Raw genomic sequence first — 48582 nt, 5'->3', positions numbered from 1 at the left:
GCAGCGCCCCCGCGCGTCGCCTCCGGGCGCGCGCGGGGCCGCTGCGTGCGCACCTGCACCCTTCCTCTCCGCCGCCACCTCCGCCATGATGAAGGGGACCGACCGCGAAGGAGACCCCGTGTCGCTCACGCCGCCACCGTCGCAGCACATCGAGACCGCCGCCTCTGCACTCCCGGGCGCCGTGGTGATCGCGGGCATTCGACGAACTCTGATCTGGATGGTGGTCGCGGGCGTCGTCTACTCCGCGTTCATGACGGGCAGCAAGAGCTACTGCCCGGGCGGTTACGACGGCAGCGGCGGCTTCGTCGATTCCGAGGGTCGGTCGGTCGACCAGGCCCCCGTCTGCGTCTCGATGGCGCTTCAGTCCAACGTGCTGGTCTACGTCGCCCTCGCAGCGATCTTCCTGATCGCGCTCGGTCGCGTGACGAAGGCTGCCGACGAGCGTGCGGCACTGCGGACGCTGGAGCGCGCGATGTACGGAGCCGGCGTGCTCGTCGTGATCGCCGTCGTGGTGTCGCAGGTGTGGTTCCAGTCGATCGATCTCGAGCAGTTCACCTCGGGGTCCTGGTCCGTCGTGAGCCCCTTCCCGCTCGGGATCATCGACGTGTCGACCACCCCGATGACGACCCCCTGACCCCCGGAGCTACCGCCCCGCCCGCACCCGGAGGGTGAACGCCACCGCGGCGAGCCCGATCACCACCACCCCGTACCCGACGCACACCGCCTCCAGCCCGACCACGCCGACGAGTGACCCGGCGACCACGGCGGGCACGCCGAACGCGAGGTAGGCGAGCACGTACAGCACCGCGAAGGTGTCGGCGCGTTCGGTCGCAGGAATCCGCAGTGCGAGCGACGCGACCACACCGGAGAACGCCGTGCCGAAGCCCATGCCCGTGACCGCGGCCGCGCCCAGGTAGAAGGGGAGCGACGCGACCCCGAGCGCGAGGAGCGACAGCAGCGTGCCGAGGCCGAGCGCGGCAGTGCCGAACAGCACGCTCGTGTGCGCCGAGCGCCCGCGCATCGCGAACGCCGTGACCGCCCCGACCCCGGCGAGCAGCACCACGCCGAGGCCCTGCCACAGGTGCGCGACGCCGCCGAGCTCACGCGCCACGATGTTCGCGCCGAGCGACAGGAACAGCCCGCCCGTGGCCCACCCCGCCACGACGGCCGGGGCTCCGCGCCAGAAGTCGCCCCGGATCGCGGCGGGGATCGACAGGCGGAAGCTCAGCGACGCCCACGCGCCCGGCCGCCGCGGAGCTGTCTCCGGAACGACGAGGAACAGCGCTGCGAGCAGCACGTACACCGTGGTGAGCGGGGCGAACACGTCGAGCAGCGCCTCCCGGGTGAGGTCGAGCATGACCGCCGACACGAGCGCGCCGAGCGCGAGTCCGATGCCGGGGCTCAGCGCGTTCCACAGCGCGGCCGTCTTCGCTCGACCCCCGGGGGCGAAGTCGAGCACCGTCGCCGACAGCGCCGAGATCAGTGCCCCGCTCGCGACGCCCTGGAGGATGCGCGTCACGAACAGCACCCACACGGCGTCGGCGTGCCAGAACAGGAACATGCTCCCCGCGAGCAGCAGGAACCCCACGACCGCGACCGGTCGCCGCCCCACGTGGTCCGACAGCGACCCGGCGGTGAGGAGCGTCAGGAGCAGTGCGACCGCGTACACCGCGAACACCGCGCTGATCACGACCGGCGCGAACCCGATGTCGTGCGCGAGGACGGGATAGAACGGCGAGGGTGCGCTCGCTCCCGCCATCATCAGGATCTGCGCGACCACGACGAGCACGAACCCGAGCCGGGTGCGCGTCGCGGTCGGGCGGGGGTGCCGGGGCGCGGCGGGCGGGGCGGTGACGATGGGCTCGGTGGTGGTCATGCGCGGCTCCTTGACAGTTCGAGAATCATCGAACTCTCGGAGCGTACTCGCCCTCGCGCCATTGTTCAACTATTCTCGAACCATGCCTGGCGACCTGCCCCACCCGGAGCGCTCCGAGATCCAGCTGACCGAGGTGCTCTTCGCGCTCAGCGACCCCGAGCGACTGGCCATCGCGCGCCAGCTCGCCGACGGTCCCCTCGATATGGCCTCCTGCCACGCGACCGACCCGAACCTGCCGAAGTCCACCAAGTCGCACTTCATGAAGGTGCTGCGCGAGGCCGGCGTCATCCGCAACGAGCCCAACGGGCGGCGCCGCACCCTCACCCTCCGCCGCGACGACCTCGACGCCCGCTTCCCCGGGCTGCTCGACTCCGTGCTGCAGGGCTAGTCCGCGGGCGCCCCGTCGTCGTCCGGCACCCACCGCAGCAGGTCGCCCGGCTGGCAGTCCAGCGCCACGCACAGCGCATCGAGCGTCGTGAACCGCACCGCCTTCGCGCGGCCGTTCTTCAGCACCGCGAGGTTGGTGGGGGTGATCCCGATGCGCTCCGCCAGCTCGCCGACACCGATCTTCCGGCGCGCCATCATCACGTCGATGTCGACGACCACCGGCATCAGATCACCTCGTCGTCGAGCTCGGACCGCAGAGCCCGTGCCTCCGCGTCGCGGTCGATCGCCTGCCGCAGCAGCGCCTTCATCACCACGACGAGCAGAGCCATCCCGGCGAGCACCACTCCCGCACCGCCGATCAGCGCGACGACTCCGGGTGCCATCTCGCCCGGGGCGAGCAGGGCCGCGAGTACCCACGCGAGCACCGCCGCCGCCAGGATCGCCCCGATGATCGTGTCGACGAAGCGGAACGAGGATGTCGAGAAGAGGGATCCCCGTCGCACCTTCCGGAGCAGGATCCACACGCACACCCCGAACACCTGCATCGTCGCGACGCCCAGCACCAGGATCGCGACCAGCGTGATGCGCGCCCACGTCGCCTCCCCCTCCAGGTCGGCGTACACGAGCGGCGCGATCACCGTCTGCACCACCAGCGACCCGAGCAGGGCGAGGGCGATCACCACCTGCAGCGCGATCGTCGTTCCCTTGGCCATGCGACACCTCCCGTCGAGAAACAACAGGAATCTATCGTTAATCGTTCGATGAGGCAAGCGCGAACGACGGCCGCCGGAGCTACCGCAGCACGAGGCCGATCTCGAACGACCGCCGCCACGGCAGCGTCAGCTCGTCGATGCGCACGCCGTCGGCGGGGAGCATCGACTCCAGCAGCGCCGTCAGCTCCGCACGGATCACCCGCGACGCCTCGGCCACCCGCGCGTCGTCCGCCATCGGGTAGATGTCGGGGAACAGCGACGGCCCGGAGTCCGTGCGCACGACGGCCTGATACGCGAAGTCGTCCAGCAGCCGGGTCAGCAGGGCGATCCGCGCCGCCCGCTCGTCGAACGACCCCGTGGCCCGGCCGACCACTGCGGCGGCCGCGACCGCGACCACACTGCCGAGCGTGTTCCCCGCCGTGTTCCAGCCGCCGAACGCCTCCAGCCGCCCGAGCAGGTCGGCGTCGGCGAGCGCGCGCACCAGCGCCTCGTCCGCCCCGTTCGGATACCGCACGTCGGCCAGCGCGACCCGCTCGCCCGCCTCCAGCCGCTCCCGCACCAGGGCGACGGTGCCGGCGACGGCCGCGGTGTCGACCACATCGGGCCGCCCGCGGAACATGTCGTGCCGGTCGGGGTCGGGGGCGTGCAGCACCAGGGTCACGTCGGCGTCCGCCGCCACCTCGACGGCACCGGCCGCGCGGATCTGCCGGCTCGCCGAGGCCGCCAGCGACATGTTCTCGTACGGCGGGATCCGCTCCATCCCCGCGGCGTCGGCGCACGCCATCGCGAACGACACCGTCACCCCGGCGTTCCCCGCGAGAGCTCGGGCGACGAGCGCCGCCCCCACCTCGTCGGCGCCCGGGTACATGAGCACGCGACGGCCCGACGGCAGCATCCGCATCCAGTGCCGCAGCCACACCTGCTCGGCGCTTCCCGCCGCGAACGGCGCGGTGTCGTCGGCGGTGATCGCGAGGAAGTCGAGCGTCTCGTCCTCGACCAGCCCGAGGGTCGAGAGGTTGACGATGTGGTTGCGCAGGCGCCGCGTCGCGTAGTCCGACACGACATCGGCCGGCACGGGTGTCAGCTCCTCCAGCGGCAGCACGTCAGTCTCGCCGAGCAGCCGGTGGGCGTCGCCCCCGAGGGCGTGGATCTCCTTGCCGTGCGCCGTCCAGTACTCCGGCTCCTCGGCCGCGGAGTACGAGTTGCTGGCGCGCGTGACCAGGGAGACGGCCGAGATCGGCAGCTCGGGGCGCATCCGCCGCACCTCGCGCAGCACGTCGAGACGCGCCAGCACGTCACGCGTCGTGTCGTGGCTCGTCCGGCTCGCGATGAGTCCGCCGTAGAGCAGCATGTCGACCGACACCACGAGGTGCACGGTCGCCGGGTCGGCCGCGCGCTCCCGCAGCCAGGCGCCGAGCGCGTCCGCGTCGCCCGCCGTCCGGTATGCGGGGAGGATCTCGGCGGGCGGCACGTCGAGCGTCACGCCCGCGACCGCGGCGACGTCGCCGGGCAGCTTCACGTTCACCGGCCGATCGTCGAGGGGGAGCAGGGCGATGCGCGGGCGGAGGGTCGGGTCGGACACGAGGAGCCTTTCGTCGGTGAAGGGATTGCCGGTCGGGAGCGCGAACGCTCAGGGGCGGGAGATCGAGAGGAGGTAGGAGTAGCGGTCGCCCCGGTACACCGACTCGGCGTACTCCAGCGGCCGGCTGCGGGCGTCGTAGGTGGTGCGCTTGACGAGGAACGCGGGCGAGAACGGGGGTGTCTGCAGGGCCGCGGCCTGCTCCTCGTCGAGCACGACCGCGTGGATCTCCTGGTCGGCGCGCACGGCCGAGATGCCGAACCGGGTGCGCAGATCCTCGTAGAGCGAGTCGCCCACGATGCCCTCCTCCAGCCCCGGCACGGCGTCGGCCGCGATCGAGCACACCTCCAGGCAGATGGGGATGTCGTCGGCGGTGCGCACGCGGCGGATCCGCACCACCGGCGACTGCGGGCTGAGGTTCAAGGCGTAGCCGGTGGTCTGCCCCGCCGCGGCGGTGGACACGTCGACCGACAGCGATCCCGGCCGCATGTTGCGGGCGAGCATGTCCTCGGAGAACGACGTGAGCTCGAACGCCTTGCTGATGCGCGAGGCGCTGACGAAGGTGCCGGCGCCCTGGAGCCGGTAGACCAGCCCGTCGCGCTCCAGCTCGTCGAGCGCCCGGCGCACCGTCTGCCGGTTGACCTCGAGCGACTCGGCGAGATCGCGTTCGGTCGGCAGCTTCTCGTGCGGCGCCAGGCCCTGCTGGATGACCTCCTCGAGATGCCGGCGCACCCGCTCGTGCTTCGTCACACCCTCGATCGTCATGGCTTCCCCCTCATTTGGACTAACCCAATCTTGACGACCGCCCCCAGGTGTGTCAATGTCTGTTCTCAGCGGTTCCGAATTGGTCTATTCCAATCCTTTTGCAAGGTCAACGATGAGCGGAGAACTCCCCATGCACATGAAGCAGCACATGCGCCGGCGCGCCCTGGTCGCCGCCGGACTGACCACAGCGACGGTCGTGGCCCTCAGCGGATGCGCGGGAGGCGGCAGCGACGCCGACGGCCCCACCGAGATCACGTTCTCGTACCTGTGGGGAGGGGAGGAGGCCAAGGCCCTGGAGGCGATCATCGCCGACTTCAACGCCAGCCAGGACGACATCGTCGTCAAGGGCGTCTCCAGCCCCGACACCCAGAAGCAGCTCACCTCGATGTCGTCGTCCAACGGCTCGTTCGACATCTCCGACAACTTCGGGAACACCGTCGGCGCCTGGGCCTCGAAGGGCATCCTCGCCCCGCTCGACGACGCGATCGCCGCGGAGGACATCGACGTCGACGACTTCGTGCCCAGCGCGATGGAGCAGATGACCTACGACGGCAAGATCTACTCGCTGCCCATCGCCATCCACAGCTTCCAGCTGCTCTACAACCCCCAGCTGCTCGCGGAGGCGGGCGTGACCCCGCCCACCACCATGGACGAGCTCGCCGCCGCCATCCCCAAGCTCACCAAGAAGGACGCCTCGGGCAAGATCACCCAGCTCGGCCTCGGCTCCGCCAACGACAGCACCACGCTCACCACTCTCGGCTACGCGTTCGGCGGCAGCTGGGACGGAGAGGACGGCCCGACCCCGGCGGAGGACGGCAACCTCGAAGCGCTGCAGTGGTACCAGGACAACGTGATCGAGCCGGTGGGCGCCGACGCCATGGCCACGTTCGTCTCCGGTCAGGGCGAGTACCTCTCGGCGCAGGACCCGTTCTTCAGCGGCCAGGTCGCCATGATCATCGACGGCGAATGGCGTTCGGCCAGCGCGGCCAAGATCGCCCCCGACTTCGAATGGGGCGTCACCGCCATCCCCGCCGCCACCCCCGAGCTGGAGAACAGCACGCAGGTGACCGCGAGCACCCTGTTCATCCCCGCCAACTCGAAGCACAAGGAAGAGGCGGCGACGTTCCTCGCCTACCTCGTCAGCGACGAGCCGATGGAGAAGTTCGCCGTCGCGCTGGGCAACCTCCCCGGCCGCTCCTCCCTCGCCGGCAGCGCGGCCTTCGACGAGCTGCAGGACTTCGGCGTCTGGGCCGAGGCGGCCTCCTCGCCGAACGCCAAGTCCCTCGCGAGCCGCCCGTACAGCGCGGAGTACGCGACCGACCTGGCCACCGCGTTCGACGAGGTCGTGCGGCTGACGGCCACCCCGGAGGAGGCGATCGCGACCGTCGAGGAGCGGATGTCCTCCTACTCCTCGAAGTGAGCGGCGCTCCGTGACCACGGCCACCACACCCCGGGTCCGGCGGGAGACGACTCCCGCCGGACCCGGCGCCCCCGTCCGGCGGCGCCGCAGCCGCCGCACGACGCTGATCGGCCTCGCCTTCGCCGCGCCGTTCATCGTCGGCTTCCTGTTCCTGTTCGCCTACCCGATCGTGGCCTCGGCGTACTACAGCTTCACCGACTTCAACCTCTTCCAGGCGCCCGAGTGGGTGGGCCTGGACAACTACACCCAGATGTTGGCGGACGGGGTGTTCTGGAAGTCGCTCGCCAACACCGCCGTGCTCACCGTGTTCGGGGTGCCGCTCGCGATCGGCATCGCGCTCGCCGGAGCCCACCTGCTCAACACCCCCGTCCGCGGCCAGCCGCTGTACCGCGCGCTGGTGTACCTGCCCTCGATCGTGCCCGTGGTGGTCGGCGGCTACCTGTGGCGCTGGCTGCTCAACGCCCAGTACGGCTTCATCAACCACTTCCTGTCGTGGTTCGGCATCGAAGGGCCGGCGTGGCTGCAGCAGCCGGAATGGACCAAGCCCGCGATCATCATGATGTCGCTGTGGACCGTCGGCGGCACCATGATCATCTACCTCGCGGCCCTCCAGGAGGTGCCGAAGGAGCTGTACGAGGCGGCCGAGCTCGACGGTGCGGGAGTCTGGCGCCGGTTCACGAGCGTCACCTGGCCGACGGTGTCTCCGGTGACCCTGTTCCAGGTGATCGTGAGCATCATCGGTTTCCTGCAGATCTTCACGCAGCCCTACATCCTGTCGCAGGAGCGGCTCAATCAGGCCGGCTCCGGGCCCGGGCAGTCGATGCTCTCCTACGCGATGTACCTGTACCAGAACGCGTTCGTGTTCCTGAAGATGGGCTACGCCTCGGCCATGGCCTGGACGCTGTTCATCGTCACGCTCATCGTGAGCCTCATCGTGCTCGCGTCGTCGAAGAAGTGGGTGCACGATGGCACACGCTGAGATCTCCGCCCCCGCCCGCCGGCCCCGCCGCACGCGCCGCACGCTGCGCCGCGTCCGGCAGCAGGTGTCGGTGGCGCTGCTCGCCCTGCTGTTCCTCTTCCCGCTGCTGGTGATGCTGTCGACCGCGTTCAAGACGCCGGGCGACGTGTTCTCCTCGCCGCCCACGCTGCTTCCGGCCGAGTGGACCATGGACAACTTCGCCGAGGCGTTCGCGCAGATCCCCGTGTGGCGTTACCTCGGCAACACGCTGTTCGTGTCGGGCATGAGCATCCTGGGCACGGTCATCTCGTGCCCGCTGGTGGCCTATGCGCTGGCGAAGGTGAAGTGGCGCGGCGCCCGCCCGCTGCTGATCCTCGTTCTGGCCACGATGATGCTGCCGCCCCAGGTGACCCTCATCCCGCTGTTCCTGGTGTGGAACGGGCTCGAGGCGACGAACACCTATTTGCCGCTGATCGTGCCGGCCTTCCTGGGCACGCCGTTCTTCATCTTCATGATCCGGCAGTTCCTGCTCGCGGTGCCCGACGAGCTGATCGAGGCCGCGCGCCTCGACGGCGCCTCCGAGTTCCGCACCTACGCGACGATCGTGCTGCCGCTGGCCCGCCCGGCCATCGTCACCGCGGCGATCTTCCAGTTCGTGTGGGCGTGGACCGACTTCCTCAATCCCCTCATCTATCTCAACGACCAGTCGACGTACACGCTGTCGATCGGTCTGTACGCCTTCTTCGGGGAGAACGACGTGGCGTGGGGACCGCTCATGGCGGCATGCGTGATGTTCACGCTGCCGGCCGTGGTGATCTTCCTCATCGGCCAGAAGTTCTTCATCGGCGGCGTCAGCGCAGGAGCGATCAAGTGACACACGACACCCTCGAACTGCTCCGTGACAGCCTCGTCGCCTCGGTCCAGGCGTCAGCGGGCACCCCGGCCCGCGACACCCACGTGATCGGCGCGCTCGCGGAGTCGGCACTGCTCGGCGGCGCCAGCGGGCTGCGGTTGAACGGACCGGAGGACCTCCGCCGGGTGCGGTCGGCGACGGCGGTGCCGCTGATCGGACTGCACAAGGTGTGGAACGGCGTGCGCAACGTGATCACGCCCGACGTCGCGCTTGCGGAGGGCCTCGCCGCGGCGGGGGCCGACGTGATCGCGGTGGACGCCACGACCGAGCAGCTCGGCACGGACTTCGGCCTGCTCGGCCGGATCGCGCAGGCCACCGGGCTCCCGGTGATGGCCGACGTCTCCACCGCGGAGGAGGGCAGGAGGGCGTGGGAGGCGGGCGCCGCCGTGGTCGGCACGACCCTCTCCGGCTACACGCCGCACTCGCCGCGGCAGGACGGACCCGACCTCGATCTCGTCGCCGCGCTCGCCGCGGCCGGCATCCCGACCATCGCGGAGGGCCGCTACCAGACACCGGAGCAGGTGCGAGCGGCCTTCGACGCGGGGGCCTTCGCCGTGGTCGTCGGCGGGGCGATCACCGACCCGATCGCGCTCACGCGCCGGTTCGTCGCGGCGACCCCGAAAGCCGGGGAGCGGGTGTGATCGTCGGGGTCGACATCGGCGGCACCAAGATCGCGGTCGCCGGATTCGAGCCCGATCCCGCGGGCGGTCGTCGCCGGGTGACGCCCGTGCGCAGCTGTGCGACGCCGGCGCGCGAAGGCGGGGACGCGATCGTGCGGGCGGTCGTCGAGGCGGTCCGCGCGGTCGCCGACGGCGAACCCGTGACGGCGGTCGGTGTCGGCACGGCCGGCGTGGTCGCCCCCGACGGATCCATCACCTCGGCCACGGACGCGATCCGGGGGTGGGCGGGGTTCCCGCTGCGCTCGGCACTCGAGCGCGCCACGGGGGTTGCGGTCGTGGTCGTGAACGACGTGCACGCGGCGGCGGTCGCGGAGGCCGTCCAGGGAGCGGGTCGCGGAGCGGGCGGGCTGCTGATGGTCGCGGTGGGCACGGGCATCGGCGGGGCCGTGGTCCTCCCAGACGGGCTCCGCACCGGGGTGACCGGCACCGCGGGATCGGTCGGGCACACCGAGCTGGCGCTGCCGGCCGAGCTCGCCGGGAGGCGCTGCGGCTGCGGGGCGCCCGGGCACGTCGAGGCCGTGGCGTCGGGGCCCGGACTCGAACGGACGTACCGGGAGCGCACCGGGACACCGCTCCCGTTGCGCGAGGTGGATGCCCTGGCCCGTGCGGGCGACCGGACGGCGGCGGAGGTGATCGCGCAGGGGGCGCAGTTCCTCGGGCGCGCTCTCGCCGCGGCCAACGCGCTGCTCGACGTCGAGGTGGTGGCGGTGGGCGGGGGTGTCGCGGGCATCGGTGAGCGGTATCTGGACGAGGTGGCGCGGGCTTATCGGGCCGTGGCGATGCCGGGCCCGGCGCGGGCCCGGGTCCTTCCGGCCGAGTTCGGGGTGGACGCGGCGGCGACCGGCGCGGCCCTGCTCGCGCCGGTCGAAACTCCCACCCCACGCCCAGCGTGAGCGATATATCGTTAACTATCGTTCACGACTGGGAGGTCATCATGAGCAACGCATTCCCCTCCAACCCGTTCGGCGGAACCGGGAACACCGGCGGCAGCGGTGCCGGTGACTTCGCGTCCGGCCTCGGCAACCTCTTCGGCGGACCCCACGGTCCGGCCGGCGCGCTCTTCGAGGCGATGGATCAGCTCCGCAAGTCGTTCGACTCGCGCCCGTCCGGCGGCTCCCGCATGGCGCGCGGCGACGTCCGCACCGCCGTGCTCACGCTCCTCGCCGAGCGTCCCATGCACGGCTACCAGATCATCAACGAGATCGCCGAGCGCAGCGGCGGCAGCTGGAAGCCCAGCGCCGGTTCCGTGTACCCCACGCTCCAGCTGCTCGCCGACGAAGGGCTGATCGAGGCGGAGGAGCAGAACGGCCGCAAGACCTATGCGCTCACCGAGGCCGGTCGCGCCGTCGCCGACGAGACCACCGAGACCCCGGCGCCGTGGGTGACCACCTCCGACAAGGACCGCGGACGCGACCCCCGCTACAGCGCGCTGCCCAAGGCCGGCGTCGACCTGGCCGCCGCGGCCGCGCAGGTCGGTCGCAGCGGTTCGGCGGAGCAGGTGCAGCAGGCGATCGAGGTGCTCGACGACGCCCGCCGTAGGCTGTACACGATCCTTGCCCAGGACTGACCGCGTCGTGCGGCATCCGGCGCGGAACGGCGGAAGGATGACGCGATGACGGAAGCGGTAGCCCAGGGCGTCCATCGCGCCAGGTACCGCCGCATCCTGTCGTTCGCGAGCCGCGAGTTCGTGAAGATCTGGTGGTTCGAGCTGGTGCTTCCGCGCTTCGGGCTCGCCGCGGTCGCGGAGCGCACCCGCCCGCGCCGGATGCAGCGCTTCGCCCGGCGCTTCCACACCCTCGCGGTCGAGCTCGGCGGACTCATGATCAAGGTCGGACAGTTCATGTCGTCGCGCCTCGACGTGCTCCCGCCCGAGATCACGAAGGAGCTGGAGGGACTGCAGGACGAGGTGCCCCCGGTGCCCACCCCGCAGATCCGGGCGCTCGCGGAGGCCGAGCTCGGCATCCCCCTGGAGCGCGCCTACGCCTGGTTCGACGACACCCCGGTCGCCGCGGCCTCGCTCGGTCAGGTGCACCGCGCGCGGCTCTCGGCCCTCGACGCGGAGGACACCGGGCTCGACGAGGTCGTGGTCAAGGTGCAGCGCCCGGGTATCGACGAGATCGTCGCGGTCGACCTCGCGGCCCTCCGCCGGGTCGCCCGCTGGCTCACGCGGGTGCGGATCGTCGCCGACCGGGTGGACGCGCCCGCCCTCGTGGAGGAGTTCGCCGTCACGAGCCTGGAGGAGATCGACTACCTGCACGAGGCCCGCAGTGCCGAGCGGTTCCGCGAGAACTTCGCCGACGACCCGCGGGTCGCGGCGCCCGAGATCGTGTGGGAGCGCACGACCCGCCGCGTGCTGACGCTGTCCGACGTGACCGCCATCAAGATCAACGACACCGAGGCGCTGCGGGCGGCCGGCATCGAACCGCGGGCCGTCGCCGACGCGTTCGCCGAGGTCATGTTCGACCAGGTGTTCACGCATCGCTTCGTGCACGCCGACCCGCATCCCGGCAACATCTTCGTCACCCCGGTTCCCACGGACGGGGGCTTCCGTCTGACGTTCATCGACTTCGGCATGATGGCCGAGGTCCCCGACAACCTCCGCGAGGGGCTGCGGATGCTCCTGATCGCGGTCACCGCGCGCGACAGTCGCGGACTCGTGGCCGCCGCGAAGGAGATCGGCGTGCTGCTGCCCACCGCCGACACCGCCGAGCTCGAGCGCGCCCTGACGGCCCTGTTCGCCCGCTTCGGCGGCATGGGCTTCGCGGAGCTGAGCCGCGTCGACCCGCGCGAGTTCACCGACTTCGCAGACGAGTTCGGCGACATGGTGCGCCGCCTCCCGCTCCAGCTGCCGGAAGACCTGCTGCTGCTGATCCGGGCGGTGTCGCTCACCTCGGGCATGTGCAGCGGCCTCGACCCCGCGTTCAACGTGTGGGACGCGGCGGAGCCCTACGCCGCTCGGCTGCTGCGCGACGAGTCCGGCAACCTGATGCAGGACATGGCCCAGCAGGCGATGGAGAACGCCGCGACCACGTGGCGCCTCCCTGGGCGCATCGACCGCATCATCACCCGCATCGACGACGGCACCGTGTCGTTCGACACCTCGCGACTGGAGCGGCGCCTCGATCGGCTGGAGGGCATCGCGCGCCGCATCGCCTCCGGGGTGCTGTTCGCCGCGATGCTCGTGGGCGGCGCGCTGCTGGTCGCCCCGGTGCCCCCGCTCGGGATCACGCTGCTGTGCGTCTCCGTACTGCCTCTGCTCGGGGCGCTCTTCGCGGGGCGACGCGGCCGCTAGACCCGCCCGGCCGCAGGAGAACGCGGCGGCTCCGGCGGAGGCAGCCCGGGCCGAGGCGGACCGCATGGGAGGATGGGTTCTCATGGACAACCCGGTCGAGAAGCATTCCCCCTCCGACGGTCCGCAGACCCCCACCGGCACCCACCGCACCGCGGGAGAGGCCGCGCGCAAGATCGTGCGCGACATCACCACGGTTCCGCCGCGCAGCGTGCACCCCGCGCTCGTGCCGGGTGTCTCGGTCGAGGAGACCGGTCGCACCTACCGCACCGACCCGCTCGTGTTCGGTGTGGCGGCGGCGTTCGCCCTCGGGTTCATCGCGTGGGGCGTGTTCGCGGGCGACAACCTCGCCGGCACCACCAGCACCGTGCTCGCGTGGGTCGTGGAGTACTTCGGCTTCTTCTTCACCACGATCGCGACGATCATCCTCGTGTTCATGCTGTTCGTCGGCTTCAGCCGCTACGGGCGCATCCCGCTGGGTCGTGACGACGAGGAGCCCGAGTTCTCGATGTTCTCGTGGATCTCGATGCTCTTCGCGGCCGGCATGGGCATCGGGCTGGTGTTCTGGGGCGCCGCGGAGCCGCTGACGTTCTTCGAGAACCCGCCACCCGGAACGGTCGAGGCGAACACGCTCGAGGCCATGCACACCGCGCAGACGCAGGTGCTCTACCACTGGGGCCCGCAGGCCTGGGCGTTCTATGCGCTCGTCGGCGGGGCCATCGCCTACGGCGCCTACCGCCGCGGTCGCACCCCGCTGATCTCGTCGATCTTCGCGCCGCTGCTCGGCGAGCACCGCACCACGGGCCCGGTCGGCCGCACGATCGACATCTTCTCCATCATCGTGACGCTGTTCGGCACGGCCGCGTCTCTCGGGCTCGGTGCGCTGCAGATCGGCCACGGCGTCGAGCTGGTGAGCGGCATCGGCCCGCTCGGCAACGGCATCCTGATCGCCGTCATCGCCGTGCTGACGGCGTGCTTCATCGCGTCGGCCGTCTCCGGGGTCTCGAAGGGCATCCGCGCGCTGTCGAACATCAACGCGGTCGTCGCGATCCTGCTGGCGTTCTTCGTGTTCTTCGTCGGGCCGACGCTGCTCATCCTGAACGTCATCCCGTCGGTCGCGGTGCAGTTCCTCGGCGACCTGCCGACCATGATCGGCCGCTCGGCCTCGCAGGGTGAGGCCGCGGAGGCGTTCCTGTCGAGCTGGACGATCTTCTACTGGGCGTGGTGGATCTCGTGGTCGCCCTTCGTCGGCATGTTCATCGCGAAGATCTCGCGCGGCCGCACGCTGCGCCAGTTCGTGTCGGTGGTCATCGTCGTGCCGTCGGCGATCTCGCTCGTGTGGTTCGCGATCTTCGGCACCACCGCGATCCAGCAGCAGATGAACGGCGCCGGGCTCGTGGTCGACCCGCCCGAGGAGGTGCTGTTCGGCGTGCTGGAGAACCTGCCGTTCCCCCTCGTCACGAGCATCGTGCTCATCCTGCTCATCGCGATTTTCTTCATCACCGGCGCCGACTCCGCCTCGCTCGTGATGGGCACGCTCTCCCAGCAGGGGCGCCCAGAGCCGTCGCGCTGGGTCGCGGTGGTCTGGGGTGTGCTGGTCGGCGTGATCGCCGCGGTGCTGCTCGTGAGCGGCGCGGAGGGCAGCGGCCTGCAGTCGCTGCAGAACGCGACGATCATCGCGGCCCTGCCGTTCGCCATCATCATGGCGTTCATGATGATCGCGTTCATGAAGGATCTGCGGCGCGACCCGATGATCCTGCGCGACCGCTACGCCCGCGCCGCCGTGCGGCACAGCGTGATGGCCGGACTGGAGGAGTACGGCGACGACTTCGCGCTCGTGCCCGTCGAGTACGACCACTCGGAGGACGACCTGGCATGGATCGACGAGGACACGGTCGACGACACCCTCGCCGAGGTGTACGAGGCGGCGACCGAGGCGATCGACATCGTCCCGCCGGCCGACGTCGAAGCCGCAGTGGACGCCGCGATGGACGAGACCCTGGATCAGCCCGACGAGGCCGCGCAGCCCGGGGCCGAGGGTCCGCCCGTCCGCTGACGCCGCGGAGGGCCCGGGCGCGCGACGGCACCCGGGTCCCTCGGCTCAGGCGACCGCGCGGGTGAGGGCGGCCGTGGCTCAGGACGCCTGATGCTCCGCGTCCGCCGGGGTGTCCGCGTCCGCCGGGGTCTCCGCGTCCGCCGGGGTCTCTGCGGCGGCGGTGATGCGGGCGGCCATGCCCGAAAAGATCAGGCCGTGGAATGGCAGCACGGCCAGCCAGTACAGCCGTCCGGTGAGGCCGCGCGGGAAGAAGATCGCCCGCTGCTCATACCGCGCACCCGCGCCGTCTGGCACCGCCCGCAGCTCGAGCCACGCCTCCCCCGGCACCTTCATCTCGGCGCGCAGCCGCAGCAGGTGCCCGGCGTCGGTCTGCTCCACGGCCTCGACGCGCCAGAAGTCGATCGCGTCGCCCACCCGAGCGGCGGTGCGGCTGCGGCGGCCGCGGCGCAGACCGACGCCGCCCACCACGCGGTCCATCCAGCCGCGCACGGCCCACAGGAGCGGCGAGGAGTACCAGCCGTTCTCGCCGCCGATGCCCAGGATCACGCGCCACAGCTCCGCGACGGAGGCGTGCGTGCGCACCGTGCGGGCATCGGTGAACACGGTGCGTCCGGCCCAGTCGGGGTCGCTCGGCAGCGGGTCGCTGGGCGCGCCGGACACCTCCGCGTCCTGCCAGCTGGTCTCGATGGCGTCGGCGTCGACGCGGCCGAGGGCGAGCGCGACGGCGCGGCGGTACGGGGTGAGGCCGCCGTCCGGCCGAGGGATCAGCTCGTCGATCGCGTGGTCCTTCATGATGCACTCGTTCTGCAGGGATGCCACGAGCGGTCGGGCGATCGATCGTGGCACCGGCGTCACGAGGTTCACCCAGTGCGAGGCAAGCTCGGGCGTGAGCACGGGCAGCGCGGCGATCGCGCGCTGACGGAGCCCCGCCTCGACCGCGTAGCCGTTCATCATCTGTCCGTAGCGCAGCACGTCGGGGCCGCCGATGTCGACCGCGCGGTTCACGTCGGGGTCGAGGCGGGCGGCACCGAGCAGGTAGTGCAGCACGTCGCGCACGGAGATCGGCTGGATGCGGTTGCGCACCCATTTCGGCGCGGGCATGTAGGGCAGCACGTCGGTGAGGTGGCGGATCATCTCGAAGGATGCGGAGCCGGAGCCGATCACGACTCCGGCCTGGAGCACGAGGGTCGGCACGCCGGAGTCGAGCAGGATCTCGCCGACGCGCACCCGGGAGCGCAGGTGGGGGGAGAGCGTCACGTCGTCGGGGTGCAGTCCGCCGAGGTAGACGATGCGCCGCACTCCCGCCGCGGCGGCGGCGCGGGCGACCGTGTGCGCGGCCCGCTCGTCGCTCTCCTCGAAGCCCTTGCCCGCGGACATCGAGTGGATCAGGTAGTACACGACGTCCACGTCGTCCATCGCGCGGGCGACGGCGTCGGCGTCGTCGGCGGATCCCTCGACGATCTCGCAGTCGTCCCCCCAGGTGAACGACGCGGCGCGCGCGGCGTCTCGGGCGAGCACCCGCACGCGGTAGCCGGCGTTGAGCAGGCGGGGGGTGAGGCGGCCGCCGATATAGCCGGTGGCGCCGAGGACGAGGGCGCGGGGAGCGGAACCGTCGGCGCGGGGGACGGCCCGCAGCATCTCTTCGCGCCCGGTGGGCTGGGTGAGCTCGCTCATGGTCCGAGCGTAGGCGGGGGAGCGGACGATCGGAACGGGCTTGCGGCGGTCGCGGTGCGCGGATAGCCGTCCGGCTCGCGGCCTCGCTCGCGGCCTCGGTCGCGGGCGGTCGCCGAGGGGGCATCCGACGGGGTACGGTCGTACTCGTGACTTCTATCGAATCGATTCGACACACGCGGCCCGACCGGCAGACGCGCCGCGCCAGGATCGCCGTCTCGGCGCTGTTCCTCACCAACGGCGCCCTGTTCGCGAACATCCTCCCGCGCTACCCCGAGATCAAGTCCGCCCTCGGCCTGGACAACCTCGGCTACGGCGTCGCGATCGCGGCCTTCCCCGCGGGGGCCATCGCGGCAGGGCTGCTCGCGGCCGTCCTGATCCGGCGCTTCGGCTCGGCCCGCGTCGCCGTGATCGGCACGGTGCTCACGAGCCTCGGGCTGCTGTCGGCCGCGCTCGCGCCGTCGGGAGTGCTGTTCGCCCTGGCGCTGCTGCTGGGCGGAGCCTCCGACGCGATCACCGATGTCGCCCAGAACGCGCACGGCCTCCGCGTGCAGAAGCGCTACGGCCGCTCGATCATCAACGGCTTCCACGCGATCTGGTCGATCGGTGCCGTGCTGGGCGGGGTCATGGCCGCCGGGGCGATCGCGCTGCACCTGCCGCTCGCCGTGCACCTGGGGATCTCGACGGCGCTGTTCGCCGCGGTCGCGCTCGTGGCGCTGGGCTTCTGCCTCCCTGGTCGCGACGACGACGCGGAGGAGGCCGCGGCCGAGCCGGGCGAGCTGGCGGGGCAGGTGCGCCGAGGTGTGCCGCCGCGGACGGTCGTCGCGATCGTGGCGCTGACCCTCATCGCGATGGCGGGTGCGGTCGCGGAGGATGCGGGCAACTCGTGGGCCACGCTGTACCTGGGCGACTCGCTGGGGGCTGCCGCCGCGATCGCCCCGCTCGGCTTCATCGCCCTCGTCGGTGCGCAGTTCATCGGGCGGCTGCTGGGCGACCCCCTGACCGATCGGTTCGGGCAGCGCGCGGTGGCGGCGGTCGGTGGCCTCATCGCGGCGGTCGGGATGACGCTCGCGCTCGCCTTCCCGAGCATTCCCGGCACGATCCTGGGGTTCGCCGCCGTGGGGTTCGGCATCGCCACGCTCATCCCGGCCGCCATGCACGCCGCCGACGAGCTGCCGGGACTGCGTTCGGGGGTGGGGCTGACGCTCGTGTCATGGCTGCTGCGCCTGGGCTTCCTGCTGTCGCCGCCGTTCGTGGGATATCTCGCGGAGACGCAGAGCCTGGCGGCCGGGCTGATCGTCGCCCCGGCGGCGGCCCTGGTCGCGGTGCTGCTGTCGGGCTTCCTCGACGGGCGGCGACCGCGCGACTGATCTGCAATACAAGGGTTGCAAGAGAGAGGGCACTGTGCAACGCTAGAGTTGCAGTCGTCGTCATTCCGACGCCGACCCGAGAAAGGAACCATCATGGTGGACATGACTCGCAGGGACGCAGCGGTGGTCGACGAGGAAGCCTTCTCCGTCCGTCGGACCATCCGCATCGACGCCCCCATCGGCAAGGTCTGGCAGGCGGTGGCCGAGCCGGAGCACGTGTCGCGCTGGTTCGGTCGCACAGAGCTCGCGGGCTCCGGGGTGGGCGCGACCGGGACGATGACGTTCCCCGACTACGACGTGATCCCGCTGCGCGTGGAGGAGTTCGACGCCCCGCGCCGCATCACCTACCGGTGGAACAACGACGACGCGCTCGGCAGCCTGCCCGAGCGGATCGACGAGGCGACCTCCACCGTCTTCACCTTCACGCTCGACGAGGTCGACGGCGGCACGCAGCTCACGGTCGTGGAGAGCGGGTTCGACCGCACGTCCGACCCGCGCGCGAACCTGGAGTCGCACCGCACCGGCTGGGAGCTCGAGCTCGACAAGCTCGTCGCACTGGTCGAGGACCGCACGTGACGGCGCCGACCCTTCTGCCCGTGCTCTCGGCCCTCGCCGACGAGACGCGGTGGAGCATCCTGACCGCGCTCGGTGAGGGCGACGCCTCCGCGTCCGCACTCGCCGGGCGGCTGCCCGTCTCGCGGCAGGCCATCGCGAAGCACCTCGGCGTGCTGCAGGAGGTCGGGCTGGTCGAACCGGTGCGCGTGGGCCGCGAGGTGCGGTTCCGCGTGATCGGCGCCGAGCTGTCGGCCACCGCCACCGCGCTGGACGCGATCGGCCGCGAGTGGGACCGTCGCCTCGCCGCGATCAAGCAGATCGCGGAAGGGCTCTAGGCCATCTCCTTCGCGGCCTCGGCGTCGCCATGCTCCCCGTCGGCCTCCGCAGCCTCTTCGATCGCGGCCGTCATGCCGACCAGGAAGCGCATCACGGTACCGCGTTCGGCGTCGGACAGCTCATCGACGAGGCTCAGCATCCGGCGGTGCATGGCGCCGAGCGTCGCGCGCACCTCTTCATCGCTGCTGACGGTGGGGACGACGATGCCCGCGCGACGGTCGGTCGGATGCGGCTCGCGGCGCGCGTGACCTCCGCGCTCCAGGCGGTCGATCAGCGTGGTGGTCGATGCCGTGGAGATGTCGAGCATCCGGGCGATGTCGATCGGTCGCACGATGCGCCCGGCCCGCTGTTCGCGGAGCAGGAAGCGCAGGGCCACGAGGTCGGTCTCGTTCATGCCCATCGAGGCGCGGGTGCGGGCGCGCATGGCGGTCTCGGCGCTGCGGTAGCGGCGCAGCATGTTCAGCACGTCGACGGTGGAGGCGGTGTCGCTCTCGGGGTACCAGTATCCGGAGGCGTGGAACTCGCCTCTGCTGTCGGTCACGCGACCTCCCCCTCGTCGCTCGACCCGGCCTCCCGCTCGAGCATCTCCATCGCGCCCGTCTCGACCTCGGCCGGGACGATGCGCAGGAGGCCACCCGTGATGGCGTCGGTCTCGGCGCCGATGATCTGCTCGATCCGGCGTCGCGTGACGGAGGGGAAGCGCTCCTCCAGGCGTTCGAGCAGATCGGCGTAGCTGATGTACGACGCCTCCTCGAGACTGAATCGCTCGGGCATGGCATCCTTTCGGGGGCGATGTCTCCATCATCGCATCCCGGAAGTGCCCGATCGCGCGGAATAATCGCTAGTCTGCCTCGTTGTCAGACTGTCGAGGTAGCATGGGCTGCGGGGAAGGAGTACTCGGCATGGGGAAGACCAGCACGGATGTGGCGACGTCGTCGCTCGCGCGCGATGTAGACGACTTCCGTCGCGCCGACGCCCAGCTCAACCGCCGCCTCGCCGCCCGCCGCGAGCCCAACGACACCGACCGGGCCGCGATGCACTTCATCGGCACTGCGCCGGCCGAGCGTCCCCTCACCCCCCGCGACCTCGCCGGCTTCCTCGGCATCAGCACTGCGGCGGTGACGAGCGTGATCCGCCGCCTGTCGGAGCGCGGGCAGATCGTGGTCGCGCCGCATCCGCTGGATGCCCGGTCCAAGGTGCTGCGGCCCTCCCTGCGCGACCTCCATTCGCAGGGCGACGAGCTGTCGGTGCGGGTGGCGGCGCTCGCCGACGAGTTCACCGAGCAGGAGGCGGCTGCGATCTCGCGGTTCCTGCGGCGCCTGACCGACGAGCTCGGCGACCTCCCCTGACCCGACTTGATTTAACTAGTTAAACTAGTAAACTATCCTCGTCCAGCTTTCTGCACGAGGAGAGATCATGGGAACCCTGACGTACGCGAATGCCACCGCTCCGATCGAGATCGACGACGAGGTGCTCGCGCATCTCCGAGCCGCAACCGTCACCAAGCTCCGCCGCAACGAGCCGTTCGCTCTCACCGTGCCCACGGGAGACGGACAGTCGGAGACGCTGTGGATGCACGCGTCCATCCCGGTGCGCTTCGCCCTCGACTCCACGGTCGAGCTGCACCGGCCGCTCCTGGCGCGCCTGATGCAGGCCGCGAGCTCCACCGGAGGCCTCGACCTCACCGACTCCGAGCTGTCGCTCGAGCTGGCATCGCGTGAGCTGCACGCGATGACCGCCTGAAAACGGAGGATGCAAGCCAGCCTCACCGTCCATCGTGGTCCTCTCGAAGGGCTCTCGGACCACGTGCGGTGATGGCCTCGGCGAGAACGGAGCGGGGGCTCCGCCTCGCCATCGAGCGGCATCCGGCCGCCTGGGATTCGGGTTCCCGGCCGCCGGATGCCGCTCCGTCTGTCACAGGGCGGTGTAGCCGCCGTCGACCAGGTGGTAGCTGCCGGTGATGAAGCTCGCGGCGTCGCTCGCGAGGAACACCACGAGGTTCGCGACCTCGTCGGCCTGCCCGAGCCGACCGATCGGGTGCTTCGACACGAGGAACTCCTTCGCTTCGTCGCCCATGTTCGCCAGCAGCGGGGTGTCGATGAAGCCGGGGCCCACCGAGTTCACGCGCACGCCCTGCGCCGAGTACTCCAGTGCGGCCGTCTTGGTCATGCCGACCACGCCGTGCTTGGCCGTGACGTAGGCGGGCGATCCCGCGAAGCCGACGCTGCCGAGGATCGAGGCGATGTTCACGACCGAGCCGCCGCCGTTCGCGAGGATCGACGGGATCTGCGCCTTCATGTTGCGGAACACGGCGTTGAGGTTGATCGCGATGACCTTGTCCCACGCGTCCTCCTCGTAGTCGGCCGTCGGGGCGGTGGCGCCGCCGATGCCGGCGTTGTTGACGCCGATGCGCAGGGGCGCGAGGGAGTTCGCGAGCTCGACCGACGAGGCGATCCAGGCGGCGTCGGTCGCGTCGCCGACCGAGGCCTCGGCGGTGCCGCCCGCGGCGCGGATCTCGTCGACCACGGCCTGCGCGTGCTCCGCGTTCAGGTCGTTCACGACCACCGACGCGCCGTTCTGCGCCAGCAGCAGCGCGACCGAGCGGCCGATGCCGCTGCCTGCTCCCGTCACGATCGCCGAGCGGTTCGAGACGTCGTACTGAGCCACGAGAGACTCCTCTTCCGGGCGGGCGCGGTGCCGGGAGATCTTCTCGGACGGTCCGTCCTTCCCTCCAGCCTACGCCGGAATATCGGAGGTGGATTCACGTGAATGGAAGTCAGCGGAGGACTCGGTAGCGCAGATGAGCCTCGCTCGCGAACGCCGACGTCTCCAGCCTCTCCAGCTCGATGCGCTGCCCGAGGCCCGCGAACAGGGAGATGCCGTCGCCGAGCAGCACCGGTGCCACGTCGAGATGGAGCTCGTCGACCAGCCCGAGGCGAAGGCACTGGCGCGAGATGCTTCCGCCGAGCAGGCTCACCCACCCGTCGCCGGCGGCCTGCGAGGCGCGCTCGACGGCCTCGGCGATGTCGTCCACGACGAACGTGTAGGTGATGCCGTCGCGCTCGATCGGCTCGTGGGGTTCGTGCGTCATGAGGAAGACCGGCACGCGGAGCATGCCGCCGTAGGGGATCTCTCCGTCGTCGATCGTCTGCGTCCTGTTCGCGCCGCCGACGATGGCTCCGATCCGGCTCGTGACGCGCTCGACGACGGTGTCGTCTTCGGGGGCGGATGGTCGACCGAACATCCAGTCGACATCGCCGTCCGCATCGGCGAGGAATCCGTCGAGTGTGACGGTGGCATGGACGATCACCGTGGCCATGAGTGCTCCTTCGAAGAGGTGAGTTGAGTGACTTGCCTCAAACCGTACGTGGAGTGGAGAGGGAAGTCAATGCGCTCACCACTATGGGATACTGGAGGCATGACTCGCGGCGACTCCTCCTATCACCGAGCGCTGGCGGCGACGAACCGGGAGGCGATCCTCGCCGCCGCGACACCGCTGTTCCTCGAATCCGGATATGACCGCACGTCGCTGGCTCGCGTCGCCGAGCGAGCAGGGGTCTCCACCGCCACGCTGTTCAAGCAGTTCCCGACCAAGGCGGCGCTGTTCGAGGCGGCGGTGCTCGCGGCCGGAGGAGCGCGCGACCCAGACCCCGTGGAGGTGTCGACGGACGACTTCGAGGAGGGGCTCGTGGCGCTCGGGCACGCCTACGCGGAACTGGTGACCCGTGCGCAGATGGTCGACCTGATGCGGACCGTCATCGCCGAGTCGCCGAAGTTCCCCGAGGTGCGGGAGCGGACGTTCGACTTCGGCACGCTCCCCGTGCTGGAGGCGCTGGGGCGCTTCCTTCGGGCATCGCACGCGGCGGGCACAGCGGACATCCCCGAACCGGACCGCACCTCGGCGCAGTTCCTCGGGATGATCGCCTCCGAGGTCTTCTGGCCGCGCCTCGTGCACGGCACCTGGTCGATCACGGGCGCCGAGCAGCGACGGGTCGTCGAGGAGGCCGCGCGCACGATCGCCGCGCGCCACGCGGCGCGGCCCGCGGCGGCTGAGTGATCGCCCCGCTCGTCGCCCCGGTCGCCCTGGCGTCGCTCGGGAAGGGAGGGGGACCCCCGTGAACGGAGATCACGCCGGGGGCGTGACGGGACCGCCGCTGTGCACCGGACGCACCTCGACGGCCCCGCCGGACAGCAACGACGGGTCCTTCCGAGCGAGATGGATGGCCTCGTCGATGTCGGCGGCATCCAGGATGTAGAACCCGGCGACGACGTCCCCCGACCCGTAGGGCCCGTCGGTCGGGCCGTCCGCCCGCAGCGTGCGCGCCATCGACCGAGGGGTCAGCGCGTACGCGGCCCGCATGCGGCCGGACGCGACCAGGGAGTCGAAGTGCTCGTCGCACTCCTGCAGCTCCTCCGGGGTCGCCGTGTGGGCGTGTCGGGAGTCGCCGGCGTAGATCAGGACCGCGAACCGGGGCACGTCAGGACTCGTCCCAGGGGAGCTTAACCAGCGGCAGGATGTAGATCCGGCCCGCGATCGCGACGGGATGCTTCGCCATGAAGGCGGCGGCCTCGTCGATCGAGTCGGCGGTGACGAGGTCGTAACCAGCGAACCACTCCTTGAACTCCGGGAACGGCCCGTCGGTGATGATCGTCTTCCCGTCGCGGACCGCGACGGACTTGGCCTGTTCGGGTCCGGCGACCGGGCCACCGTCTCCGAGGCGCCCCGCCGCGTCGCCCTCGGTCGCCCAGCGTTCGAGGATCTCCTGATCCTCCGCGCGGGCCAGCGGGGTCCCGGTGGAATCGGACATGTGGATGACGAGGTACGTGCTGCTCATGGGGTGTCTCCGTTTCTTGTGAGGTGAGTGCGGCGGCGGATGAGGTGCGCGGTCTCGGCGGTGTTGCCGCCGAGGGCGATCGCGCGGTCGTAGGCGGAGCGGGCCTCGGCCGGTCGGCCGAGCGCACGCAGCAGCTCGGCGCGCGCGACGTGGAAGGCGTGGTGGCCGTCGAGCGTCTCGGCGAGCGGCTCGATCATCGCGAGGGCGACCTGCGGGGAGTCGAACTCGGAGACCGCGATCGCCTTGTTGAGGGTGATGACGGGGCTCGGATCGATCTGCTCGAGCCGCGTGTACAGCGACACGATCCGATCCCAGTCGGTGTCCCGCGCGTCGGCGGCGGTGACGTGCACCGCGTTGATCGCGGCCAGCAGCAGATACCGTCCCGGACGCCCGGCGTCCAGCTCGTCGGCGCGGGAGCGCAGGAGCTGCAGACCCTCCGCGATGGCGGACCGGTCCCACGCTGTCCTGTCCTGTTCGTCCAGCCGCACCAGCTCGCCGTCGGGGGACAGGCGCGCGGTGGCTCGCGCCTCGGTGAGGAGCATCAGGGCGAGGAGCCCGGTCACCTCCGGGTCGTCGGGGAGGAGGTCGTGGGCGAGTCTCGCGAGGCGGATCGCCTCGGCGGTCAGGTCTCGCCGGAGCGGGGGCGAGTCCGGGCCTGACGCGAGATACCCCTCGTTGAACACGAGATACAGCACGGTCAGGACGGCGTCGGTGCGGGCGGGGAGGTCCTCCGCGCGCGGGATCGTGAACGGGATCCGGGCGGCCTTGATCTTCGCCTTCGCCCGGGAGATGCGCTGGCCCATCGTGGTGTCCTGCACGAGGAACGCGCGGGCGATCTCCGCGACGCTGAGGCCGCCCACCATGCGCAGTGTCAGGGCGACGCGGGCCTCCAGCGGCAGCGTCGGGTGGCAGCAGATGAACAGCAGGCGCAGTCGATCGTCCTCCACCACGCCCGCGGACGCCGGCGGGTCTGTGTCGTGCAGCATCATCGCCTCCCGGTGCTTCTCGTCGCGACGAGCCTCGCGACGGAGCCGATCGATCGCACGGCGGTTCGCCGTGGTCGTCACCCAGCCGGCCGGGTTCGGCGGGATGCCGTGCGCCGGCCAGTGCTCCACGGCTGCCGCGAACGCCTCCGCGGCCATCTCCTCGGCCAGATCGAGGTCGCCGAAGCGGCGCGCCAGTCCGGCGACGATCCGGGTCCATTCCTCCCGATGCGTCCGCGTGATGGCATCCCCCGCGCGGGAGGGGGTCGGTGTCATGACGCCCTCCGCGTCGACAGGGCCGCGAAGACGCGCCGGATCGGAGCGAGTCGTGCACCGCTCCCGCGAGGCGCGGGCGGGACGGCGATCCGGCGATCGGCGAGGGCCGCTCGCCTCTGCCACGCGACGGACCCCTGGTGCGTTGCCGTGTCGTGGAGCAGCAGCGCCATCATCGGATCAGTATGCACGGGTGCCGCCTTCCGGGGTGAGGGGAGCCCGAGGACTCCGGATACTGACACCACGAACGGCACCCGCGCATTTCGACAACTCCGCCGAGACAGGCTCCAGTCCTCCTGGTTACCTCGTCAGGGCGTATCCGTGTTCCGCGAGCGCCCGCGCGACGAACGACGCGTACCAGGTGGGCCACTGCTCGTCGTAGACGCCGCCGAGCTGTTCGCGCTCGTAGATGCCGTGGGCCGCAGCGGTCGTGCGGAGCAGTTCCTCGAGAACGCCCGCTGCGCGTTCGGTGTCGATCGACTCGGCCATGATCAGCGCCCGGGGAGTCGGTCGATCACCTGCTGGATGATCCACTCGTTGCCGTCGGGGTCGTCGAACGAGGCGTACGACGCGTAGCTGTCGTGCTCCTCGTTCGGCCCGTCGACGCGGTTCTGGCCGTCGGCCCAGTGGAAGACGCCGTCGGCGTCGTGCCAGATCGGGGTGATGTCGATCCCGCGGTCGGCGAGTTCCTGCCGGGCACCCGCGAGGTCGGAGGTGACCAGATGCAGCCCGCGCGCGCTGCCGGGCCGAGCCGACGTGAGCTGCTCGCCGAAGATGATCGAGGCGCTCGATCCCGGTGGGGTGAACTGCACGACGCGCAGTCCGCGATCGGTGGCGAAGTCGGCGTCCTCGCGGAAACCGATTCTGGTGTAGAAATCCTTGGCGCGGTCGACGTCGGAGACGGGGAGGACGACGATCTCGAGGGCGAGTTCCATGGTGCTTGTTCCTGTTCTTGTGGGCGGGCGCGGTCAGCGGGCGCTGAAGGCGGAGGTGAACGACTTCTTGAGGCCGGGGGTGCCGAGGAGGGGCAGGAGCGCGGCGAGCACCCGGGGGCCGAAGGCGGCGGGGCTTCTGGTCAGCGTGACGTTGATGAGCGTGCCGTCACCCGCGGGGGTGAAGCGGAAGTCCCAGCCGCCGCCGGCGCCGAACAGCTTGGAGTCGTGGGTGACCATCGTCGCGGAGCCCGCGGCGGTGTCCCACTCGTAGCGTCCGCGCTCCCAGGCGGCGTCGTTGCCTTCGGTGACCTCGGCCCAGTTCGCTCCGTGGTCGTGCACGTGGAAGTGCTCGGGCTCGATGCCCGACCAGATCTCGGTGCGTGCGGGGCTGAAGTCGGTGAGGACGGCCATGGCGGCCGTGGGGGAGAGCGGCGAGGACACCTGGAATCGGGTGACGGACATCGGGGGCCTTTCGTAGAGTAACCGTTTGGAATGGTTACACCCTGACAGCACCCGAGTAACCTGTCAAGATGGTTACCCCGATCCGCTCGATACCCGTTAGAGTGGTTACGTGATGCACGCCTTCCCCTGTGGGACTCTCGCTCTCGATTTCGTGGGCACGCTTCGCGCGCGCCGCGATCCGGAGCCGCGCGAGATGCTCGCCGACGGGCCCGCGCTCGACGCCTGGTTCGTCGAAGCGGGCGTCATCGGCGAGGCGCCCGCGGCCAGCCGGACGGAGCTGGAGCGCGCGATCGAGCTGCGCGAAGCCATCTACGACTGCGCTCTCGCACGACTGCAGGGGCACGGACTGCCGAGTGTGGCCGTCGGCGTGCTCAACCGCTGGGCCGGCTCCGCCCCCGTGCGGCTGATGCTCGACGACGCCTCCACCCGGCGAGAGGGATCGGCCGCGAACGGGCTCGCGACGGTGGCGCGCAACGCCGTCGAGCTCTTCGGTGGTGACGACGCCGCGCTGCTCCGCGAGTGCGGGCGGCCGGGCTGCACGCAGGTGTACGTCGACCGTTCGCGGGGCGGTCGCCGGGAATGGTGCTCGATGCGCACCTGTGGCAACCGCGTCAAGGTCGCGCAGTTCCGGGCTCGTCACCGCGACGCCCCCGCGAGCGCGTCCGCCTGAGCTTCACAGGGACGCTCGACGGAGTCGGCCCTGCTCGTCGATCCCGATCACCAGCTCGATGCCGAGACGTCTCAGGAAGTCGGCGTCGTGACTCACGACCAGGAGGGCGCCGCGGTAGCTTCCGAGCGCTTCAATGAGCTGATCCACGCTCGTGATGTCGAGATTGTTCGTCGGCTCGTCGAGGATGAGCAGCTGAGCCGGCGGTTCGACCAGGAGCAGCTGGGCCAGGCTGACACGGAAACGCTCACCGCCCGACAGGGTTCCGACGGGTCTGTCGGCGGCCGCGCCACGGATGAGGAGGCGCGCGAGCTGGTTGCGCACGGTATCCGGCGCGGAGGCGGGAGCGGCACGCTGAATGATCGTGAACGCGGACTGCGCATCGTCGAGTCCGTCGAGTCGCTGCGGGAGGTAGCCGACCCGGTCCGTCAGCAGCGATCCGGACGGGCGTCCCGCCGAGACGGGCTCACCGCGGAGAAGGCGTTCCAGCAGCGTCGACTTGCCGGCCCCGTTCGGCCCGACGAGCGCGACGCGCTCTGGTCCCTGGATGACGATCGTCGTCTCGCCGTCGGAGAGCTCGGCGATGCGGCGCGCACGCGGAACATCGGGGTCAGGCAGGGTGAGATGGATGTGCTCCTCGGCGCGAACGCGTGCGTCGGCCGCGTCGACGGCGGCCTGAGCGCTGCGCACCTTGTCGTCCAGGGTCGTCCGCATCGATCCGGCGGCGGCCTGCGCCTTGCTCGCCCTGTTGCCGGCCATGATCTTCGGGATGCCGCCGCTGGCCTGCGTCTTCTTGCCGGTGCGCTCACGCCTGGCGAGCTTCGTCTCCGCTTCGATGCGCTGCTTCTTCTCCACCTTCAACGCCTGCTGCGCGGTCCGTGCGGCCTGGCTCGCGGCCGCCTGCTCCAGCTCCAGGTGCGCGGTGAACTCGCTGTACGGGCCGCCGAAGACCGAGAGGTTCCCGGCGTGCAGCTCTGCGGTCGCGTCCATGTGCTCGAGCAGTTCCACATCGTGGCTCACCACGATGAGCGTTCCCGGCCACTGGTCGACGAGTTCGGCCAACCGCCCGCGGGTCCGACGGTCGAGGTTGTTCGTCGGCTCGTCGAGCAGGGTGATCGCCGTACGTCGCACACGCAGTCCTGAGATGGCGATCAACATCGCTTCGCCGCCGGACAGTTCTCCGACGCGTCGATCCAGGGCGGTGTCGGCGAATCCCAGCTGGCTCAGGGCCTCGTTCGCGCGCGGCTCGATGTCCCAGTCGTCGCCGATGGTGTCGAAATGGCGCACGTCGACGTCGCCGCCCTCGATGGCACGGATCGCAGCGAGGATGTCGTGCACCCCGAGGAGCTCGGCGATGGTCGCGTCGTGTCCCAGTGTCAGCATCTGCGGGAGATAGCCGACGTCGCCGGCGGTGTGGATGCGACCGCGCGACGGCGTCAGGTCGCCGGCGATGAGGCGGAGGAGGGTGGACTTTCCGGCGCCGTTCCTGCCGATGAGGCCGGTTCGGCCCGCCGTGAAGCTGCCGGTCACGTCGTCGAGCGCGAGCGTGCCGTCCGGCCACTCGAAGGAGACGTTCTGAAGGGTGATGACGGATGAGGTCGACATGAGGATCTCTCGTGTTCTGCCCGGTGCGGGCTGCTGACGGGGTCAGCGGGGTCGGAAATGGGCGCGCTGAGGATTCAGCGGGATGCGGCCCCGTGCGACCGAACGGCGCGCGACGCGGACGTTCGATGCCCATCCGTGCTCGCGAACGGAATGCGCGTCAGCGGCGGATGCGGTGGTCGACGACCGGGCGATGGCCCGGCTCGTCGCGGGAGGGAAGGGGGCGCAGCGGGATGTGGCCAGATGGCCGGCGCCTACGCTCTGTCGACCTCGTCGATTTCCATGGCTCGATCCTAGCGTCGCCTCACCGACGACGACGACCCGGGGCGACGTCGCCACACATACCTCTTGACACGCCCGCACGTCAGGCATAACGTACAACCAAATGGTTGCACGAAATGAACTGAGCGAAGCGGAGGTCGACCGTGTGTTCCACGCACTGGCGACGTCGACCCGGCGCGACATCCTGCGCCGGACGATCGAGCGGGAGCAGTCCGTCTCGACCCTCGCCGCCGAATACGAGATGTCGTTCGCGGCTGTCCAGAAGCACGTGGCCGTGCTCGAGGCCGCGAACCTCATCGTCAAGCGCGCCGAGGGACGCGAGCGGCTCGTCCGCGCGAACCCCGAGATGATCGCCCGCGCCAGGGCGCTCCTCGCCCGTTACGAAGAGCTGTGGCGGTCGCGCATCGCCCGGCTCGACGACCTGCTGGCCGAGACGCCCGCCGGTCGCCACGACAGCGACACCACCGACAACGCACGAGAGAACCCAGGAGACTGACATGCCCGTCACCGACGTCACCACCGATGCCGACGACCTCACGATGACCGTCACGGCCGACTTCGCCGCCCCCATTGAGCGGGTCTGGAACGCGTACAGCGATCCGCGCCAGCTCGAGCGCTTCTGGGGTCCTCCCGGCTGGCCCGCCACCTTCACCGCGTGGGACCACACGGTCGGCGGCCGCGCGGTCTACACGATGAACGGACCTCGCGGCGAGAAGTCGACGGGCGTCTGGGAGTTCCTCGCCATCGAGGAGCCGCACCGCTTCGAGGTGCTCGACTCCTTCGCCGACGAGCACGGAAAGCCCCTCGACGGCTTCCCCGCGCAGCGCATGAGCTTCACGTTCGATTCCACGCCCGAGGGCACCCGCATGGTCACCACGAGCCACTTCGACTCGGTCGACGCGCTCGAACAGGTCGTCGAGATGGGTCAGGTCGAGGGCATCAAGATGGCGATGGGCCAGCTCGACGCCGTGCTGCAGGACCTCCGCGACTACGCGCAGGGCAAGGGCACCCGGGTGGAGCTGCTCGACGACACCCACGTGCGCATCACCCGGCTCGTCGAGGGTCCGCGCGAGCTGGTGTGGCGCGCGCACTTCGAGCCCGACCTCATCCGCCAGTGGATGCTCGGCCCGGACGGGTGGGAGATGACCGAGTGCGTCGCGGCGACCGAGGTCGGTCAGTCGTACCGCAACTCGTGGGCGCCGGTCGGCGACACCGAGGGCGAGCCGTTCGGGTTCGAGGGCGAGGCGCTGCTGATCGACGCCCCGCGCCGCGCCGTCACCACCGAACGCATGCAGGGCATGCCCACCGAGACCGTCAACGACCTGAGCCTCTACGAGGAGGACGGCGCCACGCTCGTCACGGTGCTCATCGAGTACCCCGACAAGGAGACGCGCGACATGATCCTGGCCACCGGCATGGCCGACGGCATGGAGGCCTCGTTCGCCCGCCTGGAACGCGAACTGCTGGCGGTCTGACCGCTCCGTCGTCCACGACTCCTCGGAATCGGCCGGGTCCCTCGTGGATCCGGCCGATTCCGCGTCCCTGCTCGCCGTTTCCGGGGAGTTGTGGACCGCCCATCGCGGAGGCGCGGCGGCGGACCGGGGTGGAGCGGGATAAAGTGGCGGCACGATGAGGATCACGCGCCGCACCCTGCTCCTCGGCGCCGGAGCCGGTGCCGTCTCGGTGCTTCTCGCCTCCTGCACGCCGGAGCCGAAGCCCACGCCGACGCCCACCCGCACGCGTGAGCCCGAGCCCCCGCCCGGCGTCCCGGCCCCTGCCGGCAGCATCCGCAGCACCTGGACCACCGACCCGTTCGCCCTGGGAGCTGCCAGCTTCACCCCCGTCGGAGTGCTCGCCGATGCCCGCGCCGCCCTCGGCCGCCCGGTCGACGATCGCCTCTTCTTCGCGGGCGAGGCCACCGACGAAGACGCCCCCGGCACTGTGCGCGGAGCCATCGCCTCGGGTGAGCGCGTGGTCGACGAGCTGATGGATGCCGCGGGATCGGGGGAGCGCGTCGCCGTGATCGGCGCGGGCCTCGCGGGAGCCACCGCCGCCGCCCTCCTCGCCGACCGGGGCCTGCAGGTGACCGTGTTCGAGGCGCGCGACCGCGTCGGCGGGCGCGTCTTCACCCGCAGCGACGACTCCTGGCCGGTGCCGGTGCAGCTCGGCGCGTGGCTGTTCGGCGAGGACGACGCCGAGGTGCTCGACCGGCTGCGCGCCGGCGACGTGGGAACCGTCGATCTCACCGGCTCGCTGTGGCGCACCCCCGACGGCGACATCGAACCCGTCGACCCCGTGCCCGTCACCACGGCGATCGCCGCCGCCCAGGCCGCCCCGGAAGACGTCTCGGTCACCGACGCGCTGACCGCCGCGGGCATCGACCCCGCGGATCCCTCGACCGCCGCCCTGCTCGACATCCTCGCCGCGCGCACGGGTGCCGCAGCCGACGAGCTCTCCAGCTGGTTCGCGCCGCCGCTGCCCACGGGCGACCCGGCCGCCACCCGCGACAGCCTCGTGCCGTTCGTGGAGCACGCGCTCGACGGAGTGCAGGTCGGCCTGAACTCCCCGGTCGCCCGCCTGGCCTACGACGACACCGGGGTGAGCGTGCGCCTCGGCACCGGGGAGGCCCTGTCGTTCGACCGGGTGGTGGTGACGGTGCCGCTCGGGGTGCTGCAGGACCGCAGCATCGAGTTCGACCCGCCGTTGCCCTTCGCCAACCGCGGCGCGATCTCGGCGCTCGGCATGGGGTCCATCGAGACCGTGTGGCTGCGGTGGGACGAGGCCTTCTGGGAGAACGACGAGGCCGTGTGGCACGCGGTCGGCACCGACGCGGTCATCCCCACCTGGATCAATCTGCGCCCCGTCACGGGCGAGAACGTGCTGGTGGGCATCGTCGGGGGTGCGGCCGCCGCCGAGTTCGCGGAGCTCAGCGACGACGACGCGTTCGACGCGGCGCTGGCGTCGCTGACCGTCTACGTCTGAGCCGACGCGCCGACCCGCTCGCGCGCATCGACCGCACCGGCCGGGCTGCCGCGGTCGGCGTCCGGGGGATCGTCGGGCTCGGGATCCGCGTCGGTGCGCAACCGCCGCGGCAGCGGCATCCGGCTGATCAGCACCAGGGCGGTCGCGACGATGCTGAACGATGCCAGGGCCACCGCGCACGAGATCACGAACTCGGGCGGACCGCTCACCTGCCGCGGGTCGAGGAAGTAGTACGGATACCAGCCGATCAGCGGGCCACGGATGAGCGTCGCGACACCCCACAGCACCGGATACACGAGGGTGATCGGAACCACACGCCACGGCACGGCTCGATGCCCCGGAGCCAGCGCCCAGGCCGCGACCGTGACCGCCGGCAGGTAGAAGTGCAGCACCTGATCCGACCACGGCACGTCGATGCGGATGCCGCGCACACCCGCCTGCCACACCAGGATCGCGAACACCAGGCCGGCCGTGATCGTCCACGTCAGCACGAGCGCCAGCGCCACCGTGAGCCACCGCGGGTCTCGCGCACGCCGCAAGGCGAGCACCCCCGCGATCGACAGCAGCACCACGAACGCGAGGTTGGACTGGTTCGTCAGGTAGGCGAAGAAGTTCTGGCTCGCGATGGTGTGCGACGCCAGGCCCCAGGCCATGCGGTGGATGAGGGCGACGAGGCAGATGGCGGCTGCGCTCAGACGGAGCAGGCCGAAGACCGTACGGGTCCTCACCGCCGCGTCACCGTCCCCACCATCATCCGCCGAGTCTACGGAGTCCACCCGAGCGCTCGCCGCGTCGCGGGGGGCTGCGCCGTGCGCTCAGATCAGCCGACGCAGGGCCTCTTCGAGCGAGACGCCCTGCGCCTCGGCGCGGTCGCGGAGGCGCACGTGCTCATCGGACGACAGCGGGATCCGCAGTTCGATCGGGTCGTCGTCGGGGCGGTCGAGGCCGTCGAGCAGGTCGGAGGGCTCCGCCCACAGCGGTTCCGCGTACGACCCGGAGACGGGGGTGGCGGCAGGGCCGGAGGCGGTGGGCGCCCCGGTGATGGGGTCGGAACCCGCGGCCGGAGCGGAGGTCGCCGCCGCGACGGAGGTGGTCTTCGCGGCCGGGGCTGTCCTCTCGGGAGAGCTGGTGGTCGCGGCGTGCGCGGCGACGGGGGCGGAGGCGGCGACCGCGGCACCGGCGTCGGTCGCGAGGGTGAAGCCCGGGCCCCGGCGCGGTTCCTGCCCCTGCTGGTACGCCTTCGCCGCCGCGTTCGCGCGCTCGTCCGCTGCCTCGTTCAAGGGGTGTCCCGCGTGGCCCTTGACCCACGAGAACTCCACGTCCCGACCGCGGATCGCCTCGTCGATGCCCTCGAGCAGGTCGCGGTTGAGCACGGGGCCGCCGTCGGACTTGCGCCACCCGCGGCGCTTCCACCCCGGCATCCACTTCGTCACGGAGTCGATCACGTAGCGGCTGTCGCACTCGATCAGCAGCTTCTCGTCGGTGCCGGCGGTCGCGCGGAGGAGCTCGAGCACGGCCCGCAGCTCGCCCTGGTTGTTGGTGCCGTGCGGGGAACCACCGGCCGCCCAGTTGGCGTCGTCGATGTACCAGGCCCAGCCGTTCGGGCCGGGGTTGCCCAGGGCGGAGCCGTCTGCGGCGGCGGTGATGGTCATCCTTCCACCGTATCGGTGGGGGCCGACGCGGCCGCGCGAGAGGGCAGCGCGGTCAGTCCTCGGGGTCGCTGTTCTCGATCGTCGCGGCCTCGGGCGCGGGCGGTGCGACCGGGAACACGATCGAGCTCACAGAGGCCGGGGCGCCGAGGCCGAGCGTGAGGGGGTCCACCGCGGGGGCCGTGTCGAGGAGGTCGGCGTCGGAGCGTTCGAGCGGCTCGGACGGCAGAGCCCACTGCTGCTCTTCTTCTTCGGGTCGCTGCTGGAAGAGTCCCATGGAGTCCATCATGACCCCGGCCGCACGACTCGCGGTCGCATTCACACGGGATTGATCGCTTGCCCGCGGGCCGGGCTCAGGCGGGGTCGCGGGTCGAGGCGGCGCGCACGGCCTCGACGAGCGTCCGCCAGGGGCCCTCGAGCGCGGAGTCGGGCAGCTCGCGCTCCCGGCGCTCGGAGGGCGTGCGCGCGCGGATGCTCCACATGAAGCGGTCGGCCCCGCGTGACGCGTCGGCGTCCTGGTCCCACGGGCAGAGGTCGATGAGCGTGATCCACTCGTCCGCGTCGGACGGCTCCGCCTCCACACGCCACTGGCGACGGATGCCCGCGATGCCGCCCGATCGCACGACGGCGATCACGACGGGGGCGTCACTCGGAGGTGCCGGGTCCTCGCTCATGCTCATAGACTCCCACGGCGCTCCACGCCCGTCGAGCCGCGGCCGCCGTCTCCTCGTCGACCGCGACGGCCGCGGCCACCGTGGCGTCGGCGAACTCCGTGAACGTGGCCGTGCTCGACAGCCCGCCCGTGAGCGCCCGGTACCAGACGGTTCCCGCGCGCTCCCAGGCGTTGCCGCCGAGGTCGCGCGCGAACAGGGCGAACGCCCGGTTGGGGATGCCCGAGTTGATGTGCACGCCGCCGTTGTCCTCGGTCGTGCGGACGAAGCCGCTCATGTGGTCGGGCTGCGGGTCTTTGCCGAGCTCATCGTCGTCGTAGGCCGTGCCGGGGGCGATCATCGACCGCAGCGCCGCGCCCTGCACGGCCTCGGTGAAGATCTCGGCGCCGATGAGCCAGCTCGCCTGCGCCGCGGTCTGGCCCTGCGCGTACTGCTCGGTGAGCGCGCCGAAGACGTCGGCGATCGATTCGTTCAGGGCGCCGGGCTGGCCCTGGTACTCCAGGTTCGCGGTGTGCTGCACGACCCCGTGTGCGAGCTCGTGCCCGATCACGGTGAGCGAGCCGGTGAAGCCGCGGAACACCTCGCCGTCGCCGTCGCCGAACACCATGCGCTCGCCGTCCCAGAACGCGTTGTCGTAGTCGACGCCGTAGTGCACGGTCGCGTCGAGCGGCGCCCCCGCGTCGTCGAGCGAGTTGCGCTGGAAGGCGGCCAGCAGCATCTCGAACGTGGCGCCGAGGCCGTCGAAGGCCTCGTTCACGGCGGGGTCGTCGACCGGCGCGTCGTCTTCGCCGCGGACCACGGCGCCCGGCAGCTGCTGCGTGTTGCCGGCGTCGCTGATCGTGCGGTTCGGCGCGTCGGACAGCTGGGCGACGAGGTCGCCGTTCTCGTCGATCGAGAGGTCGATGCGTGCGCGGAACGGTGGACGACCGGCCGTGAGGGTCTGCCGGGCGGCGGCTGCCGCCCTGGGGAAGCGGCCGGACTCGGCGAGGCGCGCGAGCAGGTAGGAGGGGATGACGCCGTGCCGCGGGAGGGGTTCTGCGCTGCTCATGGTGCGACCCTACGCCCCGCCTCGGACGTTCGTCCGCTCGCTCGTCGCACCGGACGGGCCATAGGTCGGCTCCCTCACTCCCTGACTTGAGATTGAGAATCGTTCTCAATAGGGTGACAGAGTCATGAACCTCGCACTCCTCCGGCGGGCAGCCCTCGCCCCCTCCGCCCTCCTCGTCCTCCTCGCCGCCGCCGGGTGCGCCTCCCCGGTCGCGCCCGCTGCGACGGCGGATCCCGATGCGCACGGCATCGACTCGGGCGGCGCCGCGGAGGTCGCTGCGCCCGCCCTCGCCCTCGCCGTCGCGGACGAGCGGGGCGCCCTCACCCTCCTCGATCTCGACACCGAGGAGCGCGTCGTCCTCACTGACGCCGGGGCCGGGAGGGCCGCGGTGTCGGGCGATGGGCGCCTCGTGTTCCTCGCCCGCACCGACGGCGACGACGCGACCGTGGACGTGGTCGATACCGGGCGCTGGACCGTGCCGCACGGCGACCACACGCACTCGTTCCAGGGCGAGCCGCGGCAGCTCGGCTCGCTGGACGGCCACGGAGAGGTGCGGGTGAGCGGGGCCGGTCAGAGCACGGCGATCGGCTTCGGCGGCGCGGAGGTCGTCGTGCTCCCGCACGACGACCTCGCCGGCGGACTCGGCACCGCCCGGCTCGACCTGGCGCACGCAGGCCCGGTCCTCCCGTTCGCCGACCGGCTCCTCGTGCCCACCGCCTCCGGCACCATCCGGATCGTCGACGGCGAGGGCGCCCCTGCCGCCGCGGCCGAGATACCGTGCGGCGCGGTCTCCGACGCCGACCTCACCCGCGTCGGCGCGGTCTTCGCGTGCGCGGAAGGGGCGGTGCTCTTCACCCGGCAGGTGGGCGGAGAGATCGTCGGCGAGGCGATCCCGTATCCGGCCGGAGCCCCCGCGGCGACGCGGCTCGACGGTCGCGCCGACCGGCCGGACCTCGCCGGCGTCGCCGGTGACGAGGGTGCATGGCTGCTCGACGTGCGTCAGCGCACCTGGACGCTAATCCCCTCCGACGTCCCGCTCATCCGTGCCGTCGCCCTCGGAGACGACGCCGGTCGCACGGTCGCGGTCGACGCGGAGGGACGGCTCCGCGTGCTGGCGCCGGACGGATCCGTGCTGGCCCGCACCGAGCCCCTGCTCGCGGCGACCATCGCAGACCCGGCGCTGCGAGACCGCGTGGAGCTGCGGGTGTCCGCACGACGCGTCTACGTCGCCGATCCCGCCGCGGGAACGGTCTACGAGATCGACAACGGCGACGCGCGCATCACCCGTACCTTCAGCGACCTCGAGGCCGCGTTCCTCCAGCTCGTCGGCTGATCCAGAGTCCTCGGCGCCCCGCGCCGCCGCGCATCCGCGCACCCTGAGAAGAAAGAGAGACGAACCCATGTCCCGACCCCGCAGACGCCTCGCGCTGGGCGCCCTCGGCGCGATCGCCGCCGTGGCCCTCACCGGATGCGCCGGAGCCTCCCCCGCGTCCGAGAACACCACCGGTGCCGCGCCGGAGCAGCACGACCATCACGAGGCGGAGACCCGCGTCGCCCTCACCTACGACGGTGGCGTGGTCGTGCTCGACGGCGACACCCTCGAGACCGTCGGCGAGGCCGAGCTCGACGGATTCCTGCGCGTGAACGGCGCGGGCGACCACGACGGCCATGTGTTCGTCACGGCCGAGGACGGCTTCCACGTGCTCGACACCGGTCTCGCCTCCGGAGCCGTCGAGTTCACCGGGGAGGTGTTCGAGGCGGTGGCCGCCGGACACGCGACCCCGCACGCCGGCCGCACCGCGCTGTTCGACGACGGCACCGGAGAGGTGCGCGTGTTCGACACCGACGCGGTCGGCACGGGCACCCTGCCGGAGTTCGACACCATCGCGTCGGAGGCGGCGCACCACGGGGTGGCCATCGAGCTGTCCGACGGCACCGTCCTGTCCACGATCGGCACGGCGGAGGCCCGGAGCGGCGTGCGGCACCTGGCGGCGGACGGCACCGAGCTCGCGCGCGACGAGCGGTGCCCGAGCGTGCACGGGGAGGGCGCGCTGAAGGGGGAGGTCGTGATGTTCGGCTGCGAGGACGGTGTGCTGCTCTTCGCGGACGGCGCCTTCACCAAGCTCGACGCCCCGGACGAGTTCGGGCGCACCGGCAACGCCTACGTGACCGACACCAGCGCCGTCGCGGTCGGCGATTACAAGACGGATCCCGACCAGGAGGGCTACTTCCTGTCGCAGCTGGTGCTGGTCGACACCGCGGCCGCGAGCCTCTCGGTGGTCGATGCCCCGGCCGAGTACACGTGGCGCGGTGTGGGTCGCAGCGCCCACGACGACATCGTGGTGCTGGGCGCCGACGGCAGCCTCACCGTGCTCGACGAGTCCGGTGCGGTGCAGGACTCCTGGTCGGTCATCGACGCGTGGGAGAGCCCGGCCGAGTGGCAGGACCCGCACCCGGGCCTGCGGGTGGTGGGCGACATCGCCTATGTGACCGAGCCGGCGAAGAAGCGCATCGTCGCGGTCGACCTGCACACGGGCGAGGTGGCGGCCGAGGCCACGCTCGACGTGATCCCGAACGAGTTCGTGGTGGTGGGTGCCGCCGGGCACTGAGCGCCACGGGACAGGAGGGGCGGATCCGGGTGGGGTCCGCCCCTTCGTCGTGCGGCGATGGCTCACCCTTGACAGGATTGCGTTCTGTATACAGAATACTGGAGAGCCCCGCGGGGTGATCCGACCCGAACTTCAACGATGAAAGAGGTAGCGAGATGGCACGTGCTGCGACACGGTATCTGGCCCTGGGCGCCGCCGGAGCGCTCGCACTCGGACTCGCCGCGTGCAGCGGTGGCGGCGGGGGCGGCAGCGTCGACGCCGACGGCAAGGCCACCGTCGTGTGGTCCACCTGGGGCACTCCGGAGGAGCTCACCCGCTACGAGGAGTTCAACAAGGACTTCATGGAGCGCCACCCCGACATCACCGTCAAACTGCAGCCCGTGGCCGGCTACGGCGACTACCACTCCAAGCTGCTCGCCCAGCTGACCAGCAACACCGCGCCCGACGTGTTCTACGTGGGCGACGACATGATCGGGCAGTTCGTCGACTCGAACCGGCTCATGCCGCTGCGCGAGCTGATGGACTCGAAGGACAGCAAGACCGCCTACGACGACTTCTTCCCCGGCCTGTTCGGTGCGGCCGAGAAGGACGACGAGGTCTACGCGGCGCCCAACGACTCCAACCCCGACGTGTTCTGGTACGACAAGCAGGCGCTCGCCGCGGCCGGCATCACCGAAGACCCCGCGACCCTGGCCGAGAACGGCGAGTGGACCACCGACAAGTTCCTCGAGATGAACGCGGCCCTGCACGACGCGGGCCTCACCGGCACCATGTACTGGAACTACTGGGCCACCCACTGGAGCTGGCTGTCGTCGCAGGGCCTCGACGCCCCGTACGACGACAAGGGGACGTTCGTCGCCAACGAGGACGCCGACACGGTCGAGGCCATGCAGCAGTTCGGCGACCTCTTCCAGGACGGCACCTTCGTGGTCGCCGACACCCTCCCCGACGGCGCCGGTGCCGACAGCGTGTTCGTGACGCACAAGGCCGGGTTCTTCGTGCAGGGCCGCTACACGATCGGCACCGTGAGCGCGGCGGGCGAGCAGGACAGCTACGACATCGTGCGCTGGCCCACCCCCGACGGTGCGGAAGCGCCGACCGGCGTCGCCACGTCGTTCCTCGCGATCAACGGCAAGACCAAGGTGAAGGACGCCGCGTTCACGTTCTGGACCGAGTTCCTCTCCGCCGAGGGACAGACCTTCCGCCTCGAGGGCGGCGGCAACGCGGTCCCGTCCATCAAGGGCGCCGACGAGGTCGTGCTGGAGGGTGACTACCCCCCGCACGCGCAGACCTTCCTCGACATGCGCGACATCGGCTTCGAGGACTACCCCGCCGAGGCACGCATCCCCGGGCTGCCCGTCGCCATCGCGGAGGAGTTCCAGAAGCTCTACGAGGGCAAGGTCGACGCGCAGACCACGCTCGACACGATCGCCGACGTGGTCGCGGAACGGTCGGAGAAGTAGACCGGTGACCACTCTCACCGAGAACGGACGGATGCCGCAGGCCGAGCCTGCGGCATCCGCCCCGCCCCTGCGCCCCGAGGCCGCGTGGCGCCGCCGCGACCGCCGCTGGGGCTACGTGTTCGTCGCCCCGCAGCTGCTCGGCATGGCCCTGTTCGTCATCCTGCCGTTCGGGGCCAGCCTGGTGCTGGCCTTCGCGGAGTGGGACGGGCTGAGCGACCTGGAGTGGGTGGGCTTCGCGAACTTCGCCGAGCAGCTCACCGACCCGCTCCTCGGCCGCGCCATCCTCAACACCCTCCTGATCGCGGTCATCACCGTGCCGATCGGCCTCACGCTCGCCGTGATCGTCGCGGTCGCGCTCGAACGGCTCAAGACCCGCACGCTCTACCTCATCCTGTTCTTCGCGCCCGTCGTGACGTCGACGGTCGCGGTCGCCATGATCTGGCAGCAGATGTTCCGCGCGGACGGCCTGCTGTCCACCACCATCGCCAACGTGTTCGGCATCACCCCGCCCGACTGGCTGCAGGACCCCAAGCTCGCGCTCCTCGCGGTCTGCATCGTCACGATCTGGTCGTCGATGGGCTTGAACGTGGTGATCTTCCTCGCCGGGCTCCAGAACATCTCGCCCTCGGTCATCGAGGCCGCCCGCATCGACGGCGCCGGCGCCTGGCGACTGTTCACCGGCATCCGCCTGCCGCTGCTCTCCCCGATCGTGTTCTTCTCGTCGGTGATCGCCTTCATCTCGTCGCTGCAGACGTTCGACACGGTCTACGTGCTCGTCTCCGGCGGCGGCCCGGACAACGCCACCCGCACGATCGTCTACCACATCTTCGATCTGGGCTTCGGGCGGTTCGAGTTCGGTCCGTCGAGCGCCGCGAGCGTGATCCTGCTCGTGCTGACCCTCGTCATCACCGCGATCCAGTTCGGCGCGCAGAAGAAGTTCGTCCACTACGAGGATGACCCGGCATGACCCTCCAGACGCCCTCGCTCATCGAGCCGGCCGCCCCCGCGACCGACTCGACCGTCGCCCTCACGGCCCCCGGCTACCGTCGCCGCGGTCGCGGAGGGCCCGGCGCCGACCGCGCCCGCCGTCGCCTCGGAGCCACCGCGCTCCACGTGGTGCTCACGATCGCCGGCATCTCGATGGTGTTCCCGTTCGTGTGGATGCTGCTGACGTCGTTCAAGACGCTGCCGCAGCTGCTGAAGAACCCGCTCGAGTTCCTCCCCAACCCGTGGACGGTGGAGAACTACGCCGACGCCTGGAACGCGGTGCCGTTCGGGCAGGCGTATCTGAACAGCGCCTACATCGCGGTGCTGGTCGTGGTGGGCACGCTGCTGACCGCATCGATGGCGGGCTACGCGTTCGCGCGCATCCGCTTCCGCGGCAGCAAGGTGCTGTTCATCGTGTTCCTGGCGACACAGATGATCCCCGCGCAGGTCACGCTCATCCCCTTCTACCTGCTGATGTCGCAGATCGGGTGGGTGGACTCGCACCTGGCGCTGATCGTGCCCGGCATGATCGCGAACCCGTTCGCGGTGTTCCTGATGCGGCAGTTCGTGCTCGCCCTGCCGCGCGAGCTGGAGGAGGCGGCGCTGGTCGACGGCGCGGGCCGGTGGCGCATCTTCTGGAGCATCGTGCTGCCCAACCTCAAGCCGGGACTCGCCGCGCTCAGCATCATCACGGCGCTCGGCGTGTGGAACGCGTTCCTGTTCCCGCTCGTGCTGCTCAACACCCCCGACCTGTTCACGGTGCCGCTGCTGCTCACCTCGTTCCAGGGGCAGTTCGGCTCGATCAACTACGGGCTGGTCATGGCGGCCTCGGCCATCGCGACCGTGCCGATGCTGATCGTGTTCGTGATCGGACAGCGGAAGATCCTCAACAGCATGGCCGCGTCGGGCCTGGGCGGGCGATGATGGCCGACGACCTCGACCTCGCCGGGCTCGCCGGCCGGCACCTCGACCTGATCACCGCGCCGTTCACGCTGCCCCGGTCGCGGGTGCTCGTGTTCGGCGAGGGCGACGGCGTGCGCGTGCACACCTCGGAGTACGAGCGGCGGCTGTCGGAGTGCCGCGTGCTCGACCTCGTGGAGGTGCTCGACGCGGACGGCGCCGTGCTGCCGGTGGCCGACGTGCGACCCGAGAGGATCGCGTTCGGGGCTCCTCGTCTCGCTGCGCCCGCTCAGGAACCGGGGGCGGGTGCGGAGACGCAGCGTGCCACGCTCACCTTCGCGGACCCGGCGACGCTGAGTATCGGCGGCGACCCCGGCCTGCGCGTGCGGCTCACGCGCCCGGACGGCCGGAGCGAGGAGCACGCGCTCGGGGAGGGACTGCGCCTCCGCGTCGCTCCCGACCGCTCGGTCACGGTCGAGTCCGGCGATCACCGGGCCGCCCTCGCCGCCACGGCCCACGTCTGGGACGACTGGTTCTCCCGGTGCCCGCGCGTGCGCGACGACCTGCAGGAGATGACCGCCTTCTGCTGGTGGGTGCTCGGCGCGAACATCGTCGAGCTGCCCTCCCTCGGCGACGCCAGAGCGATCGTGCCGTCGAAGATCGGCTACGTGGGACTGTGGCAGTGGGACGCGTACTTCATCGCCGTCGGCCTCCGCCACGGCGACCCCGCGCTCGCGCGCGAGCAGCTCGACATCGCGTTCCGGTTCCCGCAGCCCGACGGACAGCTCCCCGACGTCGTGCACGAGGAGGGCGTGCTCGCCACGAGCGACGACCTGCCAGAGAGCGACCGCGCGAACCTGCGCCGCGCGGGCTCGCAGATCGCCGACCCCACGGCGCCCGTCCCGCTGACCAAGCCGCCGCTCGCCGCATGGGCCCTGCGCGCGGTGCTGGAGGTGGAAGACGCCCCGGACTGGGCACGGCGCCAGCTCGCCACGGTCGTCCGCTCGCAGGACTGGTGGTTCGCGGGCAGCGATCTCGACCACGACGGCATGCCCGAGTACGGACACCCCTACTCCTCAGGTCTCGACGACAGCCCGATCTTCGACGGCCCGCTTCCCACGGCCGCCCCCGACCTGGGCGCCTACCTCGTGCGGCAGGACCGCGAGCTCGCCGACCTGCTCTCCCGATACGAGCCCGGCGCCGACGTGAGCCGGTTCCGCGAGCGCGCCGACGCGAAGCAGGAGCTGCTGCTGCGCATGTGGGACCCCGAGCGCGAGCGCTTCCTCGCGTTCGGCGGCGGCGAGACGCTCACGAGCGACACCGTCGTTGGCCTGATGCCGCTGCTCATCGGAACCCTGCCGGAGCAGATCGCCGGTGCGCTGCGTGCCGCGGTCGACGACCCGGAGCGGTTCGCGCTGCCGTGGGGCCTGCCGACCGTCGCCGCGTCCGACCCCGACTTCTCGGAGGAGCGGATGTGGCGCGGACCGGTGTGGGTCAACACGGCCGCTCTCGTGGCGGAGGGCCTGGAGGCATCGGGCTTCGCCGAGCGGGCACAGCAGCTGCGGGAGAGGACCGTGGCGCTCGTGATCCACGGCGGCGGCCCGCACGAGTACTTCCACCCGCGCACGGGTCAGAAGGCACGCACGGCCACGACCGCGTTCGGCTGGTCGGCGGCGCTGTTCATCGACCTCGCCGTGACGCTGTCGCGGTGAGCCGTGACCGGGTCAGGCGGTGAAGTAGCTGCTGGTGGCGTTGTCGAGGATGCGCTGCATGCCGTTCGTCCAGTTCAGCTTGAGGGCCTGGACGGCGGCGGGCACGTCGCCCGCCGCGAGGTGCCGGGCGATCTCGGCGTGCTCGGCGGCGACGCGCTCGACCTTCACGTCCTCCGGCACGAGCAGCGACTCGTAGCGGTGGAACGAGCTGCGCACGCTGTCGATCACCGCGAGGAGCCGGGTGTTGGGGCACGCCGAGAGCATCAGGCTGTGCCACTCGTCGTCCTTCGTGATGACGAGCTGGTGCTCCACGAGCTCGTCGGCGAAGGCGTCGGCCATCTCCTTGAGCCGGGCGCCGATCGTCCGCAGCTCGTCGGGCGGGCTCAGCTCGAGCGCGAGGCTCTCGAGGGCGGCCATGACGGGTGCGAGGTCGCGGAACTCCGACGCGCTGAGCGGCACGAACCGGAAGCCCTTGCCGTTCTCGCTCTCGATCTGCCCCTCGGACTCGAGGGCGATGAGGGCTTCGCGCAGCGGTGTGCGGCTGACTCCGAGCTCGGTCGCGAGCTGCACCTCGTTGATGCCCTCGCCCGGCTGCACGAGTCCGGCGCGCATACGGGTCAGCAGCTCCTCGCGCACCTGCGAGCGCAGGTTCTTGCGTTCGATCGCCATGACCTTCCCCTTCTGCCGCCTGCCCGTCAGCCTATGGGTTGACGCCCGGCCGGACGGCGACCTAGTGTGTTGTATACAGAATACAGCGGGACGTCGGAATGCGCCAGAGCGCCGACACGGCGGCCCGTGACTCAGAGAGGAGCCTCCGTGTCCGGACCCCGCGCCGACCAGCCGCTCCGCCGCGTGCGCCTGGATGCGCTCGCGTTCGGCGGCGACTACAACCCCGACCAGTGGTCGGAGGAGACCTGGCACGAGGACATCCGCCTGATGCGCGAAGCGGGCGTGAACATGGTGAGCCTCCCGATCTTCAGCTGGCCGCAGCTCGAGCCCGAGCCCGGCGTCTACGACTGGGCGTGGCTCGACCGCATCATCGACCTGCTGTGGGACGCGGGCATCGCGATCGACCTCGCCACCGCGACCGCCACCCCGCCCTCGTGGCTGCTGCGTGCCCACCCGGAGATGGCGCCGTGGGACGCCGACGGACACCGCCTCGAGTTCGGGTCCCGCCAGACCTACTGCCCCTCGTCGCCCATCTGGCGCGAGAACGTCGCCCGCATGGCCCGTGCCATGGCCGAACGCTACGGCGAGCACCCCGGCCTGGCGATGTGGCACATCTCCAACGAGTACGGCGACCACACCTCGCGGTGCTGGTGCCCCGAGTCGGCCCGCCACTTCCGGCGCTGGCTGCAGGAGCGCTACGGAGACCTCGACGGCCTCAACGAGGCGTGGGGCGTGAACGTGTGGGGCCAGCGCTACACGTCGTGGGAGCACATCGAGACCCCCAAGCGCGCGCCTGGGCCGGTGAACCCCACCAAGCTGCTCGACTTCGAACGGTTCTCCTCCGACGCGCTGCTGGAGCTGTTCCAGATCGAGATCGAGGTGCTGCACGAGGTCACCCCCGACATCGCCGTGACCACGAACTTCATGAGCATGTTCCGCGACCTCGACTACTGGGACTTCGCCGCGGTGGAAGACGTCGTGACCGACGACGCCTACCCCGACCCCGCCGACCCCACCTCGCACGTGGGTGCGGCCCTCAACTACGGCCTCATGCGGGCGCTCAAGGACGGGCAGCCGTGGCTGCTGCTGGAGTCGTCGGCGAGCGCCACCAGCTGGCGCGACGTGAACGTGCCCAAGGCCCCCGGCAAGATCCGCGTGGAGAGCCTGCAGGCCGTGGCCCACGGCTCCGACGCCGTGATGTTCTTCCAGTGGCGGCAGGCCAAGTACGGCCAGGAGAAGTTCCACTCCTCGATGCTCGGCCACCGCGGCGAGAGGTCGCGCAGCTTCCGCGAGACCAAGGCCCTCGGCCTCGAACTGCAGAAGCTGGAGGCCGTGCGCGGCACCCGGGTACGCTCCCGCGTCGGCCTCGTCGTCGACTGGGACTCCTGGTGGGGATCGAGCGCCGCGGAGTCGCTCCCCTCGCAGCGGCTGCAGTGGGCGCAGCAGGCCCGCGCCTGGCACCGGGCCCTGTACGCCCTCGGCCAGCCCGTCGACGCGGTGCGTGCCGCCGGTCCGTTCGACCGCTACGACGTGGTCGTGGTGCCGAACCTGTACATCGCGGAGCAGGAGCACGCCGACGCGCTCGCGGCCTTCGTGGAGCGCGGCGGCCACCTCGTCGTCGGGCCCTTCTCCGGGGTGGTCGACGCGACCGAGAAGGTGCACGACGGCGGTGCGCCCGGCCCACTGCGGACGCTGCTCGGCATCGAGGTGGACGAGCAGTGGCCGCTCGCGGACGGTGAGACGGAGCAGATCGCCTACGCGGGCGAGACCCTGACCGTCCCGAGCTGGAGCGAGTGGATCGAGGCCGGCGACGACGTGCAGGTCCGGGGCACGTACGCGAGCGGAGAGCTCGCGGGGCTCCCCGCCGTGACCCGTCGCCCGGTCGGCCGCGGCTCCGCCTGGTACGTCAGCGCCATGATCGACCACGACGGCATGCTGCCGCTGTTCCGTGACGTGCTGCGCACCGCGGGTCTTCCGGCGCGCGACCACGTCGACCTCGACGTGGAGATCGTCACCCGCGCGGACGACACCACCGACTACACCTTCTACCTCAACCACGGACGCGCGCCCGTCGCCGTCGAGCTGCCCGGCCCCGGGGTCGACCTGCTCACCGGCGCCCGGCACAGCGACCGGCTCGACCTCGACCGCTACGGCGTCGCCGTGCTCGCCTCGCCCCGCGCCGACACCATCCCGACCGCCACCCCCATCCCCGTGAAGGAGGACGCATGACCGCCCCGTTCGTGCATCCGTACATCCCCAACACCGCACCCGAGTCGCGCGCCGCGATGCTCGCGGCCGTCGGCGCCGAGACCGTCGACGAGTTCTACGCCGACGTGCCGGAGGCGCTGCGGCTCGGCCGCCCGCTCGACCTGCCGGCGCCGTTCGTCGCCGAGCAGGACCTCGCGCGGCACGTGCGGGGGCTCCTGGCGAAGAACCGCTCCACGCAGGAGCGCCTGAGCTTCCTCGGCGCGGGCACCTACAACCACTACGTGCCCGCGGTCGTGGACGAGGTGATCGGCCGCAGCGAGTTCCTGACCGCCTACGCCGGAGAGCCGTATGAGGACCACGGCCGCTTCCAGGCGCTGTTCCAGTACCAGTCGCTCATGGCGGAGCTGCTGGAGATGGACGTCGTGAACGTGCCGACCTACGACGGCTACCAGGCCACCGCGACCGGGCTCGCCATGGCCGGACGCCTCACGGGACGCCCGCGCGTGCTGGTCGCCAGCGACGTGCTGCCCGCGAAGACCTCGAAGGTGCACGACTACATCCGGGCGCACCTGACCCTCGACCACCTCCCCACCGTGAACGGCACCGCCGACGTGGCCGCCGTCCGCGCGGCCCTCGGCGACGACGTGGCCGCGGTCTGGGTCGAGACTCCCAGCGCCACGGGCGCAGTCGAGGCCGCGCTCCGCGAGATCGCCGACGCCGCGCACGCTGCGGGCGCCGTACTCGTGGTGGGCACCGACCCCATCGGCTACGGCGTGCTCGCGCCGCCCGCGCTCGCCGGAGCCGACATCGTCACGGGCGACATCCAGTCGCTCGGCCTGCACCAGTGGTTCGGCGGAGCCCACGGCGGCTTCATCGCGGTGCACGACGACCCCCGGTTCGTGATGGAGATGCCGTCGCGCCTGTTCGGTCTCGCCACCACCGACGTGCCCGGCGAGTACGGGTTCGGCGACGTCGCCTACGACCGCACCTCGTTCGCGCACCGCGAGGAGGGGAAGGAGTGGGTCGGCACGGCCGCCGCGCTCTGGGGCATCGCCGCCGGGGTGTACCTGTCGCTGATGGGACCCGCCGGGATGGCCGAGCTGGGGGAGGTGCTGCTCGCCCGCACCCGCTACGCGCAGCAGTCCCTGTCCGCGCTGCCCGGGGTCACGCTCGACGACGACGCCGTGCACCTGCGTGAGTTCACCGTCACGCTGCCCGTGCCGGCCGCCGAGGTCGTGTCCGCCCTCCGCGCCCAGGGCATCGAGCCCGGCGTGGTCGTGGACGAGCACCGCCTTCTCGTCTGCGTGACCGAGCTCACGTCCCAGTCCGACATCGACCGTCTCGCGTCCGCGCTCGCCGCGGTCGTCGCCCCCGAGCTCGCAGAGGAGCAGAACCGATGAGCCTCCCCGTCGCCCCCAAGCCGGCACTCCGCCGCTTCCAGCAGGCCCGATGGGACGAGCCGATCGTCTTCGAGCTCTCCACCCCGGGCGAGCGCGGCGTGCTCCTCTCGGCCGTGGAGCCCGAGGTGCGCAGCGCCGTGGGCGACGTGGTCGCCGACCTGCCGCCCGCCCTGCGCCGCCCCGCCGCTCCCGCGCTGCCCGAGATGGGGCAGATGCGCGTGCTCAAGCACTACCTGCGCCTGTCGCAGGAGAACCTCGGCGCCGACTTCAACGTCGACATCGGTCAGGGCACCTGCACCATGAAGTACGCGCCCAAGATCAACGACCAGCTCGCCGGCACCCCGCAGCTGACCGCGATGCACCCGCACCAGGACCCGGCCGACGCGCAGGGCGTGCTGGAGATCGTGTGGCGGCTGGAGCGGATGCTCGCCGAGATCTCCGGCATGGACGAGGTCTCGCTGCACACGCAGGGCGGCTCCGCGGCGATCTGGTCGAACATCTCGATGATCCGCGCCTACCACGAGGCGAACGGCGAGGCGGAGCAGCGCCGGGAGGTCATCACCACGATCTTCAGCCACCCCTCGAACGCGGCAGCCGCGAAGGCCGCGGGCTACGAGGTCATCACGGTGTATCCCGACGCCGACGGCTACCCGTCGCTCGACGCGCTCACGGCGGCGCTGTCCCCGCGCACGGCGGCCATCATGGTCACGAACCCCGAGGACACGGGCATCTACAACCCCGCGATCCGCGAGTGGGTCGACGCCGCGCACGCCGTGGGCGCCCTCGCCTCGTACGACCAGGCGAACGCGAACGGCATCCTCGGCATCACCCGGGCTCGCGACGCCGGGTTCGACGTGTGCCACTTCAACCTGCACAAGACGTTCGGCACCCCGCACGGCTGCGGCGGCCCGGGATCGGGCGCCAACGCCGTGAGCGCGGCCCTCGCCCCGTTCCTCCCGGGCCCCCGCGTGGTGCGCGAGGACGACGGGACGTTCGCGGTCGCCGAGGCGGGCGAGCGGTCCATCGGCGCGGTCGGGCCGTTCTTCGGCGTGATCCCCGCGCTCGTGAAGGCCTACTCGTGGATCATGGCGCTCGGCGCGGACGGGCTGCTCGCCGCCGCCGAGACCGCGGTGCTCAACAACAACTACCTGATGGCGAAGGTGCTCGCGATCCCCGGGGCCTCGGCGCCGTACGCGGCCGGCCGCCGCCGCATCGAGCAGGTGCGGTACTCGTGGGAGGAGCTCTACCAGGAGACCGGTGTGTCGTCGGAGGAGATCGGCGTGCGCATGACCGACTTCGGCATGCACTACTGGACGAGCCACCACCCCTACGTGGTGCCGCAGCCGTTCACGCTCGAGCCCACCGAGTCGTACTCCATGAGCGAGCTCGACGAGTACGCCGCGACGCTGGCCGAGGTCGCGCGCGAGGCCAGGGAGAACCCCGAGGTCGTGCGCACCGCCCCGCACAACCAGACCGTGCACCACACGCACCACGACGACCTCGACGACCCGGAGCGCTGGGCCGTCACGTGGCGCGCGTACCGCCGCAAGTACTTCGCCGCGGAGGCCGCCGCGTCGTGATCGGTCTCGTCGTCAACCCCGTCGCCGGCGTCGGCGGACCCGCGGGTCTCGCGGGCTCCGACGGCCCGGAGGTGCAGCGCCTCGCCGTCGAGCGCGG

The 48582-nt window shown here is 71.2% G+C and carries 52 protein-coding genes; 29 read left to right on the top strand and 23 right to left on the bottom strand.

What is annotated here, in order from left to right:
* Positions 1-634: hypothetical protein (locus DW299_RS13150; protein WP_240745407.1), on the top strand; the 634-nt coding region annotated here is incomplete at its 5' end.
* A gap of 9 nt (positions 635-643) precedes the next feature.
* On the opposite strand, the gene DW299_RS13145 is transcribed toward DW299_RS13150, so the two are convergent.
* Entirely contained in the window at positions 644-1876 is a 1233-nt protein-coding gene (locus tag DW299_RS13145) for an MFS transporter (protein WP_136036861.1), read from the bottom strand.
* A gap of 82 nt (positions 1877-1958) precedes the next feature.
* Here DW299_RS13145 and DW299_RS13140 point away from each other — a divergent pair, with 82 nt between their 5' ends.
* Positions 1959-2264, top strand: a complete 306-nt coding sequence (locus tag DW299_RS13140; protein ID WP_136036860.1) for an ArsR/SmtB family transcription factor — start codon at positions 1959-1961, stop codon at positions 2262-2264.
* Here DW299_RS13140 and DW299_RS13135 read toward each other — a convergent pair.
* The 4 genes from DW299_RS13135 to DW299_RS13120 form a co-directional block, all read right to left on the bottom strand.
* Positions 2261-2488, bottom strand: coding sequence for a helix-turn-helix domain-containing protein (locus DW299_RS13135; RefSeq protein ID WP_136036859.1), 228 nt, complete (start codon positions 2486-2488; stop codon positions 2261-2263). The two genes, DW299_RS13140 and DW299_RS13135, sit on opposite strands and share 4 nt — an antisense overlap.
* The gene (locus DW299_RS13130) at positions 2488-2976 is read right to left on the bottom strand and encodes a DUF2975 domain-containing protein (RefSeq protein WP_136034449.1); all 489 of its coding nucleotides are present in this window, start codon (positions 2974-2976) and stop codon (positions 2488-2490) included. Before DW299_RS13130 ends, DW299_RS13135 begins: the two co-directional genes overlap by 1 nt.
* Positions 2977-3055: 79 nt before the next feature.
* A complete protein-coding gene (locus DW299_RS13125; protein WP_136036858.1) occupies positions 3056-4558 on the bottom strand; it encodes a DUF4127 family protein in 1503 nt (500 codons plus the stop codon).
* A 48-nt stretch (positions 4559-4606) separates the two neighbouring features.
* The gene (locus DW299_RS13120; protein ID WP_136034445.1) at positions 4607-5320 is read right to left on the bottom strand and encodes a GntR family transcriptional regulator; all 714 of its coding nucleotides are present in this window, start codon (positions 5318-5320) and stop codon (positions 4607-4609) included.
* A 112-nt stretch (positions 5321-5432) separates the two neighbouring features.
* Here DW299_RS13120 and DW299_RS13115 point away from each other — a divergent pair, with 112 nt between their 5' ends.
* From DW299_RS13115 to DW299_RS13080, 8 genes are all read left to right on the top strand, one after another.
* Complete coding sequence (locus DW299_RS13115) at positions 5433-6740, top strand: ABC transporter substrate-binding protein (RefSeq protein ID WP_168443142.1); 1308 nt, start codon at positions 5433-5435, stop codon at positions 6738-6740.
* 10 nt (positions 6741-6750) lie between these two features.
* Positions 6751-7719, top strand: a complete 969-nt coding sequence (locus tag DW299_RS13110; protein ID WP_136036856.1) for a carbohydrate ABC transporter permease — start codon at positions 6751-6753, stop codon at positions 7717-7719.
* The gene (locus tag DW299_RS13105; RefSeq protein ID WP_136036855.1) at positions 7706-8572 is read left to right on the top strand and encodes a carbohydrate ABC transporter permease; all 867 of its coding nucleotides are present in this window, start codon (positions 7706-7708) and stop codon (positions 8570-8572) included. Before DW299_RS13110 ends, DW299_RS13105 begins: the two co-directional genes overlap by 14 nt.
* Positions 8569-9252, top strand: a complete 684-nt coding sequence (locus tag DW299_RS13100) for an N-acetylmannosamine-6-phosphate 2-epimerase (protein ID WP_205814397.1) — start codon at positions 8569-8571, stop codon at positions 9250-9252. The genes DW299_RS13105 and DW299_RS13100 overlap by 4 nt, the downstream gene beginning before the upstream one ends.
* Positions 9249-10184, top strand: a complete 936-nt coding sequence (locus DW299_RS13095) for an ROK family protein (RefSeq protein WP_136036853.1) — start codon at positions 9249-9251, stop codon at positions 10182-10184. The genes DW299_RS13100 and DW299_RS13095 overlap by 4 nt, the downstream gene beginning before the upstream one ends.
* Before the next feature lie 41 nt (positions 10185-10225).
* Positions 10226-10858: a PadR family transcriptional regulator gene (locus DW299_RS13090; protein ID WP_136036852.1), complete on the top strand. Its 633-nt coding sequence runs from the start codon at positions 10226-10228 to the stop codon at positions 10856-10858.
* A gap of 45 nt (positions 10859-10903) precedes the next feature.
* Positions 10904-12583: an ABC1 kinase family protein gene (locus DW299_RS13085; RefSeq protein ID WP_136036851.1), complete on the top strand. Its 1680-nt coding sequence runs from the start codon at positions 10904-10906 to the stop codon at positions 12581-12583.
* Between the two features lie 82 nt (positions 12584-12665).
* The gene (locus DW299_RS13080; RefSeq protein ID WP_240744665.1) at positions 12666-14636 is read left to right on the top strand and encodes a BCCT family transporter; all 1971 of its coding nucleotides are present in this window, start codon (positions 12666-12668) and stop codon (positions 14634-14636) included.
* Between the two features lie 78 nt (positions 14637-14714).
* Here the strand turns inward: DW299_RS13080 and DW299_RS13075 are convergent, their stop codons facing one another.
* Positions 14715-16310: an SDR family oxidoreductase gene (locus tag DW299_RS13075; protein WP_136036850.1), complete on the bottom strand. Its 1596-nt coding sequence runs from the start codon at positions 16308-16310 to the stop codon at positions 14715-14717.
* 155 nt (positions 16311-16465) lie between these two features.
* Between DW299_RS13075 and DW299_RS13070 the strand changes: the two genes are divergently transcribed.
* The 3 genes from DW299_RS13070 (at position 16466) to DW299_RS13060 (ending at position 18567) form a co-directional block, all read left to right on the top strand.
* Positions 16466-17677: an MFS transporter gene (locus DW299_RS13070; protein WP_136036863.1), complete on the top strand. Its 1212-nt coding sequence runs from the start codon at positions 16466-16468 to the stop codon at positions 17675-17677.
* Between the two features lie 102 nt (positions 17678-17779).
* Positions 17780-18253: an SRPBCC domain-containing protein gene (locus tag DW299_RS13065; RefSeq protein WP_240745406.1), complete on the top strand. Its 474-nt coding sequence runs from the start codon at positions 17780-17782 to the stop codon at positions 18251-18253.
* Positions 18250-18567, top strand: coding sequence for an ArsR/SmtB family transcription factor (locus DW299_RS13060; protein WP_168442859.1), 318 nt, complete (start codon positions 18250-18252; stop codon positions 18565-18567). The genes DW299_RS13065 and DW299_RS13060 overlap by 4 nt, the downstream gene beginning before the upstream one ends.
* Here DW299_RS13060 and DW299_RS13055 read toward each other — a convergent pair.
* Positions 18564-19109, bottom strand: a complete 546-nt coding sequence (locus DW299_RS13055) for a MarR family winged helix-turn-helix transcriptional regulator (protein ID WP_206251996.1) — start codon at positions 19107-19109, stop codon at positions 18564-18566. The two genes, DW299_RS13060 and DW299_RS13055, sit on opposite strands and share 4 nt — an antisense overlap.
* Positions 19106-19342: a hypothetical protein gene (locus DW299_RS13050; protein ID WP_136032935.1), complete on the bottom strand. Its 237-nt coding sequence runs from the start codon at positions 19340-19342 to the stop codon at positions 19106-19108. The genes DW299_RS13055 and DW299_RS13050 overlap by 4 nt, the downstream gene beginning before the upstream one ends.
* 128 nt (positions 19343-19470) lie before the next feature.
* On the opposite strand from DW299_RS13050, the gene DW299_RS13045 reads away from it, so the two are divergent.
* Positions 19471-19917, top strand: coding sequence for a MarR family winged helix-turn-helix transcriptional regulator (locus DW299_RS13045; protein ID WP_136032937.1), 447 nt, complete (start codon positions 19471-19473; stop codon positions 19915-19917).
* 67 nt (positions 19918-19984) lie between these two features.
* Entirely contained in the window at positions 19985-20311 is a 327-nt protein-coding gene (locus DW299_RS13040) for a DUF7882 family protein (RefSeq protein WP_136032939.1), read from the top strand.
* Between the two features lie 171 nt (positions 20312-20482).
* Here the strand turns inward: DW299_RS13040 and DW299_RS13035 are convergent, their stop codons facing one another.
* Positions 20483-21235, bottom strand: coding sequence for an SDR family NAD(P)-dependent oxidoreductase (locus tag DW299_RS13035; protein ID WP_136036848.1), 753 nt, complete (start codon positions 21233-21235; stop codon positions 20483-20485).
* Between the two features lie 109 nt (positions 21236-21344).
* On the bottom strand, positions 21345-21887 hold the full coding sequence (locus DW299_RS13030; protein ID WP_136036847.1) for a dihydrofolate reductase family protein: 543 nt from the start codon (positions 21885-21887) through the stop codon (positions 21345-21347).
* A gap of 99 nt (positions 21888-21986) precedes the next feature.
* Here DW299_RS13030 and DW299_RS13025 point away from each other — a divergent pair, with 99 nt between their 5' ends.
* On the top strand, positions 21987-22625 hold the full coding sequence (locus DW299_RS13025) for a TetR/AcrR family transcriptional regulator (RefSeq protein ID WP_136036846.1): 639 nt from the start codon (positions 21987-21989) through the stop codon (positions 22623-22625).
* A gap of 69 nt (positions 22626-22694) precedes the next feature.
* Here DW299_RS13025 and DW299_RS13020 read toward each other — a convergent pair whose 3' ends face one another.
* The 6 genes from DW299_RS13020 to DW299_RS12995 all read right to left on the bottom strand — a co-directional run bounded on the left by DW299_RS13020 (position 22695) and on the right by DW299_RS12995 (position 26056).
* On the bottom strand, positions 22695-23045 hold the full coding sequence (locus DW299_RS13020; protein ID WP_136036845.1) for a YciI family protein: 351 nt from the start codon (positions 23043-23045) through the stop codon (positions 22695-22697).
* 1 nt (position 23046) lies between these two features.
* The gene (locus DW299_RS13015; protein ID WP_136036844.1) at positions 23047-23403 is read right to left on the bottom strand and encodes a YciI family protein; all 357 of its coding nucleotides are present in this window, start codon (positions 23401-23403) and stop codon (positions 23047-23049) included.
* Positions 23400-24662, bottom strand: coding sequence for an RNA polymerase sigma factor (locus tag DW299_RS13010; RefSeq protein WP_136036843.1), 1263 nt, complete (start codon positions 24660-24662; stop codon positions 23400-23402). Before DW299_RS13010 ends, DW299_RS13015 begins: the two co-directional genes overlap by 4 nt.
* Before the next feature lie 297 nt (positions 24663-24959).
* Complete coding sequence (locus tag DW299_RS13005; protein WP_136036842.1) at positions 24960-25148, bottom strand: hypothetical protein; 189 nt, start codon at positions 25146-25148, stop codon at positions 24960-24962.
* Positions 25149-25150: 2 nt separating this feature from the next.
* The gene (locus DW299_RS13000; RefSeq protein ID WP_136036841.1) at positions 25151-25594 is read right to left on the bottom strand and encodes a VOC family protein; all 444 of its coding nucleotides are present in this window, start codon (positions 25592-25594) and stop codon (positions 25151-25153) included.
* Between the two features lie 33 nt (positions 25595-25627).
* Positions 25628-26056, bottom strand: a complete 429-nt coding sequence (locus DW299_RS12995; protein ID WP_136036840.1) for an SRPBCC family protein — start codon at positions 26054-26056, stop codon at positions 25628-25630.
* Positions 26057-26168: 112 nt separating this feature from the next.
* Here DW299_RS12995 and DW299_RS12990 point away from each other — a divergent pair, with 112 nt between their 5' ends.
* On the top strand, positions 26169-26726 hold the full coding sequence (locus tag DW299_RS12990; protein WP_136036862.1) for a CGNR zinc finger domain-containing protein: 558 nt from the start codon (positions 26169-26171) through the stop codon (positions 26724-26726).
* Between the two features lie 3 nt (positions 26727-26729).
* On the opposite strand, the gene DW299_RS12985 is transcribed toward DW299_RS12990, so the two are convergent.
* The gene (locus tag DW299_RS12985; RefSeq protein ID WP_136036839.1) at positions 26730-28328 is read right to left on the bottom strand and encodes an ABC-F family ATP-binding cassette domain-containing protein; all 1599 of its coding nucleotides are present in this window, start codon (positions 28326-28328) and stop codon (positions 26730-26732) included.
* A gap of 382 nt (positions 28329-28710) precedes the next feature.
* On the opposite strand from DW299_RS12985, the gene DW299_RS12980 reads away from it, so the two are divergent.
* The 3 genes from DW299_RS12980 (at position 28711) to DW299_RS12970 (ending at position 31589) form a co-directional block, all read left to right on the top strand.
* Positions 28711-29103 carry an ArsR/SmtB family transcription factor gene (locus tag DW299_RS12980; protein ID WP_136036838.1) on the top strand — a complete coding sequence of 131 codons (393 nt, stop codon included), beginning with the start codon at positions 28711-28713 and terminating at the stop codon, positions 29101-29103.
* A gap of 1 nt (position 29104) precedes the next feature.
* On the top strand, positions 29105-30082 hold the full coding sequence (locus DW299_RS12975; RefSeq protein WP_136036837.1) for an SRPBCC family protein: 978 nt from the start codon (positions 29105-29107) through the stop codon (positions 30080-30082).
* 154 nt (positions 30083-30236) lie between these two features.
* Positions 30237-31589 (top strand): flavin monoamine oxidase family protein, encoded by a 1353-nt coding sequence (locus tag DW299_RS12970; protein ID WP_136036836.1) that lies wholly within the window; start codon positions 30237-30239, stop codon positions 31587-31589.
* On the opposite strand, the gene DW299_RS12965 is transcribed toward DW299_RS12970, so the two are convergent.
* From DW299_RS12965 to DW299_RS12945, 5 genes are all read right to left on the bottom strand, one after another.
* Positions 31580-32317 (bottom strand): Pr6Pr family membrane protein, encoded by a 738-nt coding sequence (locus DW299_RS12965; RefSeq protein WP_240745405.1) that lies wholly within the window; start codon positions 32315-32317, stop codon positions 31580-31582. The genes DW299_RS12970 and DW299_RS12965 overlap by 10 nt on opposite strands.
* Positions 32318-32404: 87 nt before the next feature.
* Complete coding sequence (locus tag DW299_RS12960) at positions 32405-33241, bottom strand: ribonuclease H family protein (RefSeq protein ID WP_136036835.1); 837 nt, start codon at positions 33239-33241, stop codon at positions 32405-32407.
* Positions 33242-33293: 52 nt separating this feature from the next.
* Positions 33294-33515 carry a hypothetical protein gene (locus DW299_RS12955; RefSeq protein WP_136032966.1) on the bottom strand — a complete coding sequence of 74 codons (222 nt, stop codon included), beginning with the start codon at positions 33513-33515 and terminating at the stop codon, positions 33294-33296.
* 76 nt (positions 33516-33591) lie between these two features.
* Complete coding sequence (locus tag DW299_RS12950; protein WP_136032968.1) at positions 33592-33912, bottom strand: protealysin inhibitor emfourin; 321 nt, start codon at positions 33910-33912, stop codon at positions 33592-33594.
* A complete protein-coding gene (locus DW299_RS12945) occupies positions 33884-34957 on the bottom strand; it encodes a M4 family metallopeptidase (protein WP_136036834.1) in 1074 nt (357 codons plus the stop codon). The genes DW299_RS12950 and DW299_RS12945 overlap by 29 nt, the downstream gene beginning before the upstream one ends.
* 124 nt (positions 34958-35081) lie before the next feature.
* On the opposite strand from DW299_RS12945, the gene DW299_RS12940 reads away from it, so the two are divergent.
* The 6 genes from DW299_RS12940 to DW299_RS12915 all read left to right on the top strand — a co-directional run bounded on the left by DW299_RS12940 (position 35082) and on the right by DW299_RS12915 (position 42628).
* The gene (locus tag DW299_RS12940) at positions 35082-36290 is read left to right on the top strand and encodes an ABC transporter (protein WP_136036833.1); all 1209 of its coding nucleotides are present in this window, start codon (positions 35082-35084) and stop codon (positions 36288-36290) included.
* 67 nt (positions 36291-36357) lie between these two features.
* Positions 36358-37566 carry a hypothetical protein gene (locus DW299_RS12935; protein ID WP_136036832.1) on the top strand — a complete coding sequence of 403 codons (1209 nt, stop codon included), beginning with the start codon at positions 36358-36360 and terminating at the stop codon, positions 37564-37566.
* A gap of 155 nt (positions 37567-37721) precedes the next feature.
* Positions 37722-39029 (top strand): ABC transporter substrate-binding protein, encoded by a 1308-nt coding sequence (locus DW299_RS12930; protein ID WP_136036831.1) that lies wholly within the window; start codon positions 37722-37724, stop codon positions 39027-39029.
* A 4-nt stretch (positions 39030-39033) separates the two neighbouring features.
* On the top strand, positions 39034-39996 hold the full coding sequence (locus DW299_RS12925) for a carbohydrate ABC transporter permease (protein WP_136036830.1): 963 nt from the start codon (positions 39034-39036) through the stop codon (positions 39994-39996).
* Positions 39993-40940 carry a carbohydrate ABC transporter permease gene (locus DW299_RS12920; protein WP_136036829.1) on the top strand — a complete coding sequence of 316 codons (948 nt, stop codon included), beginning with the start codon at positions 39993-39995 and terminating at the stop codon, positions 40938-40940. Before DW299_RS12925 ends, DW299_RS12920 begins: the two co-directional genes overlap by 4 nt.
* Positions 40937-42628, top strand: coding sequence for an amylo-alpha-1,6-glucosidase (locus DW299_RS12915; protein WP_136036828.1), 1692 nt, complete (start codon positions 40937-40939; stop codon positions 42626-42628). Before DW299_RS12920 ends, DW299_RS12915 begins: the two co-directional genes overlap by 4 nt.
* Positions 42629-42640: 12 nt before the next feature.
* Here the strand turns inward: DW299_RS12915 and DW299_RS12910 are convergent, their stop codons facing one another.
* Positions 42641-43297, bottom strand: coding sequence for a GntR family transcriptional regulator (locus tag DW299_RS12910; protein WP_136036827.1), 657 nt, complete (start codon positions 43295-43297; stop codon positions 42641-42643).
* A gap of 147 nt (positions 43298-43444) precedes the next feature.
* Between DW299_RS12910 and DW299_RS12905 the strand changes: the two genes are divergently transcribed.
* Genes DW299_RS12905 through gcvPB form a run of 3 tightly spaced genes read left to right on the top strand, consistent with a single transcriptional unit; the run spans position 43445 to position 48485 of the window.
* On the top strand, positions 43445-45526 hold the full coding sequence (locus DW299_RS12905; protein WP_136036826.1) for a beta-galactosidase: 2082 nt from the start codon (positions 43445-43447) through the stop codon (positions 45524-45526).
* Positions 45523-46905 carry an aminomethyl-transferring glycine dehydrogenase subunit GcvPA gene (gene gcvPA / locus DW299_RS12900; RefSeq protein ID WP_136032989.1) on the top strand — a complete coding sequence of 461 codons (1383 nt, stop codon included), beginning with the start codon at positions 45523-45525 and terminating at the stop codon, positions 46903-46905. The genes DW299_RS12905 and gcvPA overlap by 4 nt, the downstream gene beginning before the upstream one ends.
* Positions 46902-48485 carry an aminomethyl-transferring glycine dehydrogenase subunit GcvPB gene (gcvPB, locus tag DW299_RS12895; protein WP_136036825.1) on the top strand — a complete coding sequence of 528 codons (1584 nt, stop codon included), beginning with the start codon at positions 46902-46904 and terminating at the stop codon, positions 48483-48485. The genes gcvPA and gcvPB overlap by 4 nt, the downstream gene beginning before the upstream one ends.
* Positions 48486-48582 lie beyond the last annotated feature (97 nt).

It is taken from the genome of Microbacterium sp. K35, assembly GCF_004794375.1.
In the GTDB taxonomy this organism is placed as follows: Bacteria; Actinomycetota; Actinomycetes; order Actinomycetales; family Microbacteriaceae; genus Microbacterium; species Microbacterium sufflavum.
The sequence above is the reverse complement of the archived record's forward strand: the minus strand, read 5'-3'. Positions and strand labels throughout refer to the sequence as shown.

Coding starts and splice junctions, on each gene's coding strand:
- DW299_RS12930 (WP_136036831.1), top strand. CDS start 37,722: ATGGCACGTGCTGCGACACGGTATCTGGCCCTGGGCGCCGCCGGAGCG.
- DW299_RS12915 (WP_136036828.1), top strand. CDS start 40,937: ATGATGGCCGACGACCTCGACCTCGCCGGGCTCGCCGGCCGGCACCTC.
- DW299_RS13000 (WP_136036841.1), bottom strand. CDS start 25,594: ATGGAACTCGCCCTCGAGATCGTCGTCCTCCCCGTCTCCGACGTCGAC.
- DW299_RS13030 (WP_136036847.1), bottom strand. CDS start 21,887: ATGGCCACGGTGATCGTCCATGCCACCGTCACACTCGACGGATTCCTC.
- DW299_RS12910 (WP_136036827.1), bottom strand. CDS start 43,297: ATGGCGATCGAACGCAAGAACCTGCGCTCGCAGGTGCGCGAGGAGCTG.
- gcvPA (WP_136032989.1), top strand. CDS start 45,523: ATGACCGCCCCGTTCGTGCATCCGTACATCCCCAACACCGCACCCGAG.
- DW299_RS12945 (WP_136036834.1), bottom strand. CDS start 34,957: ATGAGCAGCGCAGAACCCCTCCCGCGGCACGGCGTCATCCCCTCCTAC.
- DW299_RS13045 (WP_136032937.1), top strand. CDS start 19,471: ATGGGGAAGACCAGCACGGATGTGGCGACGTCGTCGCTCGCGCGCGAT.
- DW299_RS13040 (WP_136032939.1), top strand. CDS start 19,985: ATGGGAACCCTGACGTACGCGAATGCCACCGCTCCGATCGAGATCGAC.
- DW299_RS12995 (WP_136036840.1), bottom strand. CDS start 26,056: ATGTCCGTCACCCGATTCCAGGTGTCCTCGCCGCTCTCCCCCACGGCC.
- DW299_RS12975 (WP_136036837.1), top strand. CDS start 29,105: ATGCCCGTCACCGACGTCACCACCGATGCCGACGACCTCACGATGACC.
- gcvPB (WP_136036825.1), top strand. CDS start 46,902: ATGAGCCTCCCCGTCGCCCCCAAGCCGGCACTCCGCCGCTTCCAGCAG.
- DW299_RS13005 (WP_136036842.1), bottom strand. CDS start 25,148: ATGGCCGAGTCGATCGACACCGAACGCGCAGCGGGCGTTCTCGAGGAA.
- DW299_RS13090 (WP_136036852.1), top strand. CDS start 10,226: ATGAGCAACGCATTCCCCTCCAACCCGTTCGGCGGAACCGGGAACACC.
- DW299_RS13080 (WP_240744665.1), top strand. CDS start 12,666: ATGGACAACCCGGTCGAGAAGCATTCCCCCTCCGACGGTCCGCAGACC.
- DW299_RS12990 (WP_136036862.1), top strand. CDS start 26,169: ATGCACGCCTTCCCCTGTGGGACTCTCGCTCTCGATTTCGTGGGCACG.
- DW299_RS13135 (WP_136036859.1), bottom strand. CDS start 2,488: ATGCCGGTGGTCGTCGACATCGACGTGATGATGGCGCGCCGGAAGATC.
- DW299_RS12970 (WP_136036836.1), top strand. CDS start 30,237: ATGAGGATCACGCGCCGCACCCTGCTCCTCGGCGCCGGAGCCGGTGCC.
- DW299_RS12960 (WP_136036835.1), bottom strand. CDS start 33,241: ATGACCATCACCGCCGCCGCAGACGGCTCCGCCCTGGGCAACCCCGGC.
- DW299_RS13010 (WP_136036843.1), bottom strand. CDS start 24,662: ATGACACCGACCCCCTCCCGCGCGGGGGATGCCATCACGCGGACGCAT.
- DW299_RS12955 (WP_136032966.1), bottom strand. CDS start 33,515: ATGGGACTCTTCCAGCAGCGACCCGAAGAAGAAGAGCAGCAGTGGGCT.
- DW299_RS12940 (WP_136036833.1), top strand. CDS start 35,082: ATGAACCTCGCACTCCTCCGGCGGGCAGCCCTCGCCCCCTCCGCCCTC.
- DW299_RS13085 (WP_136036851.1), top strand. CDS start 10,904: ATGACGGAAGCGGTAGCCCAGGGCGTCCATCGCGCCAGGTACCGCCGC.
- DW299_RS13120 (WP_136034445.1), bottom strand. CDS start 5,320: ATGACGATCGAGGGTGTGACGAAGCACGAGCGGGTGCGCCGGCATCTC.
- DW299_RS13075 (WP_136036850.1), bottom strand. CDS start 16,310: ATGAGCGAGCTCACCCAGCCCACCGGGCGCGAAGAGATGCTGCGGGCC.
- DW299_RS12920 (WP_136036829.1), top strand. CDS start 39,993: ATGACCCTCCAGACGCCCTCGCTCATCGAGCCGGCCGCCCCCGCGACC.
- DW299_RS12935 (WP_136036832.1), top strand. CDS start 36,358: ATGTCCCGACCCCGCAGACGCCTCGCGCTGGGCGCCCTCGGCGCGATC.
- DW299_RS13015 (WP_136036844.1), bottom strand. CDS start 23,403: ATGAGCAGCACGTACCTCGTCATCCACATGTCCGATTCCACCGGGACC.
- DW299_RS13065 (WP_240745406.1), top strand. CDS start 17,780: ATGACTCGCAGGGACGCAGCGGTGGTCGACGAGGAAGCCTTCTCCGTC.
- DW299_RS12950 (WP_136032968.1), bottom strand. CDS start 33,912: ATGAGCGAGGACCCGGCACCTCCGAGTGACGCCCCCGTCGTGATCGCC.
- DW299_RS13105 (WP_136036855.1), top strand. CDS start 7,706: ATGGCACACGCTGAGATCTCCGCCCCCGCCCGCCGGCCCCGCCGCACG.
- DW299_RS12985 (WP_136036839.1), bottom strand. CDS start 28,328: ATGTCGACCTCATCCGTCATCACCCTTCAGAACGTCTCCTTCGAGTGG.
- DW299_RS13115 (WP_168443142.1), top strand. CDS start 5,433: ATGAGCGGAGAACTCCCCATGCACATGAAGCAGCACATGCGCCGGCGC.
- DW299_RS13140 (WP_136036860.1), top strand. CDS start 1,959: ATGCCTGGCGACCTGCCCCACCCGGAGCGCTCCGAGATCCAGCTGACC.
- DW299_RS13145 (WP_136036861.1), bottom strand. CDS start 1,876: ATGACCACCACCGAGCCCATCGTCACCGCCCCGCCCGCCGCGCCCCGG.
- DW299_RS13025 (WP_136036846.1), top strand. CDS start 21,987: ATGACTCGCGGCGACTCCTCCTATCACCGAGCGCTGGCGGCGACGAAC.
- DW299_RS13050 (WP_136032935.1), bottom strand. CDS start 19,342: ATGCCCGAGCGATTCAGTCTCGAGGAGGCGTCGTACATCAGCTACGCC.
- DW299_RS12980 (WP_136036838.1), top strand. CDS start 28,711: ATGGTTGCACGAAATGAACTGAGCGAAGCGGAGGTCGACCGTGTGTTC.
- DW299_RS13130 (WP_136034449.1), bottom strand. CDS start 2,976: ATGGCCAAGGGAACGACGATCGCGCTGCAGGTGGTGATCGCCCTCGCC.